At 54.8% G+C, this 56,440-nt stretch carries 61 protein-coding genes (1 of these 61 cut by a window edge); 41 read left to right on the top strand and 20 right to left on the bottom strand.

Going from position 1 to position 56,440, the window contains the following annotated elements; all coding sequences use genetic code 11:
• The 5 genes from pckA to M987_RS03985 form a co-directional block, all read right to left on the bottom strand.
• Positions 1-230 carry the 5' end (the start) of a phosphoenolpyruvate carboxykinase (ATP) gene (pckA, locus tag M987_RS04005; RefSeq protein WP_014072114.1) on the bottom strand. It extends 1,387 nt beyond the left edge of the window, so the window shows 230 of its 1,617 coding nt (coding positions 1-230); the start codon lies at positions 228-230; its stop codon lies off the left edge, out of view.
• Between the two features lie 392 nt (positions 231-622).
• The gene (gene hslO / locus M987_RS04000) at positions 623-1,501 is read right to left on the bottom strand and encodes an Hsp33 family molecular chaperone HslO (protein WP_014072113.1); all 879 of its coding nucleotides are present in this window, start codon (positions 1,499-1,501) and stop codon (positions 623-625) included.
• A 25-nt stretch (positions 1,502-1,526) separates the two neighbouring features.
• Positions 1,527-1,928 carry a ribosome-associated heat shock protein Hsp15 gene (gene hslR, locus M987_RS03995; RefSeq protein ID WP_014072112.1) on the bottom strand — a complete coding sequence of 134 codons (402 nt, stop codon included), beginning with the start codon at positions 1,926-1,928 and terminating at the stop codon, positions 1,527-1,529.
• Complete coding sequence (yrfG, locus tag M987_RS03990; RefSeq protein ID WP_014072111.1) at positions 1,925-2,608, bottom strand: GMP/IMP nucleotidase; 684 nt, start codon at positions 2,606-2,608, stop codon at positions 1,925-1,927. Before yrfG ends, hslR begins: the two co-directional genes overlap by 4 nt.
• Before the next feature lie 65 nt (positions 2,609-2,673).
• Positions 2,674-4,812 (bottom strand): intracellular growth attenuator family protein, encoded by a 2,139-nt coding sequence (locus M987_RS03985; RefSeq protein WP_014072110.1) that lies wholly within the window; start codon positions 4,810-4,812, stop codon positions 2,674-2,676.
• 325 nt (positions 4,813-5,137) lie between these two features.
• Here M987_RS03985 and nudE point away from each other — a divergent pair, with 325 nt between their 5' ends.
• The gene (nudE, locus tag M987_RS03980) at positions 5,138-5,698 is read left to right on the top strand and encodes an ADP compounds hydrolase NudE (RefSeq protein ID WP_014072109.1); all 561 of its coding nucleotides are present in this window, start codon (positions 5,138-5,140) and stop codon (positions 5,696-5,698) included.
• An 81-nt stretch (positions 5,699-5,779) separates the two neighbouring features.
• Here nudE and mrcA read toward each other — a convergent pair whose 3' ends face one another.
• Positions 5,780-8,332: a peptidoglycan glycosyltransferase/peptidoglycan DD-transpeptidase MrcA gene (mrcA, locus tag M987_RS03975; protein WP_014072108.1), complete on the bottom strand. Its 2,553-nt coding sequence runs from the start codon at positions 8,330-8,332 to the stop codon at positions 5,780-5,782.
• A 120-nt stretch (positions 8,333-8,452) separates the two neighbouring features.
• On the opposite strand from mrcA, the gene pilM reads away from it, so the two are divergent.
• The 12 genes from pilM (at position 8,453) to trpS (ending at position 18,439) form a co-directional block, all read left to right on the top strand.
• Positions 8,453-9,232, top strand: a complete 780-nt coding sequence (gene pilM / locus M987_RS03970) for a pilus assembly protein PilM (RefSeq protein ID WP_014072107.1) — start codon at positions 8,453-8,455, stop codon at positions 9,230-9,232.
• Complete coding sequence (locus M987_RS03965) at positions 9,229-9,726, top strand: PilN domain-containing protein (protein WP_014072106.1); 498 nt, start codon at positions 9,229-9,231, stop codon at positions 9,724-9,726. The genes pilM and M987_RS03965 overlap by 4 nt, the downstream gene beginning before the upstream one ends.
• 78 nt (positions 9,727-9,804) lie before the next feature.
• Complete coding sequence (locus tag M987_RS24430; protein ID WP_014072105.1) at positions 9,805-10,191, top strand: HofO family protein; 387 nt, start codon at positions 9,805-9,807, stop codon at positions 10,189-10,191.
• Positions 10,181-10,585, top strand: coding sequence for a HofP DNA utilization family protein (locus M987_RS03955; protein ID WP_014072104.1), 405 nt, complete (start codon positions 10,181-10,183; stop codon positions 10,583-10,585). Before M987_RS24430 ends, M987_RS03955 begins: the two co-directional genes overlap by 11 nt.
• Positions 10,497-11,735 (top strand): DNA uptake porin HofQ, encoded by a 1,239-nt coding sequence (gene hofQ / locus M987_RS03950; protein WP_041162141.1) that lies wholly within the window; start codon positions 10,497-10,499, stop codon positions 11,733-11,735. The genes M987_RS03955 and hofQ overlap by 89 nt, the downstream gene beginning before the upstream one ends.
• A gap of 286 nt (positions 11,736-12,021) precedes the next feature.
• Positions 12,022-12,543: a shikimate kinase AroK gene (gene aroK / locus M987_RS03940; RefSeq protein WP_010436374.1), complete on the top strand. Its 522-nt coding sequence runs from the start codon at positions 12,022-12,024 to the stop codon at positions 12,541-12,543.
• Between the two features lie 57 nt (positions 12,544-12,600).
• Positions 12,601-13,689 (top strand): 3-dehydroquinate synthase, encoded by a 1,089-nt coding sequence (aroB, locus tag M987_RS03935; protein ID WP_014072102.1) that lies wholly within the window; start codon positions 12,601-12,603, stop codon positions 13,687-13,689.
• 92 nt (positions 13,690-13,781) lie between these two features.
• Entirely contained in the window at positions 13,782-15,089 is a 1,308-nt protein-coding gene (damX, locus tag M987_RS03930; RefSeq protein ID WP_014072101.1) for a cell division protein DamX, read from the top strand.
• A gap of 67 nt (positions 15,090-15,156) precedes the next feature.
• Complete coding sequence (gene dam, locus M987_RS03925; RefSeq protein ID WP_014072100.1) at positions 15,157-15,969, top strand: adenine-specific DNA-methyltransferase; 813 nt, start codon at positions 15,157-15,159, stop codon at positions 15,967-15,969.
• Positions 15,970-16,010: 41 nt separating this feature from the next.
• On the top strand, positions 16,011-16,688 hold the full coding sequence (gene rpe / locus M987_RS03920; protein ID WP_014072099.1) for a ribulose-phosphate 3-epimerase: 678 nt from the start codon (positions 16,011-16,013) through the stop codon (positions 16,686-16,688).
• Entirely contained in the window at positions 16,681-17,442 is a 762-nt protein-coding gene (gene gph, locus M987_RS03915) for a phosphoglycolate phosphatase (RefSeq protein ID WP_014072098.1), read from the top strand. Before rpe ends, gph begins: the two co-directional genes overlap by 8 nt.
• Positions 17,435-18,439, top strand: a complete 1,005-nt coding sequence (gene trpS / locus M987_RS03910) for a tryptophan--tRNA ligase (protein WP_014072097.1) — start codon at positions 17,435-17,437, stop codon at positions 18,437-18,439. The genes gph and trpS overlap by 8 nt, the downstream gene beginning before the upstream one ends.
• 144 nt (positions 18,440-18,583) lie before the next feature.
• On the opposite strand, the gene M987_RS03905 is transcribed toward trpS, so the two are convergent.
• From M987_RS03905 to nirB, 5 genes are all read right to left on the bottom strand, one after another.
• Positions 18,584-18,754, bottom strand: a complete 171-nt coding sequence (locus M987_RS03905; RefSeq protein ID WP_014072096.1) for a YhfL family protein — start codon at positions 18,752-18,754, stop codon at positions 18,584-18,586.
• A 143-nt stretch (positions 18,755-18,897) separates the two neighbouring features.
• Complete coding sequence (gene cysG, locus M987_RS03900) at positions 18,898-20,271, bottom strand: siroheme synthase CysG (RefSeq protein ID WP_014072095.1); 1,374 nt, start codon at positions 20,269-20,271, stop codon at positions 18,898-18,900.
• A gap of 11 nt (positions 20,272-20,282) precedes the next feature.
• Positions 20,283-21,092 carry a nitrite transporter NirC gene (nirC, locus tag M987_RS03895; protein ID WP_014072094.1) on the bottom strand — a complete coding sequence of 270 codons (810 nt, stop codon included), beginning with the start codon at positions 21,090-21,092 and terminating at the stop codon, positions 20,283-20,285.
• A gap of 68 nt (positions 21,093-21,160) precedes the next feature.
• Positions 21,161-21,487, bottom strand: coding sequence for a nitrite reductase small subunit NirD (nirD, locus tag M987_RS03890; RefSeq protein ID WP_014072093.1), 327 nt, complete (start codon positions 21,485-21,487; stop codon positions 21,161-21,163).
• Positions 21,484-24,027, bottom strand: a complete 2,544-nt coding sequence (gene nirB, locus M987_RS03885; protein ID WP_014072092.1) for a nitrite reductase large subunit NirB — start codon at positions 24,025-24,027, stop codon at positions 21,484-21,486. The genes nirD and nirB overlap by 4 nt, the downstream gene beginning before the upstream one ends.
• Positions 24,028-24,268: 241 nt before the next feature.
• On the opposite strand from nirB, the gene M987_RS03880 reads away from it, so the two are divergent.
• A complete protein-coding gene (locus tag M987_RS03880) occupies positions 24,269-25,570 on the top strand; it encodes a cytosine deaminase (protein WP_014072091.1) in 1,302 nt (433 codons plus the stop codon).
• An 18-nt stretch (positions 25,571-25,588) separates the two neighbouring features.
• Here the strand turns inward: M987_RS03880 and tsgA are convergent, their stop codons facing one another.
• Positions 25,589-26,773, bottom strand: coding sequence for an MFS transporter TsgA (gene tsgA / locus M987_RS03875; RefSeq protein WP_014072090.1), 1,185 nt, complete (start codon positions 26,771-26,773; stop codon positions 25,589-25,591).
• A gap of 278 nt (positions 26,774-27,051) precedes the next feature.
• Here tsgA and ppiA point away from each other — a divergent pair, with 278 nt between their 5' ends.
• The 5 genes from ppiA to argD all read left to right on the top strand — a co-directional run bounded on the left by ppiA (position 27,052) and on the right by argD (position 30,390).
• Positions 27,052-27,624, top strand: coding sequence for a peptidylprolyl isomerase A (ppiA, locus tag M987_RS03870; RefSeq protein WP_014072089.1), 573 nt, complete (start codon positions 27,052-27,054; stop codon positions 27,622-27,624).
• Between the two features lie 105 nt (positions 27,625-27,729).
• On the top strand, positions 27,730-27,897 hold the full coding sequence (locus M987_RS23665) for a YhfG family protein (RefSeq protein ID WP_014072088.1): 168 nt from the start codon (positions 27,730-27,732) through the stop codon (positions 27,895-27,897).
• Entirely contained in the window at positions 27,887-28,489 is a 603-nt protein-coding gene (locus M987_RS03865) for a putative adenosine monophosphate-protein transferase Fic (protein WP_014072087.1), read from the top strand. The genes M987_RS23665 and M987_RS03865 overlap by 11 nt, the downstream gene beginning before the upstream one ends.
• Positions 28,490-28,519: 30 nt before the next feature.
• Positions 28,520-29,083 (top strand): aminodeoxychorismate synthase component 2, encoded by a 564-nt coding sequence (gene pabA / locus M987_RS03860; protein WP_014072086.1) that lies wholly within the window; start codon positions 28,520-28,522, stop codon positions 29,081-29,083.
• Positions 29,084-29,169: 86 nt separating this feature from the next.
• Positions 29,170-30,390 (top strand): bifunctional acetylornithine/succinyldiaminopimelate transaminase, encoded by a 1,221-nt coding sequence (gene argD, locus M987_RS03855; protein WP_014072085.1) that lies wholly within the window; start codon positions 29,170-29,172, stop codon positions 30,388-30,390.
• A 78-nt stretch (positions 30,391-30,468) separates the two neighbouring features.
• Here the strand turns inward: argD and M987_RS03850 are convergent, their stop codons facing one another.
• On the bottom strand, positions 30,469-32,556 hold the full coding sequence (locus tag M987_RS03850) for a YccS/YhfK family putative transporter (RefSeq protein WP_014072084.1): 2,088 nt from the start codon (positions 32,554-32,556) through the stop codon (positions 30,469-30,471).
• A 57-nt stretch (positions 32,557-32,613) separates the two neighbouring features.
• Positions 32,614-33,246 (bottom strand): cAMP-activated global transcriptional regulator CRP, encoded by a 633-nt coding sequence (gene crp, locus M987_RS03845; protein ID WP_000242758.1) that lies wholly within the window; start codon positions 33,244-33,246, stop codon positions 32,614-32,616.
• 310 nt (positions 33,247-33,556) lie between these two features.
• Here crp and M987_RS03840 point away from each other — a divergent pair, with 310 nt between their 5' ends.
• Positions 33,557-33,961, top strand: a complete 405-nt coding sequence (locus M987_RS03840) for an OsmC family protein (protein WP_014072083.1) — start codon at positions 33,557-33,559, stop codon at positions 33,959-33,961.
• Between the two features lie 66 nt (positions 33,962-34,027).
• On the opposite strand, the gene M987_RS03835 is transcribed toward M987_RS03840, so the two are convergent.
• The 3 genes from M987_RS03835 to M987_RS03825 are packed head-to-tail and all read right to left on the bottom strand — an operon-like array spanning position 34,028 to position 36,165.
• Complete coding sequence (locus M987_RS03835; protein WP_014072082.1) at positions 34,028-34,897, bottom strand: phosphoribulokinase; 870 nt, start codon at positions 34,895-34,897, stop codon at positions 34,028-34,030.
• Between the two features lie 30 nt (positions 34,898-34,927).
• The gene (locus tag M987_RS03830) at positions 34,928-35,146 is read right to left on the bottom strand and encodes a YheU family protein (protein WP_014072081.1); all 219 of its coding nucleotides are present in this window, start codon (positions 35,144-35,146) and stop codon (positions 34,928-34,930) included.
• Positions 35,143-36,165, bottom strand: a complete 1,023-nt coding sequence (locus tag M987_RS03825) for a hydrolase (protein ID WP_014072080.1) — start codon at positions 36,163-36,165, stop codon at positions 35,143-35,145. The genes M987_RS03830 and M987_RS03825 overlap by 4 nt, the downstream gene beginning before the upstream one ends.
• 228 nt (positions 36,166-36,393) lie before the next feature.
• Between M987_RS03825 and mdcA the strand changes: the two genes are divergently transcribed.
• The 8 genes from mdcA to mdcH all read left to right on the top strand — a co-directional run bounded on the left by mdcA (position 36,394) and on the right by mdcH (position 43,443).
• Positions 36,394-38,049: a malonate decarboxylase subunit alpha gene (mdcA, locus tag M987_RS03815; protein WP_010436323.1), complete on the top strand. Its 1,656-nt coding sequence runs from the start codon at positions 36,394-36,396 to the stop codon at positions 38,047-38,049.
• A complete protein-coding gene (locus M987_RS03810; protein WP_014072079.1) occupies positions 38,049-38,906 on the top strand; it encodes a triphosphoribosyl-dephospho-CoA synthase in 858 nt (285 codons plus the stop codon). The genes mdcA and M987_RS03810 overlap by 1 nt, the downstream gene beginning before the upstream one ends.
• Positions 38,907-38,915: 9 nt before the next feature.
• Complete coding sequence (gene mdcC / locus M987_RS03805; protein ID WP_014072078.1) at positions 38,916-39,215, top strand: malonate decarboxylase acyl carrier protein; 300 nt, start codon at positions 38,916-38,918, stop codon at positions 39,213-39,215.
• The gene (locus M987_RS03800; protein ID WP_014072077.1) at positions 39,208-40,041 is read left to right on the top strand and encodes a biotin-independent malonate decarboxylase subunit beta; all 834 of its coding nucleotides are present in this window, start codon (positions 39,208-39,210) and stop codon (positions 40,039-40,041) included. Before mdcC ends, M987_RS03800 begins: the two co-directional genes overlap by 8 nt.
• Positions 40,041-40,841, top strand: a complete 801-nt coding sequence (mdcE, locus tag M987_RS03795) for a biotin-independent malonate decarboxylase subunit gamma (RefSeq protein ID WP_041162138.1) — start codon at positions 40,041-40,043, stop codon at positions 40,839-40,841. Before M987_RS03800 ends, mdcE begins: the two co-directional genes overlap by 1 nt.
• A 126-nt stretch (positions 40,842-40,967) precedes the next feature.
• The gene (locus tag M987_RS03790; RefSeq protein WP_014072075.1) at positions 40,968-41,927 is read left to right on the top strand and encodes an AEC family transporter; all 960 of its coding nucleotides are present in this window, start codon (positions 40,968-40,970) and stop codon (positions 41,925-41,927) included.
• Positions 41,928-41,929: 2 nt separating this feature from the next.
• Complete coding sequence (locus M987_RS03785) at positions 41,930-42,547, top strand: malonate decarboxylase holo-ACP synthase (RefSeq protein WP_014072074.1); 618 nt, start codon at positions 41,930-41,932, stop codon at positions 42,545-42,547.
• Positions 42,547-43,443: a malonate decarboxylase subunit epsilon gene (gene mdcH / locus M987_RS03780; protein ID WP_014072073.1), complete on the top strand. Its 897-nt coding sequence runs from the start codon at positions 42,547-42,549 to the stop codon at positions 43,441-43,443. The genes M987_RS03785 and mdcH overlap by 1 nt, the downstream gene beginning before the upstream one ends.
• 42 nt (positions 43,444-43,485) lie before the next feature.
• Here the strand turns inward: mdcH and M987_RS03775 are convergent, their stop codons facing one another.
• Together M987_RS03775 and M987_RS03770 are read right to left on the bottom strand one after the other, a co-directional pair.
• A complete protein-coding gene (locus M987_RS03775) occupies positions 43,486-44,418 on the bottom strand; it encodes a LysR family transcriptional regulator (RefSeq protein ID WP_014072072.1) in 933 nt (310 codons plus the stop codon).
• A gap of 14 nt (positions 44,419-44,432) precedes the next feature.
• Entirely contained in the window at positions 44,433-46,337 is a 1,905-nt protein-coding gene (locus tag M987_RS03770; protein ID WP_014072071.1) for an ABC transporter ATP-binding protein, read from the bottom strand.
• Positions 46,338-46,466: 129 nt separating this feature from the next.
• Between M987_RS03770 and kefG the strand changes: the two genes are divergently transcribed.
• From kefG to slyD, 4 genes are all read left to right on the top strand, one after another.
• Positions 46,467-47,021, top strand: a complete 555-nt coding sequence (gene kefG, locus M987_RS03765; protein ID WP_210434727.1) for a glutathione-regulated potassium-efflux system ancillary protein KefG — start codon at positions 46,467-46,469, stop codon at positions 47,019-47,021.
• On the top strand, positions 47,021-48,826 hold the full coding sequence (gene kefB, locus M987_RS03760; protein WP_014072069.1) for a glutathione-regulated potassium-efflux system protein KefB: 1,806 nt from the start codon (positions 47,021-47,023) through the stop codon (positions 48,824-48,826). The genes kefG and kefB overlap by 1 nt, the downstream gene beginning before the upstream one ends.
• Positions 48,827-48,838: 12 nt before the next feature.
• On the top strand, positions 48,839-49,039 hold the full coding sequence (locus tag M987_RS03755) for a YheV family putative zinc ribbon protein (RefSeq protein ID WP_008503011.1): 201 nt from the start codon (positions 48,839-48,841) through the stop codon (positions 49,037-49,039).
• 94 nt (positions 49,040-49,133) lie between these two features.
• Positions 49,134-49,724 (top strand): peptidylprolyl isomerase, encoded by a 591-nt coding sequence (gene slyD, locus M987_RS03750; protein WP_014072068.1) that lies wholly within the window; start codon positions 49,134-49,136, stop codon positions 49,722-49,724.
• 82 nt (positions 49,725-49,806) lie between these two features.
• Here slyD and M987_RS03745 read toward each other — a convergent pair whose 3' ends face one another.
• Positions 49,807-50,025 (bottom strand): protein SlyX, encoded by a 219-nt coding sequence (locus M987_RS03745; RefSeq protein WP_014072067.1) that lies wholly within the window; start codon positions 50,023-50,025, stop codon positions 49,807-49,809.
• A 237-nt stretch (positions 50,026-50,262) separates the two neighbouring features.
• Here M987_RS03745 and fkpA point away from each other — a divergent pair, with 237 nt between their 5' ends.
• The 9 genes from fkpA to M987_RS25000 all read left to right on the top strand — a co-directional run.
• The gene (fkpA, locus tag M987_RS03740) at positions 50,263-51,084 is read left to right on the top strand and encodes an FKBP-type peptidyl-prolyl cis-trans isomerase (protein WP_014072066.1); all 822 of its coding nucleotides are present in this window, start codon (positions 50,263-50,265) and stop codon (positions 51,082-51,084) included.
• A 166-nt stretch (positions 51,085-51,250) separates the two neighbouring features.
• Positions 51,251-51,973, top strand: coding sequence for a helix-turn-helix transcriptional regulator (locus M987_RS03735; RefSeq protein ID WP_014072065.1), 723 nt, complete (start codon positions 51,251-51,253; stop codon positions 51,971-51,973).
• Complete coding sequence (gene tusD, locus M987_RS03730) at positions 51,973-52,359, top strand: sulfurtransferase complex subunit TusD (protein ID WP_014072064.1); 387 nt, start codon at positions 51,973-51,975, stop codon at positions 52,357-52,359. The genes M987_RS03735 and tusD overlap by 1 nt, the downstream gene beginning before the upstream one ends.
• On the top strand, positions 52,359-52,718 hold the full coding sequence (tusC, locus tag M987_RS03725) for a sulfurtransferase complex subunit TusC (protein WP_014072063.1): 360 nt from the start codon (positions 52,359-52,361) through the stop codon (positions 52,716-52,718). Before tusD ends, tusC begins: the two co-directional genes overlap by 1 nt.
• Positions 52,719-52,725: 7 nt before the next feature.
• Positions 52,726-53,013, top strand: a complete 288-nt coding sequence (gene tusB, locus M987_RS03720; RefSeq protein WP_014072062.1) for a sulfurtransferase complex subunit TusB — start codon at positions 52,726-52,728, stop codon at positions 53,011-53,013.
• A gap of 124 nt (positions 53,014-53,137) precedes the next feature.
• Positions 53,138-53,512 carry a 30S ribosomal protein S12 gene (gene rpsL, locus M987_RS03715; protein ID WP_000246815.1) on the top strand — a complete coding sequence of 125 codons (375 nt, stop codon included), beginning with the start codon at positions 53,138-53,140 and terminating at the stop codon, positions 53,510-53,512.
• 96 nt (positions 53,513-53,608) lie between these two features.
• Entirely contained in the window at positions 53,609-54,079 is a 471-nt protein-coding gene (gene rpsG, locus M987_RS03710) for a 30S ribosomal protein S7 (protein WP_004106370.1), read from the top strand.
• Between the two features lie 95 nt (positions 54,080-54,174).
• On the top strand, positions 54,175-56,289 hold the full coding sequence (gene fusA, locus M987_RS03705; RefSeq protein ID WP_014072061.1) for an elongation factor G: 2,115 nt from the start codon (positions 54,175-54,177) through the stop codon (positions 56,287-56,289).
• Positions 56,290-56,358: 69 nt separating this feature from the next.
• The coding region (locus tag M987_RS25000) for an elongation factor Tu (protein WP_003842260.1) at positions 56,359-56,440 on the top strand (82 nt) is incomplete at its 3' end.

Here is a 56,440-nt window from a genome sequence, read left to right as displayed (position 1 = left end):
GTGGTTTCGTCGCGGACGATATACTTATCTTTCGGCGAACGACCGGTAAAAATACCGGTATCGACGGCGATAGCACCAAGGTTTGTCAACACACCTCGCTCGTATCCTTCCAGTGCTGGATTGAGCTCTTCCTGATACAGCGTATCGTAATCGGGGTTGTAGACGACTTCCTGGACGTCGTGAATACCATAAGCCTTGAGATCTTGCGGGGTTAAACCAGTAACACGCATATCACTGCTCCTTAGCCAATATGTACTGCCTGAAATTGTAGGGTTTTTCTGTGTTTGTTAACCGCGACGGGGCTCATAGATTTACGTATCTGGACAAAACCCTTGCTAACGGAAAACGCTGCGACTCCAGTCACAGGGCAGGCGGATTATCGCAGGAATCGGTTTTTTGTTGGGGAAAATGTTCTGAAAAGGTTAAACGCTGGTGATTTTAACGGAAGGAATGTGAATGTAATCGCATACATGTAGGAAAATTACGTAAGGGTTACATTGTTAAAAACGATTCAGCTTATGGGGGGATTTTAGCCCCTCACCCAGCCCTCTCCCCAAAGGGGAGAGGGTGTTCAAGTTCCCTCTCCCCTTTGGGGAGAGGGTCAGGGTGAGGGGTAAGAGGATCAGTGAACCTGCGGATCCGCCGGAGAGGCGTTGTTGCGGATCTCGGCGATATCCATTGAATTGAACACGTAGTGCGTACCGCAGTAGTCACAGTGCATATCAATTTCACCGTCTTCGGCCATGATGCTGTCGATCTCTTCATCCGGCAGAGTTTTCAGCGCGCCCGCGCAACGCTCACGGGAACAGGTGCACTTGAACTCCACAGACTGTGGATCGTAAACCGTCACTTCTTCTTCGTGATACAGGCGCCACAGCACATCGGTGGCAGACAGGTTGAACAGCTCTTCTGCCTTGACGGTTTCCGTCAGCGTTGCCAGGTGTTCGAAATCGTTAGTCTGTGCGTCCTGCGCTGGCAGAACCTGTAACAGCATCCCGCCCGCCGCAGGCTGGCCGTCTACTTCACCGGTGCGGATGAACAGACGGGTTGGCAGCTGTTCGGAGCGCATGAAGTAATCTTCCAGACATGCCGCCAGTGTGTCGCCTTCCAGGCCAACAACACCCTGATAACGCTCACCTTCTTCCGGGGAAATAGTGATAACCAGATAGCCATTGCCGACCAGTGTTTTCAGGTCAGCACCTTCCGGTACCTCGCCCTGAACGCGCGCAACCCCACGCATCTGCTGCTGGTTATTGCCGTTGATCACCGCCAGCGTCATTGGGCCATCGCCCTGCAACTGCACGGTGATATCGCCGGCGAATTTCAGCGTCGCGGTCAGCAGGCTGGTGGCAACCAGCAGTTCGCCCAACAGGGTTTTTACCGGCAGCGGGTAGTTGTGGTTTTCCAGAATCTGTTTCCAGGTTTCGGATACGGTCACCAGCTCGCCGCGAACGGCAAATTGTTCAAACAGATAGCGGTGTAATTGGTCGTGTTGGGCCATAATAGTCTCTCGTGCAGGTGAGGGGTTACTCGTTCTCACCGTGTTTAAATTTCATCAGTTCACGGCGCTCTTTTTTATCCGGGCGTCGATCCGGGTGCGGCATGGTCAGCGCATTCATTTTGCGTGCCAGCGCCGTCTTTTCGCGTTTCTCGATGCTCTCTACCGTTTCTTCATAGAGCAAAACGGCTTCGGTTGCGGGCCTGCGCTGTTCGGTAATGGCTTTGATCACTACCGTTCGCTCATCGTTGCCCTGACGCAGCGTTAAGGTGGCATTCAGCTCAACCAGCTTGCTCGGTTTTCCGCGCTGGCCGTTGTAATGCACTTTGCCGCCGTCAATCATCTCTCGGGCAAGTGCGCGGGTTTTATAAAAACGGGCCGCCCACAGCCATTTATCCAGTCTCACCCCTTCAGAGGGTTTTTCTTTCATGGCGACTCCTTCACGGTCAGTGAGGGGATCATCCGGCGATAGTCGTTCAGCCCCGGATGGCGCAGATAGCTTTTTTCAGCCAGGCCAGAATCAGGATTGGTCACGCCCAGGCAGTAGCGAATGCCAAACGTGGCGGCTGAATCCAGAATCGGTTCACTGTCATCAATGAACAGGGTTCTTTCAGGCTGCAAACCTGTCTCTTCTGCAACCGCGTGCCACAACCGTTGATCCTCTTTCGGATAACCAAATGTGTGGGTGGAAAGTAATAAATCAAGGTGTGAAGCAAGACCGGTATGTTCCAGCTTCACGGCCAGATTATGTGGGTGCGCATTAGTCAGCAAAATACGGCGCTTGCCGCTCGCTTTTAGCGCATCCAGGAAGGGCACGGTGTCTTCACGCAGCACGGCACGCGGGCCCTGGGCGGTGGTCATGGCACAAATATCCAGACCGAGGCGCTCGCTCCAGTAGTCCAGACAATACCAGTTTAGCGTATGCTGCACGGCGCTATATTGCGAACGAATGAATTCCTGTGCTTCCGCCGGGGAGATGCCCTGCTGCTGACCATAGGTTTCCGGCACCAGTTTTTGCCAGAAATAGTTATCAAAGGCGAGATCGAGCAGCGTGCCGTCCATATCCAGCAGGACGGTATCAACGTCCTGCCAGGCGATATCAAGATGCATAAGGGGAACTCTCCAGCCAGAAGTTACGTGCGCGACAGGGTAGCACAACTTGTCGCGCAGTGACGTTATCCGATCAGGCTCTCAGGGGCAGGGATGAGTTTGGGATTGAGGCAATTTTCGTAGTATTGCTGGATTTCAGCCAGACGCGTGCGTGAACGCTGATAGCGGCGTACGGCCATAAAACCGTTCCAGAAAATACACACCAGCATCGCTATCATCAGCAGGGATGTTCCAACATAACGCCACAGACCGGCGCTGTCCGGCATCCTGTGCAGGTCGATATGGCGCGTGCCGTTGGCATCGGTAAAGATCCCCGTCACGATCCCCTCGGCGCTGAATGGCGTCTGCATCAGCATCTGTGCCAGGCGCTGAAATTCACCCCATTGCTCCTGGGCAGGATAGTCGTAGAGCGTGATTTGCGGGTACGGCTGATCGACCAGGTCGCTGCCTTCGTCGCTGACAATCAGGAACCCCCCAGGTGCCGGGCTATTCAGTGACTGTGCGGCACGGGCCGTTTCACGAATGACGAACGGCGCGGTAGAGGTTGCCACCAGGTTATCCAGTGATTCAGCACTAACCGGGCGCAGCAGAACGTTCACGCCGTCCAGTCGGCCCGCTTCGGCACGTTTCACCAGCGATTCCCAGTCTTTACTGTTGCCGAGATTCACGAGTGCATTTTTAAGGCGCACACAATCATCGGCCGCGGAGCATAAATCCTGTGTTTTCATCACGATTTCGCCAAAGTCATCCAGCAACACCATGCCGGATTTCTGAATGGCAGAACGCAGCGCAGGGCTGACGCGTGAATCATCATCTGCTTTCGGATGCAGCTGACGGCTTACCGTCTGGGTGAGCGCCGTTGCTTTGCCTACCACATCGGATTCCGGTAGCGGCAGCGGAGCGGCATCGTTCCAGATGATTTGCGAGCAATCAAACGGGGTAAACGGTGAGTTTTGCCGCGTATTCCAGGCGCCCGGGGTATGAATATTACACATCCCGGTTCCTTTCAGCCGCAGCGTATCGCCCACCCGCACACCGGCTTCTTCCAGCTGATTTACGCTGGTGGCTTCCACAGTTTGCGCCCCTTTAATCCACGACAGGGTAAATTTGATGGGCATATCGAGTGGTACGAAGAAAATCAGCATCATAAGCACCGCCGCGGCACCGCCCGCGATAACGGTACTCCGCAGCCAGTGCTGAAGCGGGAAGTTCTTCACCTCGTCATGCAAGGACAAATACCGCCCCTGACGCACGACATGGCGATCGAGATAGATATCGATATCGGTTTTATGCCCTAAATCCTGGGCAATCCACGGCTGCCAGTGGCGCGGATAGATAAGGTCGATAATGCCAAGCGAGATGTTGTTGAGGTGTTCCTGATCATTCTCACCGAACAATCCCCAGCGTTTTGGCGTGCCGCGCAGGCAATGAATTTCGCGTAAGGTGGTTTTGGCCGGAGGCGCAAACAGCCCCCACAGACCCGCCGCCAGCAGTAGCACCGCACTGCCCGCCAGCCACGGAACGAACACGTCCGGCGTCAGCAGGCAGATGAAGAACAGCAGGAAAGAGGCAACGATAAGCACCGCTTCCCGGATGCCATCCGGGCGGCTCAGGGCGAACTCTTCATGCGTCTCCTGACGAATGTTGAGCAGCTCAATTTGCTCTGTCTCTTCACCGCGAATAGACGCCTGGGTTGAACTGGCGCGTTCCAGCGCAAAGCGCGGCGCTTCCTGAACGTATTCGCTAAGGGTATGGCCGTTAAGGGCGATGACCAGCGGCAAGGAGTCGGTATGGATAAGCTCAACGCTGTTTTCATCATTGATGTATTGCTCCCAGAAAGGGGGCAGATGAACTTCAACGGAATCGAGATAGTAACGCCATTTGTTGGGATCGTCGGTGGTGATACCGTAGCGGGTGATTGAGCGCGTTACGCAGATAACGGTATCACTCTGTCCGTTAAGACTGAGCGATACGGGCGCTGCACTGGCCCCCGTTGGCCCGGGCGTCAGCTGCGAGCGATTAAGCGTTTCCAGATAGCTTTCAGCGGCGCTGCGTTCTTCCGGCGAGAGCTTACGCGTATTCGCACCGGCAAATGCGGTTAAAAATGGCAGCCGATATCGACGCTGGATGCGACGCCTGTATACCCACCCTGCAATCAAAGCGCCGGCCAGCATAGCAGCGATAAAAATCAAAATGGTGCTCATGCTTTCCCCATCTTACTTATCTTCTTACAGGTGTAGTCAGTAGCACCTTTAACAATGAATGAGAGTCTGTGGCTGGCTATCGGCAAGTATGGAGTCGAACTTGAGCATTTTGAAGCGCATCCCAGTGATCGATGATGATAGCAAAGCCTGCCATGGCGCGATATCAGCAAATTCCTGGACTTATTTCAACCTCTTGACTTTTGATTTGAAATAAGGATTGATTCTCGTTAGGTTGCATAAATGTAAATAAAGAACGATTGACATTGCCGAAACCGTGCGGCGTATCGCACAATAAACCCAGTTCTCACAGCAAAGACCCATCAAGATGAGCAAACCATTACAAAAACCCACCATTCTGAATGTTGAAACTGTCGCCAAATCGCGCCTGTTTAATGTCGAAAGCGTGGACCTGGAGTTCAGCAACGGTGTGCGTCGCGTTTATGAACGTATGCGCCCCTCTGCGCGCGAAGCGGTGATGATTATCCCCATCATCGACGATCATCTGATTTTAATCCGTGAATATGCAGTGGGAACAGAATCTTACGAACTTGGGTTCTCTAAAGGGCTGATTGACCCGGGCGAAACCGTGTTTGAAGCGGCAAACCGCGAGCTGAAAGAAGAGGTCGGTTTTGGCGCGAAGGAGCTGTCGTTCCTGAAAAAGCTCAGCATGGCGCCATCCTATTTCTCCAGCAAAATGAATATTGTGGTGGCAGAAGACCTTTACCCGGAATCACTGGAAGGTGACGAACCCGAGCCGCTGCCGCAGGTGCGTTGGCCGCTGGCACACCTTCTGGATTTACTCGAAGACCCTGATTTTACCGAAGCCCGCAACGTGAGCGCGCTGTTCCTGGTGCGTGAGTGGCTGAAAGGGCAGGGGCGGTTGTAGTTCATAAAAAAGGACATAAAAAAGGCCGGGTGATACCCGGCCTTTTATTTTGTGCCCGATTTTCACCAGGCATTTGTATCGTTAAAACAGCTCGTGCGTTTCGCCGTTATCAATCATTTCTGTACCCACCTCATGCACCGCCTGTGTGGTTGGCTGTGTGCCTTCGATGAAATACTCTTCACGGCTGTTACCGCCATTGGCGAGCTGCCCGGTGCTTCGGTCGATATTTACCGTCACCACGCCAGGAGGCGGGCTTAACGGCTGTTCCGGCACGCCATCCAGCACGGATTTCATGTAAGCATCCCATGCCGGTTGCGCACTCTTCGCGCCACCTTCATAACCGGAGATTTGATCTTTGATGGCACCTGAGGCTGTTGTGCGACCTAAATCGCGGCGGTGATCGTCAAAGCCGATCCAGACCGATGTGACCACGCCCGGGCCATAGCCTGAGAACCAGGCATCTTTCGAGCTGTTGGTGGTCCCTGTTTTGCCGCCAATGTCGTGACGCTGCAAATCACGTCCGGCACGCCAGCCCGTACCCTGCCAGCCTGGTTCACCAAAGATATTGGTATTCAGCGCGCTCTTAATCAGGAACGACAGCGGCGTGTTGATCACGTGTGGGGCGTACTCTTGCGCACCACTTTGCGCAACCAGTGCCTGATTCGCCTGCTCCAGTTGAGGCTGTGGCACGGTGGAATTCTGCTGCTCCTGAGAAATCGCAACGTCTTCCATGTCCTTGTTCTCAAGCACATTGGATTTAGGCGTGTCACCGTAAATCACCGGAATATCGCACTCGGCACAGGCAATTTTTGGCTTCGCTTCGAACAGCACGCCGCCCTGATCGTTCTCGATTTTACTGATGTAATACGGATCGACCAGGAACCCACCGTTTGCCATGACTGAATAGCCGCGAGCCACCTGAAGCGGGGTAAAGGATGCAGAGCCTAACGCCAGCGATTCGGTATGCACGATGTTCTGCGCAGGGAAGCCGAAGCGTTGCAGGTATTCCGCTGCATAATCAACGCCCATCGCACGCATCGCACGGACCATTACCACGTTTTTCGACTGCCCCAGACCCTGACGAAGACGAATCGGTCCTGCATATTCCGCCGGGGAGTTCTTCGGCTGCCAGTCAGAGCCAGCGCCTGCATCCCAGCGAGAAATTGGCACATCGTTGAGGATACTGGCGAGCGTCAGCCCTTTGTCCATCGCTGCGGTATACAGGAATGGCTTGATGTTAGAACCCACCTGACGCAGCGCCTGGGTGGCGCGGTTAAATTTGCTCTGGTTGAAATCGAACCCACCGACCAGCGCCATTACTGCGCCGTTTTGCGGGTTGATGGATACCAGCGCGGAGTTCACGTCTGGCACCTGCGCCAGCCACCAGGCATCGCCAACCTTGCGAACCCAGATTTGCTCCCCGGTCTGAATGGCATCGGTCACTTTGCGTGGTGTTGCGCCTTGCAGGGTGTCAGAGCGGTATGGGCGCGCCCAGCGAACGCCGTCCATGCGCAGGGATACCGATGTACCGTCTGCCAGCATGACTACGGCTTCCTGTGGATCGGCCTGAGTGACTACGGCCGGCAGCAACGGACCATACGTTGGCAGTGCTTTCAGCGAATGGGTAATTTTTTTGCTGTCCCATGCGCTTTCGCCCACTTTCCACAGCACGTTTGACGGGCCGCGATAGCCGTGGCGCATGTCGTAGTCCATCACGTTATTGCGCACCGCGTCCTGTGCCGCCTGCTGCACTTTTCGGGTGATCGTGGTGTAAACGCGATAGCCATCTTCATAAGCGTTCTCACCGTAGCGGCTCACCATATCCTGACGAACCATTTCCGTGAGATATGGCGCAGAGAACGCAATTTCCGGCGCGTGGTAGTTGGCGTCGATCACGTCGTTACGCGCCTGATCGTACTCGTTCTGGCTGATGTAGCCTTCGCTCAGCATACGTGACAGCACGACGTTACGGCGCGCAGTGGCACGGTCAAGAGAGTAGAGCGGGTTGAACGTGGACGGCGCTTTTGGCAGGCCAGCAATCGTGGCCATTTCGCTCAGCGTGAGCTGATCAACCGGTTTACCGAAGTACACCTGTGCAGCAGCACCCACGCCGTAAGCGCGGTAGCCCAGATAGATCTTGTTCAGGTAAAGCTCAAGGATCTCATCTTTGCTCAGCAGCTGCTCAATGCGGATCGCGAGGAACACCTCTTTGATCTTACGCATCAGCGTCTTTTCAGGGCTGAGGAAGAAGTTACGCGCCAGCTGCTGCGTAATGGTACTTGCCCCCTGAGACGCATGGCCTGAGAACAACGCAACGCTTGCCGCACGGAAAATCCCCACCGGATCGACACCGTGGTGCTCGTAAAAACGGCTGTCCTCGGTCGCAATAAAGGCTTTCACCATAACAGGTGGGATTTGTTTTAAGGTCAGCGGGATACGACGCTTTTCGCCGTATTGCGCCATCAACTCGCCATCGGCGCTATAGACCTGCATAGGGATCTGGAGTCGAACATCGCGAAGCGTGGCGACATCAGGTAGCTGCGGCTCAATGTACTTGTACAAACCATAAATCGAGCCTGCTCCCAGCAGAATGCAACAGGCTGCAAGGATCAATAAATACTTTACGAACTTCACCGGAGATTTCCCATTTGGTTTCACTTGGGCAGTTTATAAACAATCGCGCGGTAGTATAAAGGCAAGCCTGATGCATTGATATAGCCGTCAACCTGATGGTCGATAAGGAGATCGTGAAATATGGCTTTCAAAACATGGCATACGGGCGTTCATATTCAACAAGATAAGGTGCGGATTGTTGCGCTGACGAAGGAGAAATCAACCTGGAGCTTGCGCCGTTGGTGGGCTATCCCGCTGGCGGACGATATTCTACGTGACGGACAAATTATTAAGCCAGAACAACTGGTTGCGGCACTGCGCGACTGGCGCAGAATGCTGCCGCTTTATCATCGAGTCTATCTTGCTTTCCCTGCGGCCCGGACCCTGCAAAAGACGCTTCCTCGTCCGGCTATTGCGCTGCGTGACAGTGAGCAGGCCACCTGGGTGAGCTCTGCGCTGGCGCGTGAACTTGAGATGCCCCCGGATTCGTTATGCTTTGATTATGCACAGGATACTTTCAGCAGCACCTTCCAGGTGACTGCGGCACAAACCAAAGAGGTCGCAACCCTTCTGTCGCTGGCGACCACCCTGCGCCTGCGAGTCGCCGCCGTGACGCCTGATGCCGGGGCGCTGGTCAGCCTGCTTCCTTCGGCTGCACCTGCTCAGTGTGTTGCCTGGCGCGATGAACATCAATGGCTGTGGGCCATGCGCCACCAGTGGGGACGACGTTTACGCCAGGAGGCAGCAAATGTGGCTGAACTGGCCGCATTGCTGGCGCTTTCCCCCGACGATATCGCCCTGTTTGATGCCCTGGCTCGTGACCCGTGGGAAGCCGTATCACGCTGCCAGCCTCCGCTGCCTGAATGTGGCGCTGAATTTACCGTAGCACTGGCGCTGGCCATGAATGAGATGCCCCTATGAACAGGGTGAATCTCCTGCCCTGGAGACAACAACGGCAGACGCGATGCATTCGGCTCTGGAGCATCCTGTTGGCGGGCTGGTTGCTGGTGGTATTGGCCGCCACGCTCTGGCTGCGGGCGTATCACCTTATCGGCATCCGCGCGCTACAGCAGAACATAGCCGGTATGTCTGCTGTGGAGCATGTGCTCGAAGCGCGTCAGAAGCAGGACTTACAAATGCCACAGGCGTCTGTGCAACCCTCCGCAAATATACCGTGGCAGCCGGTACTGCTGTCACTGGCACTGGAGATCCCGCCTCAGGCATGGCTAACCCAGCTACGTTATCAACCGCCTTCTCTGACGCTGACAGGCTATGCCGCATCGCTTCCGGCACTCAGCGCGATGGAGGAGGCGTTGAAGAAGGTGAAGGGGATGAGCCCGGGGGCCGCTGGTGAGTTGCAACAGGATAACCAGGGGCGGTGGATGTTCACTTTCAGGCTGGTCAGCCAGGGGTAGCCCGTGCACATCTTTTATGAACGCTGGTGTGCGTACCCTGTGTGGCTACGGGTGCTCCTGGGGTGTTCAGGGGCCGTCATGTTAGCGCTTGTCGCCTGGGGCGCTGGGGTGAAGCCGCTGCATTCCCGGCAGGTGGCACTGAATGCTCAGCTTGCCAATACCCTGCGAACCCGCGCAGCCCTCTGGACAACGGCCATGCGCTATTCACCTGTGGCAGAACAGAGTAGCGCGCAAATACGGCAGGGCTTTTCCCCTCTGGATTTTCAACACGATGGTACGAAGCTGGTTCACTGGAAGCCCACGCAGAATGGGGGCGAGTTGACGCTCGATGCTGACTGGGCGCAGATCCCTGACGTGTTTTCCCGGCTGGCGCTGCGGGACGTCAATGTGGCGGCCTTCGACATGACCCCACAAGGGGCGCAGCTTCGCCTGAACATCCAGCTGGAGCGACATCATGCGGAGTAACGTGCGTTTTCTGCTTCTGTGTTCCCTGCTGATGTTAACCGGGATGCGCGATCCTTTTCATCCGCCAGAAGATCGCTGTGCGGTGGGGCAGTTAGCGCAGTGGCGATATCTGGGGGTAGTCAGCGGTATCAGCAGCATTGGCATTTTGCAGGATGGGCAAAAACGTTGGCATCGGGTCAGGGCAGATGATCGCCTGCCGGTGGGATGGCGGGTGATCGCCATAGACGAAAAGGAACTGGTCATTGTGCTGGGCGATGCGTGCGAGCCAAAGCAATGGCAGTGGCAACGAGAAGGAACGGGAAAAAATGAAAATCAGGATAATGCTCTTGCTGATGATACTCAGCCATCCGGTGTGGGCGGGCACCCCAAAGCCGGTCAATCTGGTCGTCGATGATGTTCCTGTGGTGCAGGTGCTACAGGCCCTGGCCGCGCAGGAGGAACGTAATCTTGTGGTGTCACCCGATGTGAGCGGTACGCTGTCGCTGAATCTGACGCGCGTTCCCTGGCGGCAAGCGCTTAACACCGTTGTCACCAGTGCCGGGCTTATCTTACGGGAAGAGCGGGGGATTTTTTATGTCCACACCGCGGCCTGGCAGCGCGAGCAAGAGGCGCGTAAGGAGCAGGAACAGATCAAGCGGCAGCTTGATGCCCCGCTGTTATCACGCAGTATTTCCCTTTCGTATGCAGATGCCGGGGAGCTGCAAAAGGCGGCTGAAAAACTCCTCAGCACAAAGGGCAGTTTGGCAGTGGACAAACGCACCAACCGCCTGCTGGCACGTGACAACCAGGCCGTGCTGGATTCGCTACAGCTCTGGGCTGAACAGATGGATATGCCCGTCGAACAGGTAGAGCTGGCCGCGCATATTGTGACAATCACCGAAAAAAGCCTGCGTGAGCTAGGGGTTAAATGGAATCTTGCAGAGTCCACTGGCGCGGGCAGCGTTGGGCAAGCGACGACACTGAGTGCCGATCTTTCCGTATCCCAGGCCACAACACATGTGGGGTTTAACATCGGGCGGATTAACGGCAGGTTGCTGGATCTTGAGCTGTCGGCTCTGGAGCAAAAGCAACAGGTTGAGATTATCGCCAGCCCGCGATTGCTTGCATCACATATGCAACCGGCCAGCATTAAGCAGGGCAGTGAAATCCCTTATCAGGTGTCCAGCGGAGAAAGCGGTGCCACCTCCGTGGAGTTCAAAGAGGCAGTATTAGGCATGGAAGTCACCCCCGTCGTGTTACCCGGTGGTCGAGTGCGGCTTAAATTGCACATCAGTGAAAACATGCCGGGGCAGGTATTGCAGCAGGAGAATGGCGAAACGCTGGCGATTGATAAGCAGGAGATTGAAACACAGGTGGAGGTAAAAAGCGGAGAAACGCTGACGCTGGGCGGTATTTTCTCGCAAAAGAATAAAATGGGGAGTGATAGTGTGCCCGGTCTTGGAAAAATCCCCTGGTTTGGGCAGTTTTTTCGCCATGACGGTAAGGACAATGAACGACGTGAGTTAGTGGTGTTTATTACGCCACGTCTGGTAGGTATTCACTAATGGGAAACGATCCCCGCAATGATTTTGCATTCAGTTTGTTGCAGATGTTTGACGTGGGGCATGAATTAGCATACAAGGAGTACCGATTTGAGTTTGACTTGCGTCTTGTTGCCTTATGCGTCTGGTGCGGCGATTTAATCAGTTGCCAAACAAGCCGTAGTATTGAGATAATTTTTAGTCTGACTCTCGCTCTATTGCATATGAGGTTTCAGTTCATGTCCTGCTACGCTGGGTGTCTGCGAAGCGGGGATTACCATTAACGAATAGTCTTAGTAGTACCGAAAAAATGGCAGAGAAACGCAATATCTTTCTGGTTGGGCCTATGGGTGCCGGCAAAAGCACTATTGGGCGTCAGTTAGCTCAACAACTCAATATGGAATTTTACGATTCTGATCAAGAGATTGAGAAACGAACCGGAGCTGATGTGGGCTGGGTCTTCGACGTAGAAGGCGAAGAAGGTTTCCGTGACCGAGAAGAAAAAGTGATCAACGAACTCACGGAAAAACAGGGCATCGTTCTGGCGACAGGCGGCGGTTCTGTTAAATCTCGCGAAACCCGCAACCGTCTCTCCGCCCGTGGCGTTGTGGTCTATCTTGAGACGACCATTGAAAAACAGCTGGCACGTACGCAGCGCGATAAAAAGCGCCCGTTGCTGCAAGTTGAAACGCCGCCACGCGAAGTTCTGGAAGCCCTGGCCGGTGAACGCAATCCTCTGTACGAAGAGATTGCTGATGTGACCATTCGTACTGACGATCAGAGCGCTAAAGTGGTTGCAAACCAGATTATTCATATGCTGGAAAGCAACTGATTCTGGCTTTATATACACTCGCCTGCGGGTAAAAGCATTTAAGGTGGATGTCGCGTCATGGAGAGGATTACAGTTACTCTCGGGGAACGTAGTTACCCTATCACCATCGCGGCTGGTTTGTTTAACGACCCAGCTTCCTTCTTACCACTGAAAGCGGGTGATCAGGCGATGCTGGTCACCAATGAGACTCTGGCTCCGCTTTATCTCGACCGTGTACGCCACCTGCTTGAACAGGCGGGCGTGAAGGTCGACAGTGTGATTCTGCCCGATGGCGAGCAGTATAAGAGCCTGACGGTACTGGATACCGTCTTTACCGCATTACTGCAAAAACCTCATGGTCGCGATACGACACTGCTTGCTCTTGGCGGCGGTGTTGTTGGCGATCTGACAGGTTTTGCCGCCGCAAGTTACCAACGCGGCGTACGCTTTATTCAGATCCCAACCACGTTGTTGTCACAGGTCGACTCTTCTGTTGGCGGCAAAACGGCAGTTAACCATCCACTCGGCAAAAACATGATCGGCGCGTTCTATCAGCCGGCATCGGTCGTAGTGGATCTCGATTGCCTGTCAACGCTGCCCAAACGTGAGCTGGCGTCTGGCCTTGCTGAAGTGATCAAATACGGCATCATTCTCGACGGCGAGTTCTTCACCTGGCTTGAAGAGAATATGGATGCCCTGCTGCGTCTGGATGGGGCTGCTCTGGCCTATTGCATCCGCCGTTGTTGTGAGCTGAAAGCGGAAGTTGTTGCCGCAGACGAGCGTGAAACCGGCTTACGTGCTTTACTGAATCTGGGGCATACGTTTGGTCACGCTATTGAAGCCGAAATGGGATATGGCAACTGGCTTCACGGCGAGGCGGTTGCAGCCGGTATGGTGATGGCTGCTCGCACCTCTGAACGTCTCGGTCAGTTCAAACCGGAAGAGACTCAGCGCATTATTACGCTGCTTGAGCGCGCCGGCTTGCCGGTAACCGGGCCGCAGGAAATGTCTGCACAAGCGTATTTACCCCACATGATGCGCGATAAAAAAGTATTGGCAGGTGAGATGCGTCTGGTACTCCCACTTGCAATAGGGAAGAGTGAAGTGCGCGGCGGAGTGCCGCACGATGTTGTTCTTGGCGCTATCGCTGATTGTCAGCAAGCGTAACAATTAGAAAGGTCAGGCCACTGTCAAAGGTGGTCGTTTAGCTTCAGGTGAAATGCAAAGTCGTTGGCATAAGCCTTTGAGTGGGGTGTTAAATGGATGAATTCAAACCAGAAGACGAGCTGAAACCCGATCCCAGCGATCGTCGTACTGGTCGTTCTCGTCAATCTTCAGAACGTGATAACGAGCCGCAGATCAACTTTGACGATGTTGATCTGGATGCAGACGATCGTCGCCCTTCACGCAGCCGTAACGCGCGTGATGAGCGAGAAGAAGAGGATTATGAGCCCGAAGAAGATTCAATGGACGAAGAGCCGGTAGAGCGTCGCCCGCGTAAACGTAAAAAAGCTGCGGCAAGCAAACCGGCTTCCCGCCAGTACATCATGATGGGCCTGGGCGTTCTGGTTCTGTTGCTGCTGATTGTCGGCATCGGTTCCGCGCTAAAAGCGCCATCAACTGACTCAAATTCACAGACCGCGTCGACTGAGAAGAGCATCAACCTGTCTGATAATGATGCGTCAAATCAGGCGAATGGTGCGCAACCAGCGCCGGGCGCAACCTCTACAGAGCAGACCGCCGCAAACACAACGACTCCGCAGGATGTTTCTCTGCCACCAGTCTCTTCTACCCCGACTCAGGGTCAGGCACCTGCTACGCCAGAAGGCCAGCAGCGTGTAGAAGTTCAGGGCGATCTGAACAATGCACTGACACAGCCTCAGAATCAGGAACAGGTGAACAACGTTGTGGCGAACTCTACGCTGCCAACTGAACCTGCAACTGTGGCGCCGATTCGTGGTGGTAATGCACAGCCACAAACCGCTGCAACGGAAACGAAGCCGCGTCAGACGCAAACGGCAACGCATCAGGAACGTAAACAGGCTGTATTTGAGCCGAAGCGTGAAGCCAAACCGCAGGCTGTTGTAAAAGCGCCAGAATCAAAAGTTGTCACACAGCCAAAACGTACTGAAACAGCCGCTGTCAGCGAACCTGTAAAAGCACCTGTGGCTGCAACACCGAAAGCAACGGCGACCACAACCGCGCCAGCAGCGACTCCGGCACCAGCAGCGAGTGCAACAGCAACAGCGACGGCGTCCAGTGCAGCGACAGGCAAAACGGCAGGTAATGTTGGTTCCCTGAAGTCAGCACCTGCCAACAACTACACGCTGCAACTGAGCAGTTCGTCTAACTATGACAACCTCAGCGGTTGGGCGAAGAAGTCGAATCTGAAAAACTACGTGGTTTATCAGACGACCCGCAACGGGCAACCGTGGTACGTGCTGGTAAGCGGTGTTTACGCGTCTAAAGACGAAGCAAAACGCGCCGTAGCCTCACTGCCTGCTGATGTTCAGGCGAAAAACCCGTGGGCGAAGCCGATTCATCAGGTTCAGGCCGATCTTAAGTAATGTGTAAAGCGCAGGATGCTGTCGGAGCTTTCTCCACAGCCGGAGAAGGTGTAATCAGTTAGTCAGCATGAAAAAAAATCGCGCTTTTCTTAAATGGGCAGGGGGGAAATACCCCCTGCTCGACGATATTAAAAAACACCTGCCGAAAGGCGAGTGTCTTATCGAGCCCTTCGTGGGCGCCGGATCGGTATTCCTGAATACCGATTTTTCTCGTTATATTCTGGCGGATATTAACAGCGACCTCATCAGCCTCTACACCATCGTCAAACTGCGTACCGATGAGTACGTGGACGAGGCGCGTAAGCTGTTTACCCCAGAGCACAACAATCCAGACATTTACTATCAACTTCGCGCAGAGTTTAATCAAAGCCAGGATCCGTTCCGCCGCGCGTTGTTGTTCCTGTACCTCAACCGTCATGGCTACAATGGCCTGTGCCGGTATAACCTGCGCGGTGAATTTAACGTGCCGTTTGGCCGCTATAAGCGCCCTTATTTCCCGCAGGTTGAGCTGTACCACTTTGCTGAAAAAGCGCAGAACGCGGAGTTTTATTGCCTCTCCTATGAAGAGTGTATGGAGCAGGCTGACGCGAATTCGGTGGTCTATTGTGACCCGCCTTACGCGCCACTTTCTGCGACGGCAAACTTCACTGCTTATCACACCAACAGCTTCAGCCCGGCTGAGCAGGCGCGTCTGGCGGAGATGGCAGAAAAGCTGGTCAGTAAAAGAATTCCAGTGTTAATTTCGAATCACGATACGCCGGATACACGCGAATGGTACAAAGCCGCGAAGCAATTCCAGGTTAAGGTACGACGCAGTATTAGCAGCAACGGCGGCACACGTAAAAAGGTGGACGAACTGCTGGCTCTTTATCGACCCTGAGCCGTTTTGCCTGCCGGTAAACACATTTCAAGGAGATGCGGATGAAACAGTTTTTGATTGCCCCCTCAATTCTGTCGGCCGATTTTGCCCGCCTGGGTGAGGACACCGCCAAAGCGCTTGCTGCGGGTGCGGATGTCGTCCATTTCGACGTTATGGATAACCACTATGTTCCCAATCTGACCATCGGCCCGATGGTCCTGAAAGCGCTGCGGAATTATGGTATTACCGCGCCGATTGACGTGCATCTGATGGTTAAACCGGTCGATCGCCTTGTTCCCGATTTTGCCGCTGCGGGGGCCAGCATCATCACTTTCCACCCTGAAGCTTCCGAGCACGTCGACCGCACGCTGCAATTGATCAAAGAGAACGGCTGTAAAGCGGGCCTGGTCTTTAACCCGGCGACACCGCTGACTTATCTCGATTACGTCATGGATAAGCTGGACGTGATCTTACTGATGTCCGTTAACCCGGGCTTTGGTGGTCAGTCGTTTATTCCTCATACGCTGGATAAACTGCGTGAAGTGCGCCGCCGTATTGATGAGTCGGGCTATGACATTCGTCTGGAAGTGGACGGTGGTGTTAAGGTGAATAACATTGGTGAGATTGCGGCTGCGGGTGCAGATATGTTCGTCGCGGGCTCTGCAATCTTCGACCAACCGGATTACAAGAAAGTCATTGATGAAATGCGCCGTGAACTGGCAAAGGTAAGTCATGGATAAATTGCAGGCAACCCGGGGTGTAGCATTTGACCTCGACGGCACGCTGGTGGACAGCGCGCCGGGCTTAAGTAGCGCTGTCGATCAGGCGCTGTATGCGCTTGAACTGCCCGTTGCGGGCGAAGAGCGTGTGGTGACGTGGATTGGTAACGGCGCCGATGTGCTGATGGAACGCGCCCTGACCTGGGCGCGCCAGGAGCGCGCGGTACAGCGTGCTGCACAGGGGAAACCCGGTGTTGACCATGCGGACATCCCGCAGGAAGAGCAGCAGCGCATTCTGCGTAAACTGTTCGACCGCTTCTATGAAGAAACGGTTGAAGAAGGGAGCTTCCTGTTCCCGGATGTGGCTGAAACGCTGAGCACCCTCCACGCGCAGGGCATTCCGCTGGGGCTGGTGACAAACAAACCTACGCCGTTCGTTGCACCGCTGCTGGAAGCGCTGGATATCGCGAAGTATTTTTCCGTGATTGTGGGTGGCGATGATGTGCAGAACAAAAAGCCACATCCTGAACCGCTATTGTTGGTGGCAGGAAAATTATCCTTAACGCCTGACCAGCTGCTCTTTGTCGGTGATTCACGCAATGATATTCTTGCTGCCAGAGCGGCAGGCTGTCCTTCCGTGGGATTAACCTATGGCTACAACTACGGTGAAGCCATCACGCTAAGTGAGCCGGACGTGGTGTTCGATCACTTCAAAGATATATTGCCCGCACTCGGGCTCTCGCACAGTGAAAATCAGGAATTGAAAAATGACTAAGCCCATCGTTTTTAGTGGCGCACAGCCGTCAGGTGAATTGACCATTGGTAACTACATGGGTGCGCTGCGTCAGTGGGTCAACATGCAGGATGACTACCATTGCATCTATTGCATCGTGGATCTTCATGCCATTACTGCGCGTCAGGATCCTGAGAAGCTGCGTAAAGCCACCCTCGATACACTTGCGCTCTATCTGGCATGTGGTATTGATCCAGAGAAAAGCACCATCTTCGTTCAGTCTCATGTGCCAGAGCACGCGCAGCTGGGCTGGGCGCTGAACTGCTACACCTATTTCGGTGAGCTGAGCCGTATGACCCAGTTCAAGGACAAATCCGCACGCTATTCTGAAAACATCAACGCCGGTCTGTTTGATTACCCGGTACTGATGGCGGCAGACATTCTGCTGTACCAGACCAACCAGGTTCCTGTTGGCGAAGACCAGAAGCAGCACCTGGAGCTGAGCCGCGATATCGCCCAGCGTTTCAACGCCATTTATGGCGATGTGTTCAAAGTGCCTGAGCCGTTTATTCCGAAATCCGGTGCGCGCGTGATGTCGCTGCTGGAGCCAACCAAGAAGATGTCCAAGTCTGACGATAACCGCAACAATGTTATCGGCCTGCTGGAAGACCCGAAATCAGTGGTCAAAAAGCTCAAGCGCGCGGTCACCGACTCTGATGAGCCGCCAGTAGTTCGTTACGACGTGCAGAACAAAGCGGGCGTTTCCAACCTGCTGGATATCCTCTCTGGCGTGACGGGTCGTACGATCCCTGAGCTGGAGCAGCACTTCGAAGGCAAAATGTATGGCCACCTGAAAGGCGAAGTGGCGGACGCAGTTTCCGGGATGCTGACCGAGTTGCAGGAGCGTTATAACCGCTACCGCAACGACGAAGCGTTCCTGCAAAAAGTGATGAAAGACGGCGCGGATAAAGCCAGCGCGCGCGCATCCGAAACCCTGAAAGCAGTATACGAAGCGATTGGGTTTGTGGGTAAGCCGTGAGTCTGCTTGCCGGGTGGCGCTAACGCTTACCCGGCCTACGAGATCGTGTAGGTCGGGTAAGGCGAAGCCGCCACCCGACTAAAAACTACACTCTCCAAAACTAAAAAACCGGGATTTCCCGGTTTTTTTATGCCTGAAAAACGCTTACTGCTGTGCCGCCGGGCCGCAACCACCGATGATCTTCGAAATGGAGATCGCCGGGTGCAGCAGGTAATCGTAGCTACAGTTATTTTTGGTGTTTTCAACATGACCCGTACAGGCTGTAAGAGTCGATAACACGGCGACCAGAACGGCTGCCTTTGCCAGTTTGAACATACGCATTCCTTGTCTAAAAACGAAATTTTTTATGTAACACGAGGGAATAAATGGAAAAGTTCCACTTCGGGGCGGTATGTTAGCGGCGGCGGCAAGATGCGAGTAGTCCGGTTAAGGACTACCCGAAGAAGGGATGTTATGCGTTAGTGGTTAGAGAACCAGTTCAGTTTTTCGCGCAGTTCAACCACGCGACCCACCACAATCAGCGCCGGGCTTTCTACCTGCTGCGCCAGCTCACCTAACTGCGTTAATACGCCGTTCACCACACGCTGTTTAATCGACGTACCATTTTCCACCAGGGCAACCGGCATATTTTCCTGCATTCCGTGCTCCAGCAATTTCGCCTGAATGGTTGCGGCCTGGTTCAGCCCCATATAAAACACCAGCGTCTGCTTTTCGGCCGCCAGGTTGTGCCAGTCCAGCTCGCTGCCGGTTTTCAGGTGGCCCGTCACCAGACGTACGCTTTGCGCGTAGTCGCGATGGGTCAACGGAATGCCGGAGTAGGCCGAACAGCCGGAGGCTGCGGTGATCCCGGGCACGACAGAGAACGGAATGCCCGCATTACACAGGGTTTCAAGCTCCTCGCCGCCGCGACCAAAGATAAACGGATCGCCGCCTTTCAGGCGCACCACGCGTTTGCCTTTTTGCGCTTCACGTAGCAGGATCTGGTTGATCTCTTCCTGTGGAACGCAGTGGTAACCCGCGCGTTTACCCACGAATACGCGGTCAGCATCGCGACGCACCAGGTTCAAAATGTCATCGGAGACCAGACGGTCGTAAACCACGATGTCTGCCTGCTGGATCTGCTGCAAACCCTTAAGCGTCAACAACCCGGCATCGCCTGGCCCTGCGCCCACCAGCACCACTTCACCGCGATTATCCAGCGGTTCGCTGAGCAGCTTTCCGGTTATCTCTTCAACGGCTTTCTGATCCTGATTCGCCAGCGATTGCGCCAGCCTGTCATTCACAAAGAATTTTTCCCAGAAGCGACGGCGCTCGCCGACGGTGGCGAAGGTTTTCTTCACCTGTGAGCGCAGCTGGCCCGCATAATGCGCCACCTGGCCGAGATGCTGAGGCAGGATCGATTCCAGCTTTTCTCGCAGCAGGCGAGCCAGTACCGGAGATGTCCCGCCGGACGATACCGCCACCATCAGCGGCGAACGGTCGATAATCGACGGCATGATAAAGCTGGCTTCTTTCGGCGCATCCACCACGTTACAGAAAATACGACGCGTCTCGCAGGCATCGCTGACGCGCTGGTTAACGTCGTCGTTGTCGGTTGCGGCAATGGTCAGCCAGCAGGTATCGAGCAAGGATTCGTTGAACTCACCCTGCATCAGTGTGAGCATCCCTTCCTGCGCCCAGGCTTCAAACTGCGGAGCGAAGGAGAGGGCGTTGACGGTCAGTCGTGCACCTGCCTCTAACAGCAAGCGCGCTTTGCGTTCAGCCACATCGCCACCACCTACAAGCAGGCAGTCGCGATTGCGTAATTGACAGAAAATAGGCAGGTGATCCACGACATTACCTCTTAAGAATGGGCTTTCGCCTGAGCCGTTGCGATGTTTGCCGGAGTCGGACGCTCCGCTTTCGGGGTAGCATACCAGTAACCTAACCCCATAAACACTGCACCTGAAAGGGTATTACCCAGCGTTACCCACAACAGGTTATGGCCGATACCCGAAAGGGTGAAGGCTTCGTTGTGATGGCCGAACCAGGAGAGGGCGAATAACGTCATGTTGGCAATTGAGTGCTCATAGCCGGAAGCGATAAACGCCAGCAGACACCACCAGATAGCGATGAACTTCGCCGCGCCTTCGGTGCGGATTGCCATCCAGATTGCCAGGCAAACCAGCCAGTTACACAGCGCGCCTTTGAAGAACAGCACCATCGCCGGTTGTGTGGTTTTCGCCAGCGCCACGGTGTGCACGATGCTGGTATCCACCGGCAGCAGGCTACCGCCACCCCAGCTGTACAGCAGCGCCACAAACACGGAACCCAGCAGGTTGCCCATCCAGGTTTGCGGCAGAATGGCCCACATCTGGCCGTGGCTGATGGTGCCCGCTTTCACGCCCAGCGTCAGGAACATGGTGTGGCCGGTGAAGAGCTCAGAGCCGGCGATAATCACCAGCGTCAGGGCGATACCGAAGGTTGCCCCCATCACCAGCGGGCGTACTGATGGGTCGAGCAGATTACCGAGAGTGAAAATTAAAATAATCCCCAGGCCCACATAGGCACCTGCCATAGCGGAACTGACCCAGAAGCCGAGAGGATTATTCTGGCTGAGCCGTGCGATGCGCGCAGCGTTAGCCGCACACTTATTAATAGTGTCTGTAAACATGGTTTGATTATCCTGAAAAATAAAAGAAAAAGTTTAAAAAGGGAGGCATTGCGCCTCCCCTGAAATCGTTAACCGCGTAACTGTACTTTGCCGTCCTTCACCCGGGCGTCGTAATGTTTCACTGAGTGGCCCTCATCTTCCATGCAGTGCCCGTCACTTAAGCGGAAACGCTGCTTTTTCAATGGGCTGGCAACCCACAGTTCACCCTGATGCTCCGCAATCAACCCACGGGACAACACGCTGGCCTCAAAGAACGGGTCGATATTGCTGATGGCAAAAACCTGTTCGTCGTGGCGAGGGCGGAAAATCGCGACCTGCTCTTTACCCAGCAGCGCGCAGACGCCGGTGGCTGGCAGGATGTCGTTAATGTTGCAGATGTTTACCCACTGGCTCATGCGTTTTCCTCCACCAGAGTCACCGGAATACGTTCATAAGGTGTCGCCGGACGATGCTGTTCGCGCTCTGCCACAACCTGCACGTTCGGGTCGCGCTGGGTGCTGTTGATAAAGTGTTTGAAGCGCGTCTGCGCCGCCGGGGTGTTCACGGTTTCAGTCCACTCGCAAATCACTGCGTCGCGCAGGCGAGCCATTTCGGCTTCAAGCTGCTCGTTCAGGCCCAGTTTGTCGTCGATGATGACTGACTTCAGGTAGTCGATGCCGCCTTCCAGGTTATCCAGCCAGGACGCGGTACGGGTCAGTTTGTCGGCGGTACGGATGTAGAACATCATGAAGCGGTCGAGATACTGAATCAGCGTATCGTGGTCGAGATCCGCCGCCAGCAGGTCGGCGTGACGTGGTTTCATCCCACCGTTACCGCACACGTACAGGTTCCAGCCTTTCTCGGTGGCGATAATGCCCACGTCTTTACCCTGTGCTTCGGCACATTCACGGGTACAGCCAGAGACACCAAACTTCATTTTGTGCGGGGTACGGATGCCTTTGTAGCGGTTTTCCAGCTCAACGCCGAAGCCTACGCTGTCGCCTACGCCGTAGCGGCACCAGGTGCTGCCCACGCAGGTTTTGGCCATACGCAGCGCTTTGGCATACGCGTGGCCGGTTTCAAAGCCCGCTTCAATCAGCTGACGCCAGATTTCTGGCAGGTCGTCTTTCTGCGCACCAAACAGGCCGATACGCTGGGAACCGGTGATTTTGGTATACAGGTTAAATTCCCGCGCGATACGGCCAACCGCTACCAGGCCTTCCGGGGTGATTTCGCCACCGGCAGAGCGTGGGATAACGGAATAGGTCCCGTCTTTCTGGATGTTTGCCAGGAAGTTGTCGTTGGTGTCCTGAAGCGGCGTATGTTCTGGTTTGAGTACGTACTCATTCCAGCAGGAGGCCAGCAGAGAACCAACGGTAGGTTTACACACTTCGCAGCCATAACCCTGGCCGTGTTTCTCAAGCAGTTCGTCGAAGGACTTGATGCCTTCCACGCGGATCAGGTGGTACAGCTCCTGGCGAGAGTAAGAGAAGTGTTCGCACAGGTTGTTGTTCACTTCGATGCCCTGTTTCGCCAGTTCGGCGTTCAGCACCTGAGTCACCAGTGGAATACAACCGCCGCAGCCCGTACCGGCTTTGGTTTCGGCTTTCAGCGCTGCAACGGTGTGGCAGCCTTTGTTGATAGCGGAAATCAACATGCCTTTCGTGACGTCGAAGCAGGAGCAAATCTGCGCGCTGTCAGGCAGTTTATCGACGCCGATAGACGGTTTGCCGCTCGAGGCGTGAGCAGGCAGGATCAGGGCGTCCGGGTTTTCCGGCAGCTCGATGGCATTCAGCACCAGTTGCAGCAGGTTGCCGTAGTCGCTGGTGTCGCCCACCAGAACCGCGCCGAGCAGGGTTTTGTTGTCCTGGCTCACGATCAGGCGTTTATAGACTTCTTTGCTTTCGTCGAGATAAACGTAGCTGCGGGAGTTCGGGGTGCGGCCGTGGGCATCACCGATACCGCCAACGTCCACGCCGAGCAGTTTCAGCTTGGCGCTCATGTCTGCGCCTTCGAAGGCGTTTTCACTGCCAAGAATATGGTCAACGGCAACCTGCGCCATTTTATAGCCAGGCGCAACCAGCCCGTACACGCGGTTATTCCAGCTGGCACATTCGCCGATAGCGTAGATATCCGGGTCAGAGGTCTGGCAGGCGTCGTTAATCATGATCCCGCCGCGCTGCGCCACGGCCAGGCCGCACTGGTTAGCCAGTTTGTCGCGTGGGCGAATACCGGTGGAGAAGACGATAAAGTCCACTTCCAGCTCGCTGCCGTCAGCAAAGCGCATAGTTTTGCGTGCTTCACTGCCTTCCTGGACGATCTCTTTGGTGTTCTTGCTGGTGTGAACTTTCACGCCCATGCTTTCGATTTTACGACGCAGCTGGTCACCACCCATGTGGTCAAGCTGCTCTGCCATCAGCATCGGGGCAAATTCGATAACGTGGGTTTCAACGCCGAGGTTTTTCAGTGCGCCTGCGGCTTCCAGACCCAGCAGGCCGCCACCGACGACCGCACCGCGTTTGCTGCGACGTGCACAGTTTTCAATGGCTTTGAGGTCTTCAATGGTACGGTAAACGAAGCAATCCTGAGTTTCAGAGCCTTTGATTGGCGGGATCCACGGATATGAGCCAGTCGCCATGATCAGCTTGTCGTAAAAAACCGTACGTCCGGCGCTGGAGTGGATCACTTTTTCCTGACGGTTGATGGTGATAGCGCGTTCGCCCACCAGCACTTTTACGCCATGCTTCTCGTAGAATCCTTCACGTACCAGAGAAAGCTCTTCGGCGGTGTGGTGGGAGAAGTAGGAAGAAAGGTGCACACGGTCGTACGCCTTGCGGGGTTCTTCACAGAACACGGTAATATCGAACTGGGCAGCGTCAGCTTTATCGAGAAGATCCTCAATAAAGCGGTGGCCGACCATGCCGTTACCGATGATAGCGAGTCTGACTTTGCTCATTTTTGCCTCGATTTCTTTTCTATTACTGCCTACCTTAACGATTCAGCAAAGGGGCTTATTGATGCAAATCAAATACGCCTTCAACTACTCCTTAGTGGGTAGATTACTGATTTGTCAGGATTTTTATAAGTTGTGGAAATCGTTCGCTTTTCGTCTGAGACGATTTTGTGTACAAATTAGGTGGCTAATTTTAATAAACGCGTACTCCTGAATTTCAGCCGCGTTTTCCGGGGGGATAGGTATGTCTACAGCACCACTTTGGCTGGTCCAGAATGTTCGGTTACCAGGTCGGGAAGGGTTATGGCAGGTCGCCATTGAGAACGGTCGTTTTGGTGAAATCACGCCAATGGACGATACCCATGTTGAAAGCTACGAGATACTCAATGCCCGCGGAGGTCTCGCAATCCCGCCGTTTATTGAGCCGCATATCCACCTGGATACCACCCAGACGGCAGGTGAGCCGAGCTGGAACCAGTCCGGCACGTTGTTTGAAGGTATCGAGCGCTGGGCGGAGCGTAAAGCGCTGCTCAGCCACGAAGATGTGAAGGCACGGGCCTGGAAAACGCTGAAATGGCAAATCGCCAACGGTATTCAGTTTGTCCGCACTCATGTGGATGTGTCCGACCCGACGCTCACGGCGCTAAAAGCGATGCTGGAAGTCAAACAGGAGGTCGCTCCGTGGATAACGCTGCAAATCGTGGCCTTCCCGCAGGAGGGGATCCTGTCTTACCCGAACGGTGCGGCATTGCTGGAAGAGGCCTTAAAGCTGGGGGCCGATGTGGTGGGCGCGATCCCGCATTTCGAGTTCACCCGCGAATATGGCGTGCAATCACTGCTTATCGCCTTTGAACTGGCGAAGAAGTATGACCGTCTGCTGGATATCCACTGTGATGAAATCGACGACGAGCAGTCACGGTTTGTCGAGACGGTAGCAACCCTGGCGTATGAGGCCGGTATTGGCGCGCGCGTAACCGCCAGCCACACCACGGCCATGCACTCCTATAATGGCGCATACACCTCGCGGCTGTTCCGCCTGTTGAAGATGTCGGGGATTAACTTCGTCGCCAACCCGCTGGTGAATATCCATCTTCAGGGGCGCTTTGATGACTACCCGAAACGCCGGGGGATCACCCGGGTGAAGGAGCTACAGGAGGCGGGCATCAACGTCTGCTTTGGTCACGATGATGTCTTTGACCCGTGGTACCCGCTCGGCACCGGCAATATGTTGCAGGTGCTGCATATGGGGCTGCATGTGTGTCAGATGATGGGGTATCCGCAGATTGACAGTGGATTGAACCTGATTACACACAACAGCGCCCGAACCTTTGGTTTGAGCGATTACGGCATTGCGACGGGGAACCCGGCAAACCTGATCATTCTGCCAGCAGAAAGCGGATTTGAAGCGGTGCGCTGTCAGGTTCCGGTACGCTGGTCGATTCGTCAGGGGCGGATTATTGCCACCACGCAACTGGCGCAGACGTGGATCCAGATGGACAGCGGTGGGGAAGAGGTGAGTTTTGCCAGAAACAGCCCCTCTGCATAACGCAAAGGGGCAGGGCGATTAGTGAGAAGCCGCCGCCACGTTATGCTGGCGGTGGCGGGTCACGAAGCCCAGGATGAAGCACATGATGAACACCACGGCATACAGAGCGTTAGCCGTGTGCAGCGCAGCGAGTGGGCCGCTGTGTGCCACAATCGGGCCTGTTACCACGAAGGTCAGCATGGTGCCGATGGTGCCGCAGGTCAGAACGAAGTTCACCAGTTTCGGGGACGCCACTTTGGTTTGCAGTGAGCCCAGGGTGATGATTGAGGTGTAAATCGCGCTGGAGAAGAAGCCCAGGGTCAGAATGAACCACGGTAAATGTTCTGGTGAACCGTTGATGAACAGATACATCAGGACGGTCGCCATACCTGCCAGGACGGTCAGAATGCGTTGCAGGTCGAAGAAGCGCAGGATGAAGCTAAACGCCCACATGCCGAACATGTAAGACATCCAGAAATCGCTCACCAGTTTGCCCGCGTCGTTCAGGCTCATGCCCAGACCTTTGGCGTATTCCGGCACCCAGGAGATAAAGCCCAGCTGGCCCAGGATGTAGCACAGTGCGGCGATGGAGAGGAACAGCACACCGATACCCCATTTCTCTTTCGCGACAGGCTCTGCTGCGGTTTGCGCTTTTTTACCCAGCGCCGGGAATTCACAGCCGAAGGTCAGAATAAAGATGGCCACGTACACCAGACCAATGCAGGCATAAACCCAGTACCACTCAATGCTGCGTGCCAGCAGAACGGCAGCCACCATCGGGAAGATCATTCCGGCCATGCTGAAGAAGGAGTCGGTAAACAGCAGGCGTGCGCCGCGCTGACGCCCTTCATACATATGGGTAATCAGGAACGTACCAATAGACATCGTAATACCGCTCACCAGGCCCAGTACGAACATGGCGGCAGAGAACAAGGCGATGCTGTGGCTCAGCATCAGGCCCGCCACGGCGGCGACCATCAGCACAAAACCAAAACGCAGCTGCGTTTTCAGCGGGACGATTTCCATCAGCCAGGCATTCAGGAAGATAGAGATCAAAATACCTGCGTTCAGGAAGGTGAAGGTGTTACTCATACTGGAAACGGGCAGCTGGAAGTAGTCTGCGATGTTCCCCATCACCATCCCGGTGACGATCACCAACGCGCCGGTCAGGGCGTAGGAGAAGAAGCTGATCCATGTGAGCTTGATGCGATTGCTGTTAGTCATGTCTGGCCTGTTCAAAGTAAAGTAAAACGCATTGACTGCGTTTGAGCGGGCAGATTTTAGTCGCGAAAGTGATCTATTTAAATCTTTTAGGAAACATTTGATCTAATTTGCAGGGTTTAGTGTGATCATGATCACGTTAATTGGCGCTATAACCAATCGTTTGCGCAGTAACAACTGTTTCAATTTCGTAAAATTAGGTAAAAGGCTGGTCTCCGTTCATACTGCTCTTTAGAATCAAGCCATTCGCTTTTTATACTGCGCTTTGTTAAGGAATTCTCATGCTCAAATCAACACTGGCGGCTGTCGCAGCTGTGTTTGCTCTTTCTGCCGTTTCCCCTGCTGCGCTGGCAGCAAAAGGAGACCCTCACGTCCTGCTGACCACCTCCGCCGGGAACATTGAGCTGGAACTGAATAGTCAGAAAGCCCCTGTTTCTGTGAAAAACTTCCTCGATTACGTGAACAGTGGTTTTTATAACAACACCACGTTCCACCGCGTGATCCCTGGCTTTATGATACAGGGCGGCGGTTTTACAGAGCAGATGCAGCAAAAGCAACCTAACCCGCCAATCAAAAACGAAGCGGACAACGGCCTGCTCAACACCCGTGGCACCATCTCTATGGCCCGTACTGCGGATAAAGACAGCGCAACCAGCCAGTTCTTCCTCAACGTTGCGGATAACGCCTTCCTCGACCACGGTCAGCGTGATTTCGGGTATGCGGTATTTGGTAAAATTGTGAAAGGGATGGACGTGGCGGACAAAATTTCTCAGGTGCCAACCCACGATGTAGGCCCATATCAGAATGTGCCGTCCAAACCGGTTGTGATCCTTTCTGCAAAAGTTCTGCCGTAATCTTCCCTGCGCGGGCATTCTTTGCCCGCGTTTCTGACCCTCCCTGCGAAAGCGCGTTTTGCTGCTTATACTTGTGGCAAGCGGACACATTCAGGGAGGCGTTAAGTGAAAAAACTCACCGATAAGCAAAAATCCCGCCTTTGGGAACAGCAGCGAAATGCGAATTTCCAGGCCAGCCGCCGCCTGGAGGGTGTCGACAGCCCGCTCGTCACGCTGAATGCTCAGGATGCACAGCGCCGCCTTGAAGAACTGAGGAGGCACTATGAGCGATAAATACGGCGATGACCGCGATCCCTACCTCTATCCGGGGCTGAATGTGATGCGTAATCTGCTGAACATCCATCAGGCAGACCGGCTTGCCCATGCTTCTTATGAACTCACCGCCCTGCGTGCGGCCACGCTCGGTTTAGGGCCGCCTGCGCGCGGGTTACCGCATCTGTGTGCTATCCACCGTCATCTCTATCAGGACATTTTCGACTGGGCAGGGGATATTCGCGAAGTGGATATTTATCAGGGCGATACCCGGTTTTGTCATTTCGCCTACATCGAGAAAGAGGGCAACAGCCTGATGCAGGATCTCGAAGAAGAGGGCTATCTGGCCGGGCTTGAGAAAAGCGAGTTTGTTGCCCGCCTGAGCCACTACTACTGCGAAATCAACGTACTGCATCCGTTTCGCATCGGTAACGGGATTGCCCAGCGAGTCTTCTTTGAGCAGCTCGCGCTTCACGCAGGCTATCAGCTGAGCTGGCAGAATATCGACTCGCAGGCCTGGGCTGCGGCAAACCAGAGTGGTGCGATGGGCGATTTAAGCGCGTTGACGGCCATCTTTAGTAAAGTGGTGAGCGAAGCACGCGAAACTGAGTAGAATAGGGCGCCTTTTTGTTGTGGAGCCGCCATGATCCTGCTGATTGATAACTACGATTCCTTTACCTGGAACCTGTACCAGTATTTCTGCGAACTGGGTGCTGAGGTGGTTGTCCGCCGCAATGACGAGATCACCCTTGCCGATATTGATGCGCTGTCCCCGCAGAAAATCGTTATCTCGCCGGGGCCCTGTACCCCGTCAGAATCCGGTATCTCTCTGGACGTGATAAAACAGTATGCCGGTAAGCTACCGATTCTGGGCGTTTGCCTGGGGCATCAGGCGATTGGTCAGGTGTTTGGGGCGACCATTGTGCGTGCGGCCAAAGTGATGCACGGTAAAACGTCACCCGTTACCCACGACGGCACAGGCGTATTCAGCGGATTAAATAACCCGTTAACCGTAACGCGTTATCACTCTCTGGTGATTGATCCGCCCACGCTGCCAGCGTGCTTTGACGTCACCGCCTGGAGTGACACCCACGAAATCATGGGTATTCGCCATAAGGAATGGGATCTCGAAGGCGTGCAATTCCATCCTGAAAGCATCCTGAGCGAGCAGGGACATCAGCTGCTGGCGAATTTCCTCAATCGCTGAATTTTTATTGCCTTGTTGTGATTTTTTATGCATATTTTGTGATTATATTCTCACAATCAATGTGACATAAAATGGATGGGCATGACATGGCAACTGAACAATCAGCAATTACCCGCGCGACATTCGATGAAGTGATCCTGCCGATTTATGCACCGGCTGAATTTATCCCGGTTAAAGGGAAGGGCAGCCGCGTCTGGGATCAGCAGGGTAAAGAGTATGTTGATTTCGCGGGGGGAATTGCGGTGACGGCGCTCGGCCATTGCCATCCGGCGCTGGTAGAGGCGTTAAAAACCCAGGGTGAAACCCTGTGGCACACCAGTAACGTCTTTACCAACGAACCCGCGCTACGCCTGGGGCGCAAAATCATCGACGCGACCTTTGCTGAGCGTGTGCTGTTCATGAACTCCGGTACAGAAGCCAACGAAACGGCTTTCAAGCTGGCACGCTTCTATGCTTCAACCCGTCATAGTCCGTACAAAACCAAAATCATTGCTTTCCATAACGCCTTCCACGGCCGTTCGCTGTTTACCGTATCCGTTGGCGGGCAGCCGAAGTATTCCGATGGCTTTGGCCCGAAACCGGCCGATATCATCCACGTACCGTTTAACGACCTTCATGCGGTAAAAGCGGTGATGGACGACCACACCTGCGCGGTAGTGGTCGAGCCGATTCAGGGCGAAGGCGGCGTAACGGCGGCAACGCCTGAATTCCTCAAAGGCCTGCGCGAACTGTGCGATGCGCACCAGGCGCTGCTGGTATTTGATGAAGTCCAAAGCGGTATGGGGCGTACCGGCGATCTCTTTGCCTACATGCACTATGACGTAACGCCGGATATCCTGACCAGCGCCAAAGCGCTCGGCGGCGGTTTCCCGGTAAGTGCGGTGCTGACCACGCAGGATATCGCTTCCGCTTTCCACGTAGGCTCTCACGGTTCGACCTACGGCGGTAACCCGCTGGCCTGTGCCATTGCCGGTGCGGCGTTCGATATCATCAACACCCCAGAGGTGCTGAACGGCGTTAATGCGAAGCGCGAATTGTTCGTGAAACACCTTCAGCAGATTGATGAGCAGTACGACGTGTTCAGCGAGATCCGCGGAATGGGGCTGTTAGTGGGCGCTGAGCTGAAGCCGCAGTACAAAGGTCGTGCGCGTGATTTCCTGCACGCAGCTGCCCATGAAGGGGTGATGGTGCTAAATGCCGGGCCGGACGTGATGCGTTTCGCGCCGTCGCTGGTGATTGAAGACAAAGATATCGAAGACGGGTTAAACCGCTTTGCCGCTGCGGTCAGTAAGATAGTCCAGGGATAACCTCATTGCCCGGCGGCGCTGCGCTTGCACGGGCCTACAAAACCGTAGGTCGGGTAAGCGTAGCGCCACCCGACATAATCAGTACGGCGTGCGTTTCAGTACGCGCGTTAACCAGATCCCGTGATGCGGACGCTGGCGCCATGCCACTGACGAAATGGTGTGCATGGTGCTCAGATGCCCCAGGATGCGCTGCAAATGCTGCTCCAGGGTGCTCATCGGGCCATGCGTCAGTGTTTCCGGCGATTCAAGAATGTTCGAGTCACCCGCCTCTCCCGGCGCGTCGTACTCCAGGCGCTGCTGACATCGCTGCAAGGCAATTTCACAGGACTGCAAATAGCGCTGCGCCAGATCGGGTGTCAGCATGGTGTGCTCGCGCGCCAGCGTGGTCATGGCGTTAATGTGCTCGACGATAAACTGGCTGTGCGTCACCCACAGTTTCATGTCTGCCAGATAGTGGGAATTAAAGCCAGGCTCCTGCATCGCCTGGTTGAGTGAGTTAAACAGGGCGTTATGCGCCTGGTTGACCTTCATGCGCTGATACGCCAGTGGCGAAGGCTGCGGATCGTCGCTCAGGATCAGGCGTATCGCTTGTTGATCCGCTTCCAGCGCATCATGGGCGTTCTGGCGCAACAGCCCGCTTTGCCACTGCGGCCAGAGCCAGACCAGGCCGCCAAAGGCAATCAGGCAGCCAATCAGGGTGTCGACCAGGCGGGCGATAATAAACTGTTCGCCATTGAGCGTGAGCAGTTGCAGGGTGTATACCGCAGTGACCGTAAAGCCCACCATCGCCCAGCCATAGTTCTTGCGAATAATCAGGTAACTCACCATGGTGACCGCCAGCATCCCCAGCAGCGTATAGCCTTCCGGTACGTGGAAGTGCAGCGTCACGCCGGCAATGATTAGCCCCGCGATTGTACCGCCTGCCCGGTGCAGAATGCGCACCCGCGTGGCGCCGTAGCCGTTCTGCGTGACAAACAGCACGGTCATTAAGATCCAGTACGGTTTCGGCAAGTGCAGCGCGACGCCCATCAGGCTGGCAGTGCTGAGCATTACGCTGATGCGCGCGGCATTACGCAGCGCGGCAGATTTCAGTGACAGATAGCTTTTCAGGGCAGGTAGTAGCGGCAGACGCTTTTGTTTGTCGGCCATCAGGTCACGCGGGTAAAGCGGGCGCTGAGTCCGCAAGACGCGGGCGATACGGCTGAAGTGCCACGCGGCAAACTGGCCCACCGGGTTATCCGCGTGCTGATGGGCGATTTTCTCCAGCGCCCCGAGCTGTTTGTCCATGTTAAAACGGGTGGGATAGCGGTGATACAGGATATCGTCAGCCAGGATGCGCAGGCGCGCTGCCACGGTTTGGGCGTTCCAGCGGATCACCGCTTCGGCGTGGCTGCGTTCGACCAGCTTTTGCACCTCCTGCGGATGATGCAGGCTCACAGAGATATGTTCCTGCAAATCCAGCCCCACCTGGAAGATACGCAGCAGCCGCTTATAGTCATGATTTTTATTGGCGGCGAGCATGTGCAGCTGCTGATAACACTGACTAATCAGATCGACGACTTTTTGCTGGCGCACCAGCAGCGGCGGCAGCGATTTTTCAGGGTCCGTATGCTGAGTAAGCAGGGTGTACTTGGCTTCGCAGTAGTCGGCAAGCTGCACGTAGAGCAGGCTGAGCGATTCACGCAGCGGTTGTTCGCGCCACAGGCGGAACCAGATCCAGTTAAACACGCCGTACCACAGGGTTCCCAGCGCGTAGATTAATAGCGGCTCCCACACCGGCATATTCCCCGCGAGGCTCAGCGTGAAGATGGCGGCAATCAACGACGCGGGCAGCAACCGGGCATGTAGTGCGCTGATTTCAGCGGTGACGCCAAGCGTCATGGCCAGTACGGTCAGGATCAGGGGGAGCGGAATATCACGGGCAAGCAGCAGCTGCACGGCGAGACTACAGCCCGCAAACAGACAGCCACCAATAATCAGGCGTTTGAAGAAACGTTTATGCGGTGTGTCCAGACCCGCAATGTTGCAGCACGCAGGAACCAGTGAAAACAACAGACCCTGTTGCAAATGGCCCAGCAGCAAACCCACGGCCACAGGAAGGCACAACACCAGCGTTTGTCGCAGTGCGTAGTTAACTTCCGGGTGATAAATTAGCCTGCGCCACATGGGGAGTAGAGACAAAAACGGCGTGACACCTTGCGATGGCACGCCGTTTGACCGGAATTAACGCGTTCCGTAAACCACGATGGTTTTGCCGTGGGCGGAGATCAGGTTCTGGTCTTCGAGCATTTTCAGAATACGGCCCACTGTTTCACGGGAGCAACCCACGATCTGACCAATTTCCTGACGGGTAATTTTAATTTGCATTCCGTCCGGGTGGGTCATTGCGTCTGGTTGTTTCGCCAGGTTCAGCAGGGTCTGAGCGATACGGCCCGTTACGTCCAGGAACGCGAGGTTACCCACTTTCTCAGACGTGACTTGCAGGCGGCGAGCCATCTGCGAAGAAAGACGCATCAGGATGTCAGGGTTGACCTGAATCAGCTGACGGAATTTCTTGTAGGAGATTTCTGCCACTTCACACGCGGTTTTTGCACGAACCCAGGCGCTACGTTCCTGGCCTTCTTCAAACAGGCCCAGTTCACCGATGAAATCGCCCTGGTTCAGATAAGAAAGGATCATTTCTTTCCCTTCCTCATCTTTGATCAGCACTGCCACCGAGCCTTTGACGATGTAATACAACGTTTCCGCTTTTTCACCCTGGTGAATCAGCGTGCTCTTCGATGGGTACTTATGAATGTGGCAATGAGACAAGAACCATTCGAGAGTCGGGTCTGTTTGCGGTTTGCCAAGCACCATGCGCTGTTATCCTCTGTTATAAGCTGTCACCAGAGTCATAAGATGCATCCAGACTCTGGGGTTGCAATCGAATTCTTACCCATACCCTGGGAAGTCGGCTGTCGTAATATTCGCAGCCAGTAAAGTTTGATGTCCTCTGCATACATGTGTAACGTCAATGTATTACTGTAGCATCCAGAGTGTTTTAGCATAGCTTTTGTCGCGTGTCTCCTGGTGTCTCGCTTCAGCATGATGCAGGTCGCCTTCCGTTGCGAGAAATGTAACGTACGCGTAATCTGTCACCAAAAATGCAACGTTGGAGTTAATGAATATGCAAGCGCGTGTGAAATGGGTTGAAGGTTTAACGTTCCTGGGCGAATCCGCTTCCGGACACCAGATTTTGATGGATGGGAACTCCGGCGATAAAGCACCAAGCCCAATGGAGATGGTGTTGATGGCGGCGGGTGGTTGCAGCGCAATTGACGTAGTGTCGATTTTGCAAAAAGGCCGCCATGACGTGAGGGATTGCGAAGTTAAGCTCACTTCAGAACGCCGTGAAGAAGCACCACGCCTGTTTACGCACATCAATTTGCATTTTATTGTGACCGGCAAAGAGCTGAAAGACGCTGCGGTATCACGTGCGGTGGATCTTTCTGCTGAGAAATACTGCTCTGTGGCGTTAATGCTGGAGAAAGCGGTAAAAATCACGCATTCGTATGAAGTGATCGAGGCGTAATGCAAGGGGCATCATGCGCGTTGATGCCCTCACCCTAACCCTCTCCCACGGGGAGAGGGAAAAAGATCACGCGATCTGCTTCCCTTCCATCAACCGCTGCACTAGCGGTGTCATAATCAATTCCATTGCCAGCCCCATTTTCCCGCCCGGCACGACCAATGTATTCATGTGAGAAATGAACGAACCTTGCAGCATGGCCAGCAGCCAGGGGTAATCAATGCCTTCGAGATTGCGGAAATGGATCACCACAAAGCTCTCATCCAGTGACGGGATACTTTTGGCCGCAAACGGGTTGGAGGTATCTACCGTCGGCACACGCTGGAAGTTGATGTGGGTGCGTGAGAACTGCGGCGTCAGGAAGTTGATGTAATCTTCCATCGAACGCACAACCGAATCCATCACCGCTTCACGTGAATGACCGCGCTCGCTGATATCGCGCGTCAGCTTCTGGATCCACTCCAGGTTCACAATTGGCACAACGCCAACCAGCAGGTCCACGTGGCGCGCCACGTCATGCTGCGTGGTCACTACGCCACCATGCAATCCTTCATAAAACAGCACGTCGGTGGGTTCGGGAAGAGGTTGCCAGGGGGTAAATGTCCCTGGCACCTGATTCCAGGGAACCGCTTCGTCATAGGTATGCAGGTATTTACGCGACTGCCCTTTACCGCTCAGTCCGTATTCTTTGAAGGTCTGCTCCAGCAGACCGAAATCGTTGGCATCTGGCCCAAAATAGCTGATGTGTTTGCCGAGATCGCGAGCTTTGCGGATTGCCATATCCATTTCAGGGCGGGTGTAGCGGTGAAAGCTATCGCCTTCTACCTCTGCGGACCGTAAATTCAGTTGCGCGAAAATCTTGCGAAAGGCGAGGCTGGTGGTGGTGGTACCCGCACCACTTGAGCCTGTAACGGCAATAACCGGATGTCTGGCAGACATAGCAACTCCCTGACTGGAATAGTTTAAAGGTCAGTCGTGAAAGGCATTGCGGGGCATGATATTGACCGTTTCGTGCAGCTCAGACCATACCAGCACCACCTCGCCACTTTTGAGCTGGCGCTTTACATCGTTGACCTTTTGTTCAAGCGAACGTTCTTGTTCACCATAATCTGTGCCTTCGCGTAATACAAAGCTTTCAATAAGATTATCGAGCGTTTCGGGCGCCAGATCCTGCCAGGGGATAATCATTTTTTACCGTCCAGAAATGCGGTGAGCCAGGCTGGAATGCGTGTTTCCAGCCACATCTGCGGGCGTCTGAGCGTGCCGCCGACAAAGCCAACGTGGCCGCCATGTTCGGTCAGCTGGTACTGCACGTTGGCGGGCAGAAATTCCTGCGCGGGGATGGAGTGATGATCCATGAACGGATCATCTTTCGCATGGATGATCAGCGTCGGTTTGGTGATTTTGCTCAACAGCGGCATGGCGCTGCACTGGCGATAGTAATCTATCGCATCGGCAAAACCGTGAATTTTGGCGGTGATCAAGTCGTCGAACTCGCGAATACGGCGCACCTTCTTCAGCTGACGCAGGCTTACCGGCAGGGTGTCCGGGTAGGCTTTGAGCTTACGCGCGGCATTGGCCTTCAGCAGGTTGAGCAGATAACGCTGATACACCCGGGAAAAGCCTTTTTCCATATGGTAGCTGCACTGTTCCAGCATAAACGGGGCAGAGACAATCACCGCAGCATCCAGAGGAACCGTGTCGCCCTCTTTTGCCAGCAGGCAGGCCAGCATATTACCGCCCAGCGAATAGCCCACGGCCGCCGTCGGCACCGTACCAAAATTGTCACTCAGCCAGTGTAAAAACCAGGTGCCGTCTTCGGTTTCACCGGAATGGTAGATGCGCTTCTGGCGATTTGGCTCGCCGCTGCACCCGCGAAAATGCATCACCACCCCAAGCCAGCCATGCTCTTTCGCCGCCTGGATCAGGCCATGTGCGTAAGGGCTGTACAGACTGCCTTCCAGACCATGAAACACCACCAGACGGGGTTTATGTTTAGCCTGCTCCGGCTCTTCGCTCCAGGCGAGATCCAAAAAGTCCCCGTCCGGCAAGTCCAGGCGTTGCCAGTGTGGGGTGAACTGCACCTTGCGGCGGATAAGGCGCGGCAACATGGTCTGCAAATGGCGATTGGCTACGCCACGCATGGGCACAAATTCTGCGCTCTCTTCGGCTGCAATGTCGAAGTCTGATGGGATGATTTGGGTCATAACGGCGATGCTGATTCTTGTCAGTTATTTACTATACCTTCCGAATTGTACCCCGTTTAGCCTGTTTTTCCGAAACATGAACTGATCCCGATCACAAATCTTTACGCTGATTATTACTCTCAGGCTAATGATTAGTCTCTACGCTTAATTGATGCGTTTCTCACCAGCGTGCACACTTTATTCAGCGTTAAGCAAATCAAAATGATGTGCTGAATCAGGAGGTTAATAATGTTATCTGGGCAAACACCCACCCGGCAATGGAACACCCGACGCAGTGAAAAAGCGCGTCGTCTGGCATCCGTACCGGTGCAGGGCAAGGTACTGCCAACCGGCGATCTTGTCGCCATGCTGGAAAAACTGATCGCCCCTGGCGACAAAGTCGTCCTGGAAGGCAACAACCAGAAGCAGGCGGATTTCCTTTCCCGCTCACTTGCTGAAGTGAACCCGCAAATCGTCCACGACCTGCATATGATCATGCCAAGCGTCGGCCGTAGCGAACATCTGGATATCTTCGAGAAAGGTATCGCCCGCAAGCTGGACTTCTCCTTCTCCGGGACGCAGAGCCTGCGTATCTCGCAGCTGCTCGAAGACGGGCAACTCGAAATTGGTGCCATCCATACGTACATCGAGCTTTATTCCCGCCTGTACGTCGACCTCTCGCCCAACGTGGCGTTGATTGCCGGTTTCAAAGCCGACCGCAAAGGTAATCTCTACACCGGTGCCAGCACCGAAGATACGCCAGCCCTGGTAGAGGCCGCAGCCTTCCATGATGGCATCGTTATCGCGCAGGTGAACGAGCTGGTGGATGACGAGTGCGACCTGCCGCGCGTTGATATTCCGGGCTCCTGGATTGATTACGTGGTGGTAGCGGACAAGCCATTCTTTATCGAACCGTTGTTTACCCGCGACCCGCGTCTGATTAAGCAGGAACACATCCTGATGGCGATGATGGCGATTAAAGGCATCTACGCGGAACACCAGGTACAGTCCCTGAACCACGGGATCGGCTTTAACACCGCCGCTATCGAACTGCTGCTGCCCACCTACGGCGAACAGCTCGGTCTGAAGGGCAAAATCTGTAAACACTGGACGCTGAACCCGCATCCGACGCTTATTCCGGCGATTGAAAGCGGCTGGGTAGAGAGCGTGCACTGCTTCGGCGGCGAACTGGGGATGGAAGAGTACATTCGCGCCCGTCCGGACGTCTTCTTTACCGGTGCTGACGGCTCTATGCGTTCCAACCGTGCCTTCTGCCAGCTGGCAGGTCAGTACGCGGTGGATATGTTTATCGGTTCTACCTTGCAGGTAGATGGTTACGCCAACTCCTCAACGGTGACTCGTGGTCGCCTTTCCGGCTTCGGCGGCGCGCCAAACATGGGGCATGACCCACACGGTCGTCGCCACGCCACTCCAGCCTGGCTGAACATGATCACCGAGCCTGATCCAATGCAGCGCGGTAAAAAACTGGTCGTGCAGATGGTCGAAACTTTCCAGGCGGGTGTGAAGCCAACCTTCGTGGAAAAACTCGATGCCGTCGACGTGGCGAAAGCCTCCGGGATGCCGCTGGCACCGGTGATGATCTACGGCGATGACGTCACCCACGTGCTGACGGAAGAGGGGATTGCATACCTCTATCGCGCGAAAGACCTCGAAGAGCGTCGTGCCATGGTGGCCGCTGTTGCCGGTATCACCGACATCGGTCTGGGCGTTGACGCTAAACGCGTGGCGGAACTGCGCCAGAGCGGCAAAGTGGTTTATCCGGAAGATATGGGGATTCGCCGCACCGACGCCACCCGATCTCTGCTGGCGGCAGGTAGCGTGTCTGACCTGGTTGAATGGTCCGGCGGTCTTTACAACCCACCTGCGAAATTCCGGAGCTGGTAATGAAACTTCTGCCCCAGATTCAGGTTGAAGGCGGTGCCGAATGGCTGGCGCGAACCGCCACGCAGTGTCTGATTGACGAAGCACGTTTAAGCCCGAAACCCGGTCTGGTGGACAGTCGGGGGAACGGCGCGCACCACGATTTATCGCTTGCGCTGATGGAACGTTCTGCCCACAGCCTGACCTCCACGTTTCAGGCGCTGGCACAGCAAAGCTGGCAGCGTCCGGCCGATATTGCGCTGCGGCAAACCGTCGGGCGCCTTGGCCGCGAAGGCGAGCAACAGATGATGGCCGCAACCGGTGGCGTTAACACCCATCGTGGTGCGATTTGGGCACTGGGACTGCTGGTGAGCGCGGTGGCGATGCTGGGCGGCAGTGCAAAGGCAAATGCCGTCGCTAACACCGCCGCGCAGCTGGCAAAACTGCCGGACGATGCCGCACCGAAGGTGTTCAGTAAAGGCCTGCGTGCGACCCACCGTTACCGCGTACCAGGTGCGCGTGAAGAAGCGCAACAGGCATTTCCGCACATTATGCAGCGTGCGCTGCCACAGCTTCGTCTCAGCCGTCTCAACGGCAGCAGCGAGGTTCAGGCCAGGCTCGACGCACTGATGGCCATCATGACGTCGCTCACCGATACCTGCGTGCTGTCGCGCGCCGGGATGGAGGGGCTGGACGCCATGCAGGACGGTGCCCGTGCGGTGCTGAACGCCGGTGGGTGCGCAACGTTATCAGGCCAACAGGCGCTGGCGAGCTTAGACCGTCAAATGCTGGCCCTGAATGCCTCACCGGGTGGAGCGGCCGACCTGCTTGCCGCCACGCTGTTTCTCGACCGCGTCGAAACACCAAATTCAAAGCATTAAGAGGATGTTATGGAAAAAATCACATTGACCATGCCAGCCAGCCGCGCGTTACGCGGTAGGGCGCTGGCAGGGGTTGTCGGTTCCGGGGATATGGAGGTGCTTTTCACCGCCGAGCCGGGCCAGACGTTAACCATTGATATCACCACTTCCGTTGACAACAGCCGTGGTCGCTGGGAAGCCTTGTTCAGCCGTCTGCAAACCGTCAGCAGCCTGCCTGCCGGCACGCTGACCATCCACGACTTCGGCGCGACGCCGGGCGTGGCGCGCATTCGTATCGAACAGGTTTTTGAGGGGGTGAGTCATGCGTGATGACAGCAGCTTTATCGAATTAAAAGCACGTCAGCGTGCGCAGGCACTGCTGGACGACGGCAGCTATCGCGAGCTGCTGGACCCGTTTGAAGGCATTATCTCGCCGTGGCTGGGGCCACAGGGGATTGTTCCGCAGGCCGATGACGGCATGGTGGTGGCGAAAGGCACTATCAACGGCCAGCCTGCGGTAGTGGTTGCCATTGAAGGCGCATTCCAGGGTGGCAGCATGGGCGAAGTGTCCGGTGCCAAAATGGCGGCTGCGCTGGAGCTGGCAGCGGAAGATAACCGCAACGGCATTCCGACTCAGGCGGTGCTGTGCCTCGAAACCGGCGGCGTACGCTTACAGGAAGCCAACCTTGGTCTGGCGGCGATCGCGGATATTCACGCTGCGATTGTTGACCTGCGTCGCTACACCCCGGTCGTCGGGATTGTCGCCGGAACCGTGGGCTGCTTTGGCGGGATGTCCATTGCGGCGGCGCTCTGTAGTTATCTGATTGTGACCCGTGAAGCGCGTCTTGGCCTGAATGGCCCGCAGGTTATCGAGCAGGAAGCGGGGATTGAAGAATACGACTCCCGTGACCGTCCGTTTATCTGGAGCATGACCGGGGGCGAAGTGCGCTACCAAAGCGGGCTGGTGGATGCGCTGGTTGGCGACGGGATCAACGCGGTGAAAGGTGCGATGAACGATGCGATTGCCAAAGGCGTGCCAGCCAAACATCGCACCGATAACTATGACGATTACCTGAACCGTCTGACGCATTTCGACACCCGCAAACAGGCCGATGCCGAACAAATTAACGCGCTTTTTGCCCGGGAGGTGAAATGATGAGTACTTCAATAAGCCGTGGCGAACTCTGGCTGGAAACCCTTGCTCCGAACACTAAACGTCTGGCAGGGTTATGCCCGTCCGTACAGGCGGCAGACGGTGAACTTAACGGCGAAGCGGTGCGTTTTGTGGCCGTGGTGCCAGACGCCAACAACCACTTCCCGCGTGCGGCAAAAGGTGAGGTAGGCCTGCTGGAAGGCTGGACCCTGGCAAAAGTGGTGAGCGAAACCGTAGCCGCCGATGCGAACAACGCCGTGAAACGCCCGATTGTGGCGGTGATTGACGTCCCGAGCCAGGCCTATGGCCGCCGTGAAGAGGCATTTGGTATTCATCAGGCGCTGGCCGGTGCGGCTGCCGCTTATGCCAATGCGCGTCTGGCCGGTCACCCGGTGATTGGGCTTATCGTCGGTAAAGCGATGTCCGGTGCGTTTCTGGCGCATGGCTACCAGGCTAACCGCCTGATCGCGTTCAACGATAAAGGCGTTCTCATCCACGCGATGGGCAAAGAGTCTGCCGCACGTATCACGCTGCGTACCGTCGAGGCGCTGGAAAAACTGGCGGCCACTATCCCGCCAATGGCCTACGACATCAGCAACTACGCCACCCTGGGGCTGCTTTCTAACCTGCTGGACATCAGCAACCCGGATGCACCCTCCGATACCGATCTGGCGCAAGTGAAAACCACGCTGCAACAGGCCATCAATGACACACGTCAGGACACCACGTTAAAAAATCGTCTGGGTGCTGATAACCGTCGTAGCTCTGCTCTGGTACGCGAACGTATGCGAGCAAGCTGGTAAGTAAATTAAGACCTGCCAGAGAGGCATAACCCCGCGGGCGCATCCCTTGTGCCCGCGTGGGAACCTGCATCCTGAAAAATAATAAACATCGCACCAGTGCTAAAACTTTTTTAATACAGGTGATTTATGACTTACGTAATTGTTCATGCTCTTGCACCGATTTTCGTCATCATGCTGCTGGGATTCTGGGCCGGTAAGGCAAAGATGGTCGATAACAAAAATGTGTCCCTGCTTAATATCTTCGTGATGGATTTTGCGTTACCTGCCGCGCTGTTCAGCGCCACCGTACAAACGCCGTGGACCGGTATTGTGGCGCAGTCGCCGCTGATCCTGGTCTTGACCCTGGCGATGTGGATAACCTATGCGGCCATTTACTTCCTGGCGACCAGTGTCTTTAAAAAATCGCCGCAGGATGCCGCGGTACTGACGCTCACCGTTGCCCTGCCAAACTATGCGGCGCTCGGCCTGCCTATTCTGGGCAGCGTGCTGGGTGAGGGTTCTTCGACATCGCTCTCCGTGGCGGTTTCCATCGCCTGTGGTTCCGTGCTGATGACGCCGTTCTGCCTGCTGATCCTGGAGCGTGAAAAAGCGCGTGCCGAAGGGAATAACTCAGGTTCAACGCTCTCTATGCTGCCGGTGCTGATGTGGCGCTCGATTAAAAAGCCGATTGTCATGGGCCCGCTGCTGGGGGTGATTTTATCTGCCATCGGCATCAAAATGCCGGAGCTGGTGCTGGCGGCCATCAAACCACTCGGACTGTCCGCAACCGCTGCCGCGCTGTTCCTGACCGGGGTGATCCTCTCGGCGCGTAAGCTTCAGATCAATACCATGGTCATTACCTCAACTATCGCCAAGCTGCTGATCCAGCCCGCCATTGCCTGGGGTATTGTCCTGATCTTCGGTCTGCACGGCTCCGTGGCAATCACCGCTATCCTGATGATTGCGCTGTCTGCGGGTTTCTTCGGCGTGGTGTTCGGTAACCGCTTTGGCGTGCAGTCGCCGGATGCTGAAGCCGTGCTGCTGTTAAGCTCCGTACTGTGTATCCTGTCGCTGCCACTGTTTATCTCGCTGACTTCAGGAATGTAATCATGACCACAACATTACGCCCACACGACCTCATCTGGCTTACCGCGCGTGACGCGCTGCAAGGTATCACCGACGGGTGGGTGGATGCGGCCTGGCATATCGGCCTGCCAGTCGTGGTGCGGCGTGATGTTGATAACGACGGCCGTATTCCTGTTGGCGTGCGCGGCCTGCGTCGCGACCAGCGTGCGGCCGGGTGGGTGAAGGCCGAAAACGTTCTTCGCGTCGTTACGCCTGAGGCGTTGAGTGCGACGGCCGATTTGCTGCGCTCGCCGTTTGTGACTCAGCCACCGGTTCAGGTGGCGTTACAGCTTTCTCAGCAGGTGTGGCCGTGGACGTGGGGCATTACCGGCAGCACCGGCTATGCGCTGGCGACCGGCATTCCGGTGATACATGCTGACAGCGATCTTGATCTGCTGATCCGCGCCCCTGAGCCGATTTCCCCTGATGCTTTTACCGCATGGCAGTCGCAACTGAGCCACACATTGTGCCGGGCGGATACGCAGGTTGATACGCCGGAAGGGGGCTTCGCGCTGGCAGAGTGGCTGCGTGACGGAAAAACACTGCTGAAAACCTGCCGTGGACCGCGCCTGGCGGTGGATCCGTGGCACAGGGAGGAGTGATGAAAATACTGTTTACCTTTCCGGGACAGGGCACGCAGCATGAAGGGATGCTGCAAAACCTGCCGGGAACGACGCTGGCTCAGGCCCGCGAGGTACTGGGGGCCGAAATCGATACGCTGGATAGTGCAGCCTCTTTAACTCACACCCGCGCGGTGCAGCTTTCGCTGCTGATTGCCGGTGTAGCCTGGGCGCGCGAGCTGGAACGCCGTGGGGTTTCCCCGGACATCGTCAGCGGGTTGTCCATTGGCGCTTACCCGGCAGCGGTTATCGCCGGTGCGCTGGAATTTACTGACGCACTGAAGCTGGTGGCACTGCGCGGTGATGTGATGGAGCAGGCTTACCCGCACGGTTACGGCCTGACGGCAATTATGGGATTAACCCTGGCGCAGGTTGAAACGCTGATTGAAGGCACCGGAACCTATATTGCGAACCTGAACGCCGAAACGCAGATTGTGATTGCCGGAACGGATAAAGGGATGGCGCAGGTCGCAGCGCGTGCCCTGGCGCATGGGGCAACGAAAGCACATCGGCTGGCGGTGAGTGTGCCGTCGCACTGTGAACTGCTGGCAAAACCGGCGCAAAAGCTGGTGGCGGCGTTTCAATCCGTCACGCTTTCACGCCCACGCTGCGCGTACCTGAGCGGCAGCACCGGACGTGTGCTCTGGCAGCCGGAGAAGATTGCGGATGATTTGGCGATGAACATGGCCCGCACCGTGCGCTGGCAGGAGGCAGTCATTTCCGCGAACGAGCGTGAAGCCCGGCTGGCGATCGAGATGCCGCCCGGCGGCGTACTGACCTGTCTGACGCGTCAGGCTGCCTGGGAAGGGGAGTCTATTTCACTGGAACGCAGCGGCATGGACGTGGCGGTACATCTGGCGGGTAGGCTTCAGCGTTGAATGTAATGCCCGGTGGCGGCTGCGCCTTACCGGGCAATAACATCAGGCGCTATCCTGCAAACTGCGCGCATACATCCGCCCCTCGGCGGCCAATGCGCGCAGGCTTGGGTCTTGTTCGCGGTTGCGGGCAAACACAATGGCGATAAGCTGCTGCATCTGGTACGGCTGCGCCAGTTTCAGCAACTGCACCGAATTCTCATACACTTTCTTCATCCTGCCCGGCATCAGCGTAAAGCCTACACCCGCCTGCACCAGACTCAGCATTGAGAAAATGTCATTCACGCGCGTCACAATCTCCGGCTCAAAACCGGCGATATGAAAGGCTTCCTGAAAGCCCGCATAGGTCGCAAACCCTTCCGCCAGCGCGACAAACTTCTGATCTTTATAATCACGGAGATCCGCCAGCCCACTGGTGTTCAGCGAGGCTGACGCCGGAGCGGCAAGGAAAATATCGTCATGGAACAGGGGAAGGACTTCAAGACTGTTACGGTCGATATCGCTTTCGGAAATCGAAATTAACACGGCGTCCAGCGTGCCTTCATCCAGCAAATGCAGCAGGGTTTCGTTAGAGCCCATCGTCAGATCCATCTCCAGATCCGGACGACGTAGCTTCATGCCCATGATCAGGCGCGGCACCGTTTCCAGCGTAAGCGAGTAGAGAGTGCCCACCCGCAGCCTGCCCTGGCCGATCCCGGCAATTTTGCGCGACTCTTCCACTCCACGCGCCATCACCTGCATCACTTCCTGGCAATATTCCAGCAGCGTCCAGGCGGATGGCAGCGCAATCAGGTTACGCCCCTTGTGGGTAAACAGCGGGCATCGGACGTTTTCTTCCAGCGTATGCAGCGCGCGGTGCACGCTGACGCCGCTGAGGCCCAGAGTTTCGGCGGTACGCGCGATATTGCCTTTCTCCATGAACGTCATGAAGATGCTGAGTTTACGGAATGTAATATCGCTCGTGGTATCGAAACTCATAACTCTCCTGGGGGTTAGTCAGCCTGTAGCATCGCTTCCAGCTGCTCTTGTGCGTCCAGCCAGGCCATTTCACACTCTTCGAGGCTGGATTTGGTCTTCGCCTGAGTTTGCAGGCAATCGGTCAGCTCGGCTTTGCGGCTCTGATCGTACAGCCCGCTGTCGCCCAGCTTCTCTTCAACGGTGGCAAGCGTGGCGTTGAGTTTCTCCATCTCTTTTTCCAGACGGGTGATCTCTTTACGCAGCGGCTGCGTCTGGGTGCGCAGCTCTGCTTCGCGGCGCTTCTGATCTTTACGCGACTGCGCGCTGTTGGCGTTGTCCTTCGCTGACTCTTCCGGCAAGTTTTCCTGCTTTTGCACGTCCGTCAGCCACTGCTGATAGTCTTCCAGGTCGCCGTCGAACGGTTCGACTTTACCGCCGTGCACCAGGTAGAGATCGTCAGTGGTGGAGCGGATCAGGTGACGGTCGTGCGAAACCACAACCAGCGCGCCTTCGAACTCAATCAGCGCTTCGGTCAATGCCTGACGCATGTCGAGATCCAGGTGGTTGGTCGGTTCATCGAGCAGCAGCAGGTTAGGGCGCTGCCAGACGATCAACGCCAGCACCAGACGGGCTTTCTCACCGCCAGAAAAACGCTCGGTGTTTTCCGTGACCTTATCGCCCTGGAAGCCAAAGCCGCCAAGGTAGTCGCGCAGCTTCTGCTCCATTTCCTGCGGGGCCAGACGTGCCAGGTGCTGAATTGGCGACTCATCGGCGCGTAAAAATTCCAGCTGATGCTGAGCGAAGTAACCAAGCTTGATCCCCTTCGCCAGACCGATATCACCGCTTACCGGATTCAGTTCACCCGCCAGCAGCTTAATCAGGGTCGATTTACCCGCACCATTACGCCCTAACAGGCCGATACGTGAACCCGGCACCAGGTTGAGCTTAATAGAGTCCAGAATAATGCGCTCACCGTAGCCCGCGCTGACTTTCTCCATTTTCAGCAATGGATTCGGCAGGCTTTCGGGTTCGCGGAAGCTAAAGTGGAACGGGTTATCCACATGCGCCGGGGCAATCATCTCCATGCGCTCCAGCATTTTGATGCGGCTTTGCGCCTGCTTGGCCTTCGAAGCTTTGGCTTTAAAGCGATCGACGAAGCTTTGCAGATGCGCCACGCGCTGTTGCTGGCTTTCGTACATCGATTGCTGCTGGGCAAGACGGGTGGCACGCTGGCGCTCGAAGGAGCTGTAGTTGCCGGTGTACTCGAACATGGTTTGCTGTTCAATATGAATAATTTTATCTACCACCGGGTCCAGGAAATCGCGGTCGTGGGAGATCAAAATCAGCGTACCCTGATAGCTTTTCAGCCATTTTTCCAGCCAGATAACCGCATCGAGATCGAGGTGGTTCGTCGGTTCGTCGAGCAGCAGCAGGTCAGAACGGCAGATCAGCGCCTGCGCCAGGTTAAGGCGCATACGCCAGCCACCGGAGAAGTCGCTCACCGGGCGTTCAAGCTGTTCGTTGCTGAAACCCAGACCGTGCAGCAGGCTCGATGCGCGTGAACGAATCGTCCAGGCGTCGATGGCATCCAGCTTGCCGTGAACGGTGGCAATGGCGTGGCCGTCGTTGCGTTCGTTGGCATCGTGAAGCTCGCGCTCCAGCTTGCGGTATTCACGATCGCCGTCAATAACATAGTCGAGTGCGGGTTCGCTCAGCGCGGGGGTTTCCTGATTTACCCACGCAAGCTGCCAGTTACCCGGGAAGGTAAAATTCCCGCCATCGGCGCTTATCTCGTTCTTCAGCAGCGACAGCAGGGTGGATTTGCCACAGCCGTTTTTGCCGACCAGACCGACTTTTTGACCTGGATTGATGGTGGCCGTTGCGTTGTCCAGCAGGACACGCACGCCGCGACGAATTTGTAACGAGGAGAAAACAATCATAGAAGCGCCGTATGTTCCGACTATGTTAATTTGTCATTATGATAATGTAAGGTGTGGGCCATATTCCCCACCGGGCCGCCATGGTAGCCCAAAACGACAACAATACACAAAAACAGAACCGGGAGGGGAGTGATGTCTCAGACAGCAAAAGTGCTGCTGCTGTATGCCCATCCGGAATCTCAGGACTCGGTGGCGAACCGGGTTCTGCTTAAGCCGGCTTCACAGCTCAGTAACGTGACGGTGCACGATCTCTACGCGCACTACCCTGATTTCTTTATCGATATTCCATACGAGCAGGAACTGCTGCGTCAGCATGACGTGATTGTGTTCCAGCATCCGCTTTATACCTACTGTTGTCCGGCGCTGCTCAAAGAGTGGCTGGATCGCGTTCTGAGCCGGGGTTTCTCCAGCGGGGTAGGAGGCAACCAACTGGCGGGAAAGTACTGGCGTAGCGTCATCACCACGGGCGAGCCAGAGAGCGCTTACCGCTATGATGGTCTGAATCGTTATCCCATGAGCGATATTTTGCGACCGTTCGAACTCACGGCTGCCATGTGCCGTATGCACTGGATGAGCCCGATCATTGTTTACTGGGCGCGCCGTCAGGAGCCGCAGGAGCTGGCAAGTCATGCCAAAGCCTATGGTGAATGGCTGGCCTCGCCGATCCCGGCAGGAGGTCGCTGATGGAAGGATCGAATTTACTGCTGGCTGGCGTGCTCTTCTTATTTGCCGCTGTGGTTGCCGTGCCGTTGGCATCGCGGATTGGCATTGGCGCAGTGCTGGGGTATTTGCTGGCGGGGATTGCCATCGGCCCGTGGGGGCTTGGGTTTATCAGCGATGTTGATGAAATCCTGCACTTCTCTGAGCTGGGGGTGGTGTTCCTGATGTTCATCATCGGCCTAGAGCTGAACCCGTCTAAGCTGTGGCAATTACGCCGCTCTATTTTTGGTGTCGGGACGGCGCAGGTCGTGTTCAGTGCTGCCATTCTGGGCGGGCTATTAATGCTCACTCATTTTTCCTGGCAAGCGGCAGTGATTGGCGGTATTGGCCTGGCCATGTCTTCCACGGCAATGGCGTTACAGCTGATGCGCGACAAGGGCATGAACCGCAGTGAAGCGGGTCAGCTGGGTTTTTCGGTGCTGCTGTTTCAGGATCTGGCGGTGATCCCAGCCCTGGCGCTGGTGCCGCTGCTGGCAGGCTCTGGCGACGATCACTTTGACTGGGCGAAAGTCTCGATGAAGGTGCTGGCCTTCGCGGGGATGCTGATTGGTGGGCGCTTCTTACTGCGCCCGGTGTTCCGCTTTATTGCCGCATCTGGTGTGCGCGAAGTGTTTACGGCGGCAACGCTGCTGCTGGTGCTCGGGTCAGCGTTATTTATGGATGCGCTGGGGCTTTCTATGGCGCTCGGGACGTTTATCGCTGGGGTGCTACTTGCCGAAAGCGAATACCGTCACGAGCTGGAAATTGCCATCGATCCGTTTAAAGGGCTGCTGTTAGGGCTGTTCTTTATTTCGGTGGGCATGGCGCTCAATCTGGGCGTGCTTTATACCCATCTACTGTGGGTGGTGGTCTGCGTTGCTGTGCTGGTGTCGGTCAAAACGCTGGTGCTGTACGCGCTGGCGCGGATTTATGGGCTGCGCAGCTCTGAGCGAATGCAGTTTGCCAGTGTGTTAAGTCAGGGGGGAGAGTTCGCATTTGTGCTCTTCTCCATGGCATCGTCGCAGAAATTGTTCAAAGATGACCAGATGGCGTTGCTGCTGGTGACGGTGACGTTGTCGATGATGACCACGCCGCTGCTGATGAAGCTGGTGGATAAGTTCCTGTCCCGTCGCTTTAACCTGACAGAAGATGAAGACGAAACCCCGTGGGTGGAAGATGATAAACCGCAGGTTATCGTCGTGGGATTTGGCCGTTTTGGTCAGGTTATCGGGCGTTTGCTTATGGCGAACAAAATGCGTATCACGGTGCTGGAGCGTGATATCAGCGCGGTGAACCTGATGCGGAAATATGGCTATAAGGTTTACTACGGTGATGCCACTCAGCTTGAGCTGTTACGCTCTGCCGGGGCAGAAGCTGCTGAATCCATCGTCATTACCTGTAACGAGCCGGAAGACACCATGAAGCTGGTGGAGCTGTGCCAGCAGCACTTCCCGCATTTACATATCCTGGCGCGTGCCCGTGGGCGTGTTGAGGCGCATGAACTGTTGCAGGCGGGGGTAAAACATTTCTCGCGTGAGACATTCTCATCCGCGCTAGAGCTTGGGCGTAAAGCGCTTGTTTCATTGGGTATGCATCCTCATCAGGCCCAGCGCGCCCAGATGCATTTCCGCAGGCTGGACATGCGCATGTTGCGCGAGCTTATGCCTGTTCATACCGATACGGTGCAGATTTCCCGTGTGCGGGAAGCGCGACGCGAGCTGGAAGAGATCTTCCAGAGAGAGATGCAGCAAGAACGACGCCAGCTGGATGGCTGGGATGAATTTGAATAAAAGGTAAATAACATGGCGGTACGTAAACGCTTTATCGCGGGTGCAAAGTGTCCGACCTGCCAGGCGCAAGATACGCTGGCAATGTGGCGCGAGAATAATATTGATGTTGTTGAGTGTGTTAAGTGCGGTCATCAGATGCGTGAGGCTGACAAAGAAGCGCGCGAGCATGTTCGCAAAGAAGAGCAAGTCATCGGCATTTTTCATCCGGACTAGCGATATGCCCTGAGTTTTTTTAAGCTAAAGGGTACACGGGTGCAGATTTCGGCTACAATCTGCGCCAGCAATTTTCCCACGCTCAGGAGATATCATGAAAGTAGCAAAAGACCTGGTGGTCAGCCTGGCCTATCAGGTACGTACAGAAGACGGTGTGTTGGTTGATGAGTCTCCGGTGAGTGCGCCGCTGGACTACCTGCATGGTCACGGTTCTCTGATTTCCGGCCTGGAAAACGCGCTGGAAGGTCATGAAGTTGGCGACAAATTTGACGTTGCTGTAGGCGCAAACGACGCTTACGGTCAGTACGACGACAACCTGGTTCAGCGCGTTCCTAAAGACGTGTTCATGGGCGTTGACGAACTTCAGGTTGGTATGCGTTTCCTGGCTGAAACCGACCAGGGCCCGGTTCCTGTAGAAATCACTGAAGTTGAAGACGACCACGTTGTGGTTGATGGTAACCACATGCTGGCTGGCCAGAACCTGAAATTCAACGTAGAAGTTGTTGCTGTTCGTGAAGCAACCGAAGAAGAACTGGCTCACGGCCATGTTCACGGTGCACATGGTCACGACCATGACCACGATCACGGCCACGACGGTTGCTGCGGTGGTCACGGCCACGATCACGACCATGGTCACGACCACGGTAAAGGTGGTTGCGGTAACGGCGGTTGCGGCTGCCACTAATACCTGTCGTTTGACATGTAGGCCCGGTAAGCTTCGCGCCACCGGGCACAAAAAAGCGGGATTATCCCGCTTTTTTTACGCCTCAATAATGAGGTGGTGGCGTCTCTTCAGATTGAGAGGCGATGTGCGATGACTGTGTGGCTTTCACTTTTTCAGTGAGCAGGCGCAGCAGATCCCGCAGTTTTGCCATTTCTAGCTCGTGGGCTGTCACCGTTTGGTTAAGCTCTTCGATGGTGATGTCCTGAAAGGCCAGGCGGCTTTCCAGCTCAGCCAGTCTCTCTTCTATCATTGTGTCTTTCATGATTCACCTCGTTCATTTCTCTTTCGCCATACCGGGCGAGGGCGGCGAATTTTAACCGAGTTTATCCCTAAGTACAGTATCCATCCCATTGGCAAGAAACTTATTTAAACAAAAATAGTCTGAAAAGTGGCGAGAATCGGGAGAGTCTGTCTGTAGATTTCTTCCACAACGTTTTATAGTACGCTACTCATTTACGTTTAACTCTGGGGTGAGAGTCCCCAGGCCCTGGAGATATGGATGAAATCACTGTTTAAAGTAACGCTGCTGGCAACCACGATGGCGGTTGCACTGAATGCGCCGCTGTCTTTCGCTGCTGATACTGCTGCGAAACCTGCTGCGACGACAGACAGCAAAGCGGCGTTCAAAAATGACGACCAGAAATCCGCCTACGCACTTGGCGCATCTCTGGGTCGTTACATGGAAAACTCTCTGAAAGAGCAAGAGAAACTGGGCATCAAACTGGATAAAGCTCAGCTGATCGCCGGTGTTCAGGATGCTTTTGCAGACAAGAGCAAACTGTCTGACCAGGAAATCGAACAGACTCTTCAGGCGTTTGAAGCTCGCGTGAAAGGCGCAGCTCAGACCAAGATGGATGCTGACGCAAAAGACAACGAAGCAAAAGGCAAAGCCTACCGTGATACTTTTGCTAAAGAGAAAGGCGTCAAAACCTCTTCTACTGGCCTGGTCTATAAAGTAGAGAAAGAAGGTACTGGTGATGCGCCAAAAGACAGCGACACTGTAGTGGTTAACTACAAAGGTACGCTGATCGACGGTAAAGAGTTCGATAACTCTTACACCCGTGGCGAACCTCTCTCCTTCCGTCTGGATGGTGTGATCCCTGGCTGGACTGAAGGTCTGAAAAACATCAAGAAAGGCGGTAAAATCCAGCTGGTCATCCCACCTGATCTGGCATACGGCAAAACTGGCGTTCCAGGCATCCCTGCGAACTCTACGCTGGTCTTCGAAGTAGAGTTGCTGGACATCAAACCAGCACCGAAAGCCGATGCGAAAACTGACGCGCCGGCAGACGAGAAAGCCGCGGCAGACGCCAAGAAGTAATGTTATGAAAACCGCCGCCTTTAAGGCGGCGGTTTTTTTTATTGTGGGGCAGATATAATTAACACTGGAAAGCGTTATACACGCTGTATTAATTTAGTTGTCCGTGTAGATAATGAGCCTGCCCTGAAAACATAACGACAGGCTCCTGAAAAGGAGTGTTTTTTTCATGTCCAGGTCGCTTTTAACCAACGAAACCAGTGAGCTCGATTTGCTGGATCAACGTCCTTTCGATCAGACCGATTTCGATATTCTGAAATCCTACGAAGCGGTGGTGGACGGGTTAGCGATGCTCATTGGGTCCCACTGCGAAATCGTATTGCACTCCTTGCAAGATCTGAAGTGTTCCGCCATCCGCATTGCTAATGGTGAACATACTGGCCGTAAAATTGGCTCACCTATCACCGACCTTGCATTGCGTATGCTGCACGACATGACCGGCGCGGACAGCAGCGTCTCCAAATGTTATTTCACCCGTGCCAAAAGTGGCGTGCTGATGAAATCAGAAACCATCGCCATTCGAAATCGCGAGCATCGGGTGATTGGACTGCTGTGCATCAACATGAACCTTGATGTACCATTCTCGCAAATCATGAGCACCTTTATTCCGCCAGAAACCCCGGAAGTAGGCTCATCCGTTAACTTTGCTTCTTCCGTTGAAGACCTCGTCACGCAAACACTCGAGTTCACCATCGAAGAGGTTAATGCCGATCGCAATGTCTCTAACAACGCCAAGAATCGTCAGATCGTGCTGAACCTCTACGAGAAAGGGATTTTTGATATTAAAGATGCCATTAACCAGGTGGCCGACCGTCTGAACATCTCCAAGCACACGGTTTATCTCTATATCCGTCAGTTCAAAAGCGGCGATTTCCTGGGGCAAGATAAGTAATGCGCTTTGCCCTGATGGTGACTGGCCCGGCTTATGGCACACAGCAAGCCAGCAGCGCGCTGCAATTTGCACATGCGTTACTGGAAGCCAGGCATGAACTGGTGAGCGTTTTCTTTTATCGCGAAGGCGTCTATAACGCTAATCAGTTTACTTCACCGGCGTCTGATGAATTTGACCTGGTGCGCGCCTGGCAAGCGCTAAACGAAAAGCAGGGTGTTGAATTACATATCTGCGTGGCTGCTGCGCTGCGTCGTGGTGTGACCGATGCAACTGAAGCCGCGCGGCTGGGATTCCCGGCAGCAAATCTTCAGGCCGGTTTTTCTTTGAGTGGTTTAGGCGCCCTGGCTCAGGCCGCACTGACCTGTGATCGCATGGTACAGTTCTGATGAATCGCGTGGCTTTTGTATTTTCCTCTGCGCCGCATGGTAGCGCATCGGGTCGTGAAGGGCTTGATGCACTGCTGGCGACATCAGCCTTAACGGAAGACATTGGTGTTTTCTTTTTGGGCGATGGCGTGTTCCAGCTTCTTGCCGGACAACACCCCCAGGCGGTACTGGCCCGCGATTACATCGCGACGTTCAAAGTCCTGCCGCTTTACGATATTGAAACGTTCTATGTTTGCGCCGATTCTCTGACATCGCGCGGGTTAAATGAAAAGAGCGCGTTTGTCCTCGACGTAACGGTTCTTGCGGCTGACGCGCTGCGCGAACAACTCTCTCACTACGATACCATTCTGACTTTCTGAGGCTGTCATGCTCCATACCCTGAGCCACTCACCGTGGCAATGCGACATTGAAGCATTAGTAAGAATGCTGCGCGAAGGTGATGACCTGTTGCTCATTCAGGATGGCGTGCTGGCGGCAATTGAAGGCAGCCGCTTCGTTGAAATTCTTACCAATGCCCCCATCTCTGTATCTGCGCTGAAAGAAGACATTGACGCGCGGGGTCTTTCTGGTCAAATTTCAGCCAAAATTGACGTCGTTGGCTATACTGATTTCGTCAATCTTGCTGTGACGCACTCCAGTCAAATGAACTGGTGATTTGAGATCGCTGTATATTTCTTGACACCTTTTCGACGTAGCCCTAAAATTTCGCGTCCTCATATTGTATGAGGTCGTTTTATTACGTGTTTACGAAGCAAAAGCTAAAACCAGGAGCTATTTAATGGCAACAGTTAACCAGCTGGTACGCAAACCACGTGCACGCAAAGTTGCGAAAAGCAACGTGCCTGCACTGGAAGCCTGCCCGCAGAAACGTGGCGTATGTACTCGTGTATATACCACCACTCCTAAAAAACCAAACTCCGCACTGCGTAAAGTATGCCGTGTGCGTTTGACTAACGGTTTCGAAGTGACTTCCTACATCGGTGGTGAAGGTCACAACCTGCAGGAGCACTCCGTGATCCTGATCCGTGGCGGTCGTGTTAAAGACCTTCCGGGTGTTCGTTACCACACCGTTCGTGGTGCGCTCGACTGCTCAGGTGTTAAAGACCGTAAGCAGGCTCGCTCCAAGTACGGCGTGAAGCGTCCTAAGGCTTAATGGTTCTCCGTTAAGTAAGGCCAAACTGATTTATCTTAATGTCACACTAAACTCTTTGAGTTTTGGACAATCCTGAATTAACAACGGAGTATTCCCATGCCACGTCGTCGCGTCATTGGTCAGCGTAAAATCCTTCCAGATCCGAAATTCGGATCAGAACTGCTGGCAAAATTTGTAAATATCCTGATGGTAGATGGTAAAAAATCTACTGCAGAAGCAATCGTATACAGCGCGCTTGAGACCCTGGCTCAGCGTTCTGGTAAAAATGAACTGGAAGCTTTCGAAGTCGCTCTCGACAACGTTCGCCCAACTGTAGAAGTTAAGTCCCGCCGCGTTGGTGGTTCTACTTATCAGGTTCCAGTTGAAGTTCGTCCGGTTCGTCGTAATGCCCTGGCAATGCGTTGGATCGTTGAAGCTGCTCGTAAACGCGGTGATAAATCCATGGCTCTGCGTCTGGCGAACGAACTTTCTGACGCTGCGGACAACAAAGGTACCGCAGTTAAGAAACGTGAAGACGTTCACCGTATGGCAGAAGCCAACAAGGCGTTCGCACACTACCGTTGGTAATCCCTTCGGAGTCATAGTCACCAGACGGGCGCTTCAGCGAAGCTGCCCGTTCTGGGTTACTTAACTGAACGCCAAAGAATCAAACGAGGAATCAAATGGCTCGTACAACACCCATCGCACGCTATCGTAACATCGGTATCAGTGCGCACATCGACGCCGGTAAAACCACTACTACCGAACGTATTCTGTTCTACACCGGTGTAAACCATAAAATCGGTGAAGTTCATGACGGCGCAGCCACCATGGACTGGATGGAACAGGAGCAGGAGCGTGGTATTACTATCACCTCCGCAGCGACTACTGCATTCTGGTCAGGTATGGCTAAGCAGTACGAACCGCATCGCGTAAACATCATCGACACCCCGGGCCACGTTGACTTCACCATCGAAGTAGAACGTTCCATGCGTGTTCTTGACGGCGCGGTAATGGTTTATTGCGCAGTTGGTGGTGTTCAGCCACAGTCTGAAACCGTATGGCGTCAGGCGAACAAATATAAAGTTCCACGCATCGCGTTCGTTAACAAAATGGACCGTATGGGTGCTAACTTCCTGAAAGTTGTTGGTCAGATCAAAACCCGTCTGGGCGCGAACCCTGTTCCGCTGCAGCTGGCAATTGGTGCTGAAGAAGGCTTCACCGGCGTTATCGACCTGGTGAAAATGAAAGCCATCAACTGGAACGATGCAGACCAGGGCGTTACCTTCGAATACGAAGATATCCCAGCTGAAATGCAGGACCTGGCTGACGAATGGCACCAGAACCTGATTGAATCCGCAGCTGAAGCTTCTGAAGAGCTGATGGAAAAATACCTGGGTGGTGAAGAACTGACTGAAGAAGAGATCAAAAAAGCTCTGCGTCAGCGCGTTCTGAACAACGAAATCATCCTGGTAACCTGTGGTTCTGCGTTCAAGAACAAAGGTGTTCAGGCGATGCTGGATGCGGTAGTTGACTACCTGCCATCCCCAGTTGACGTTCCTGCGATCAACGGTATCCTGGACGACGGTAAAGACACTCCGGCTGAACGTCACGCAAGTGATGATGAGCCGTTTGCTGCACTGGCGTTCAAAATCGCTACCGACCCATTCGTGGGTAACCTGACCTTCTTCCGCGTGTACTCTGGTGTGGTTAACTCCGGTGACACCATCCTGAACTCCGTGAAAGCGGCACGTGAGCGTTTCGGTCGTATCGTACAGATGCACGCGAACAAACGTGAAGAGATCAAAGAAGTTCGTGCGGGCGACATCGCAGCAGCTATCGGTCTGAAAGACGTGACCACTGGTGACACCCTGTGTGACCAGGACCACCCGATCATTCTGGAGCGTATGGAATTCCCTGAGCCGGTAATCTCCATCGCTGTTGAGCCAAAAACCAAAGCTGACCAGGAAAAAATGGGTCTGGCTCTGGGCCGTCTGGCGAAAGAAGACCCATCATTCCGCGTATGGACTGATGAAGAATCTAACCAGACCATCATCGCTGGTATGGGTGAACTTCACCTCGACATCATCGTTGACCGTATGAAGCGTGAATTCAACGTTGAAGCTAACGTTGGTAAACCTCAGGTAGCTTACCGTGAAGCGATTCGCTCTAAAGTTACTGATGTTGAAGGTAAACACGCTAAGCAGTCCGGTGGTCGTGGTCAGTACGGTCACGTTGTGATCGACATGTACCCACTGGAGCCGGGCTCTAACCCTAAAGGTTACGAGTTCATCAACGACATCAAAGGTGGTGTAATTCCTGGCGAATACATCCCTGCCGTTGATAAAGGCATCCAGGAGCAGCTGAAGTCTGGTCCTCTGGCTGGCTACCCTGTTGTTGACATGGGTGTTCGTCTGCACTTCGGTTCTTACCATGACGTTGACTCCTCTGAGCTGGCGTTTAAACTGGCTGCTTCTATCGCCTTTAAAGAAGGCTTTAAGAAAGCAAAACCAGTTCTGCTTGAGCCAATCATGAAGGTTGAAGTAGAAACTCCTGAAGAGAACACCGGTGACGTTATCGGTGACTTGAGCCGTCGTCGCGGTATGCTGCGTGGTCAGGAATCTGAAGTAACTGGCGTTAAGATCCACGCTGAAGTTCCGCTGTCTGAAATGTTCGGATATGCAACTCAGCTGCGTTCTCTGACCAAAGGTCGTGCATCATACACCATGGAATTCCTGAAGTATGATGACGCTCCTAACAACGTTGCTCAGGCCGTTATTGAAGCCCGTGGTAAGTAATCCACAGGATTAAAACCTAAGTCCCGTGCTCTCTCCGAAGGGGAGAGCACTATAGTAAGGAATATAGCCGTGTCTAAAGAAAAATTTGAACGTACAAAACCGCACGTTAACGTTGGTACTATCGGCCACGTTGACCATGGTAAAACTACCC

The sequence above is a fragment of the Enterobacter soli ATCC BAA-2102 genome, from assembly GCF_001654845.1.
Classification (GTDB): domain Bacteria; phylum Pseudomonadota; class Gammaproteobacteria; order Enterobacterales; family Enterobacteriaceae; genus Enterobacter; species Enterobacter soli.
This window is presented reverse-complemented; position numbering and strand designations above follow the sequence as displayed.

Bases quoted from the DNA above. Each gene is read 5' to 3' on its own strand.
- hslO (WP_014072113.1), bottom strand. From the start codon at position 1,501: ATGGCCCAACACGACCAATTACACCGCTATCTGTTTGAACAATTTGCC.
- hslR (WP_014072112.1), bottom strand. From the start codon at position 1,928: ATGAAAGAAAAACCCTCTGAAGGGGTGAGACTGGATAAATGGCTGTGG.
- yrfG (WP_014072111.1), bottom strand. From the start codon at position 2,608: ATGCATCTTGATATCGCCTGGCAGGACGTTGATACCGTCCTGCTGGAT.
- M987_RS03985 (WP_014072110.1), bottom strand. From the start codon at position 4,812: ATGAGCACCATTTTGATTTTTATCGCTGCTATGCTGGCCGGCGCTTTG.
- nudE (WP_014072109.1), top strand. From the start codon at position 5,138: ATGAGCAAACCATTACAAAAACCCACCATTCTGAATGTTGAAACTGTC.
- pilM (WP_014072107.1), top strand. From the start codon at position 8,453: ATGGCTTTCAAAACATGGCATACGGGCGTTCATATTCAACAAGATAAG.
- M987_RS03965 (WP_014072106.1), top strand. From the start codon at position 9,229: ATGAACAGGGTGAATCTCCTGCCCTGGAGACAACAACGGCAGACGCGA.
- M987_RS24430 (WP_014072105.1), top strand. From the start codon at position 9,805: ATGTTAGCGCTTGTCGCCTGGGGCGCTGGGGTGAAGCCGCTGCATTCC.
- M987_RS03955 (WP_014072104.1), top strand. From the start codon at position 10,181: ATGCGGAGTAACGTGCGTTTTCTGCTTCTGTGTTCCCTGCTGATGTTA.
- hofQ (WP_041162141.1), top strand. From the start codon at position 10,497: ATGAAAATCAGGATAATGCTCTTGCTGATGATACTCAGCCATCCGGTG.
- aroK (WP_010436374.1), top strand. From the start codon at position 12,022: ATGGCAGAGAAACGCAATATCTTTCTGGTTGGGCCTATGGGTGCCGGC.
- aroB (WP_014072102.1), top strand. From the start codon at position 12,601: ATGGAGAGGATTACAGTTACTCTCGGGGAACGTAGTTACCCTATCACC.
- damX (WP_014072101.1), top strand. From the start codon at position 13,782: ATGGATGAATTCAAACCAGAAGACGAGCTGAAACCCGATCCCAGCGAT.
- dam (WP_014072100.1), top strand. From the start codon at position 15,157: ATGAAAAAAAATCGCGCTTTTCTTAAATGGGCAGGGGGGAAATACCCC.
- rpe (WP_014072099.1), top strand. From the start codon at position 16,011: ATGAAACAGTTTTTGATTGCCCCCTCAATTCTGTCGGCCGATTTTGCC.
- gph (WP_014072098.1), top strand. From the start codon at position 16,681: ATGGATAAATTGCAGGCAACCCGGGGTGTAGCATTTGACCTCGACGGC.
- trpS (WP_014072097.1), top strand. From the start codon at position 17,435: ATGACTAAGCCCATCGTTTTTAGTGGCGCACAGCCGTCAGGTGAATTG.
- M987_RS03905 (WP_014072096.1), bottom strand. From the start codon at position 18,754: ATGTTCAAACTGGCAAAGGCAGCCGTTCTGGTCGCCGTGTTATCGACT.
- nirC (WP_014072094.1), bottom strand. From the start codon at position 21,092: ATGTTTACAGACACTATTAATAAGTGTGCGGCTAACGCTGCGCGCATC.
- nirD (WP_014072093.1), bottom strand. From the start codon at position 21,487: ATGAGCCAGTGGGTAAACATCTGCAACATTAACGACATCCTGCCAGCC.
- nirB (WP_014072092.1), bottom strand. From the start codon at position 24,027: ATGAGCAAAGTCAGACTCGCTATCATCGGTAACGGCATGGTCGGCCAC.
- M987_RS03880 (WP_014072091.1), top strand. From the start codon at position 24,269: ATGTCTACAGCACCACTTTGGCTGGTCCAGAATGTTCGGTTACCAGGT.
- tsgA (WP_014072090.1), bottom strand. From the start codon at position 26,773: ATGACTAACAGCAATCGCATCAAGCTCACATGGATCAGCTTCTTCTCC.
- ppiA (WP_014072089.1), top strand. From the start codon at position 27,052: ATGCTCAAATCAACACTGGCGGCTGTCGCAGCTGTGTTTGCTCTTTCT.
- M987_RS03865 (WP_014072087.1), top strand. From the start codon at position 27,887: ATGAGCGATAAATACGGCGATGACCGCGATCCCTACCTCTATCCGGGG.
- pabA (WP_014072086.1), top strand. From the start codon at position 28,520: ATGATCCTGCTGATTGATAACTACGATTCCTTTACCTGGAACCTGTAC.
- argD (WP_014072085.1), top strand. From the start codon at position 29,170: ATGGCAACTGAACAATCAGCAATTACCCGCGCGACATTCGATGAAGTG.
- M987_RS03850 (WP_014072084.1), bottom strand. From the start codon at position 32,556: ATGTGGCGCAGGCTAATTTATCACCCGGAAGTTAACTACGCACTGCGA.
- crp (WP_000242758.1), bottom strand. From the start codon at position 33,246: ATGGTGCTTGGCAAACCGCAAACAGACCCGACTCTCGAATGGTTCTTG.
- M987_RS03840 (WP_014072083.1), top strand. From the start codon at position 33,557: ATGCAAGCGCGTGTGAAATGGGTTGAAGGTTTAACGTTCCTGGGCGAA.
- M987_RS03835 (WP_014072082.1), bottom strand. From the start codon at position 34,897: ATGTCTGCCAGACATCCGGTTATTGCCGTTACAGGCTCAAGTGGTGCG.
- M987_RS03830 (WP_014072081.1), bottom strand. From the start codon at position 35,146: ATGATTATCCCCTGGCAGGATCTGGCGCCCGAAACGCTCGATAATCTT.
- M987_RS03825 (WP_014072080.1), bottom strand. From the start codon at position 36,165: ATGACCCAAATCATCCCATCAGACTTCGACATTGCAGCCGAAGAGAGC.
- mdcA (WP_010436323.1), top strand. From the start codon at position 36,394: ATGTTATCTGGGCAAACACCCACCCGGCAATGGAACACCCGACGCAGT.
- M987_RS03810 (WP_014072079.1), top strand. From the start codon at position 38,049: ATGAAACTTCTGCCCCAGATTCAGGTTGAAGGCGGTGCCGAATGGCTG.
- mdcC (WP_014072078.1), top strand. From the start codon at position 38,916: ATGGAAAAAATCACATTGACCATGCCAGCCAGCCGCGCGTTACGCGGT.
- M987_RS03800 (WP_014072077.1), top strand. From the start codon at position 39,208: ATGCGTGATGACAGCAGCTTTATCGAATTAAAAGCACGTCAGCGTGCG.
- mdcE (WP_041162138.1), top strand. From the start codon at position 40,041: ATGAGTACTTCAATAAGCCGTGGCGAACTCTGGCTGGAAACCCTTGCT.
- M987_RS03790 (WP_014072075.1), top strand. From the start codon at position 40,968: ATGACTTACGTAATTGTTCATGCTCTTGCACCGATTTTCGTCATCATG.
- M987_RS03785 (WP_014072074.1), top strand. From the start codon at position 41,930: ATGACCACAACATTACGCCCACACGACCTCATCTGGCTTACCGCGCGT.
- mdcH (WP_014072073.1), top strand. From the start codon at position 42,547: ATGAAAATACTGTTTACCTTTCCGGGACAGGGCACGCAGCATGAAGGG.
- M987_RS03775 (WP_014072072.1), bottom strand. From the start codon at position 44,418: ATGAGTTTCGATACCACGAGCGATATTACATTCCGTAAACTCAGCATC.
- M987_RS03770 (WP_014072071.1), bottom strand. From the start codon at position 46,337: ATGATTGTTTTCTCCTCGTTACAAATTCGTCGCGGCGTGCGTGTCCTG.
- kefB (WP_014072069.1), top strand. From the start codon at position 47,021: ATGGAAGGATCGAATTTACTGCTGGCTGGCGTGCTCTTCTTATTTGCC.
- M987_RS03755 (WP_008503011.1), top strand. From the start codon at position 48,839: ATGGCGGTACGTAAACGCTTTATCGCGGGTGCAAAGTGTCCGACCTGC.
- slyD (WP_014072068.1), top strand. From the start codon at position 49,134: ATGAAAGTAGCAAAAGACCTGGTGGTCAGCCTGGCCTATCAGGTACGT.
- M987_RS03745 (WP_014072067.1), bottom strand. From the start codon at position 50,025: ATGAAAGACACAATGATAGAAGAGAGACTGGCTGAGCTGGAAAGCCGC.
- fkpA (WP_014072066.1), top strand. From the start codon at position 50,263: ATGAAATCACTGTTTAAAGTAACGCTGCTGGCAACCACGATGGCGGTT.
- M987_RS03735 (WP_014072065.1), top strand. From the start codon at position 51,251: ATGTCCAGGTCGCTTTTAACCAACGAAACCAGTGAGCTCGATTTGCTG.
- tusD (WP_014072064.1), top strand. From the start codon at position 51,973: ATGCGCTTTGCCCTGATGGTGACTGGCCCGGCTTATGGCACACAGCAA.
- tusC (WP_014072063.1), top strand. From the start codon at position 52,359: ATGAATCGCGTGGCTTTTGTATTTTCCTCTGCGCCGCATGGTAGCGCA.
- tusB (WP_014072062.1), top strand. From the start codon at position 52,726: ATGCTCCATACCCTGAGCCACTCACCGTGGCAATGCGACATTGAAGCA.
- rpsL (WP_000246815.1), top strand. From the start codon at position 53,138: ATGGCAACAGTTAACCAGCTGGTACGCAAACCACGTGCACGCAAAGTT.
- rpsG (WP_004106370.1), top strand. From the start codon at position 53,609: ATGCCACGTCGTCGCGTCATTGGTCAGCGTAAAATCCTTCCAGATCCG.
- fusA (WP_014072061.1), top strand. From the start codon at position 54,175: ATGGCTCGTACAACACCCATCGCACGCTATCGTAACATCGGTATCAGT.